49 protein-coding genes and 1 riboswitch (1 of these 50 running past the window's edge) are annotated in these 57,671 nt (G+C 45.8%); of the genes, 11 read left to right on the top strand and 38 right to left on the bottom strand.

The features are described from left to right. Positions 1 to 150: the 5' portion of an alginate lyase family protein gene (locus GC093_RS03925; RefSeq protein WP_171650543.1), read on the bottom strand. The gene continues 4,626 nt to the left of window position 1, outside the view; the window shows 150 of its 4,776 coding nt (coding positions 1–150); its start codon is at positions 148 to 150; its stop codon lies beyond the left edge, outside the window. Between the two features lie 175 nt (positions 151 to 325). Here GC093_RS03925 and GC093_RS03920 point away from each other — a divergent pair, with 175 nt between their 5' ends. Continuing rightward, positions 326 to 1,216 (top strand): helix-turn-helix transcriptional regulator, encoded by an 891-nt coding sequence (locus GC093_RS03920; protein WP_171650542.1) that lies wholly within the window; start codon positions 326 to 328, stop codon positions 1,214 to 1,216. A gap of 470 nt (positions 1,217 to 1,686) precedes the next feature. On the opposite strand, the gene GC093_RS03915 is transcribed toward GC093_RS03920, so the two are convergent. From GC093_RS03915 to GC093_RS03905, 3 genes are all read right to left on the bottom strand, one after another. Beyond that, positions 1,687 to 2,103 (bottom strand): hypothetical protein, encoded by a 417-nt coding sequence (locus GC093_RS03915; RefSeq protein ID WP_171650541.1) that lies wholly within the window; start codon positions 2,101 to 2,103, stop codon positions 1,687 to 1,689. A 118-nt stretch (positions 2,104 to 2,221) separates the two neighbouring features. After that, a complete protein-coding gene (locus GC093_RS03910; protein ID WP_171650540.1) occupies positions 2,222 to 5,386 on the bottom strand; it encodes an efflux RND transporter permease subunit in 3,165 nt (1,054 codons plus the stop codon). After that, positions 5,383 to 5,976 (bottom strand): TetR/AcrR family transcriptional regulator, encoded by a 594-nt coding sequence (locus GC093_RS03905; protein ID WP_171650539.1) that lies wholly within the window; start codon positions 5,974 to 5,976, stop codon positions 5,383 to 5,385. Before GC093_RS03905 ends, GC093_RS03910 begins: the two co-directional genes overlap by 4 nt. A gap of 211 nt (positions 5,977 to 6,187) precedes the next feature. On the opposite strand from GC093_RS03905, the gene GC093_RS03900 reads away from it, so the two are divergent. Next, positions 6,188 to 6,691, top strand: coding sequence for a GNAT family N-acetyltransferase (locus GC093_RS03900; protein WP_171650538.1), 504 nt, complete (start codon positions 6,188 to 6,190; stop codon positions 6,689 to 6,691). A gap of 117 nt (positions 6,692 to 6,808) precedes the next feature. On the opposite strand, the gene GC093_RS03895 is transcribed toward GC093_RS03900, so the two are convergent. The 18 genes from GC093_RS03895 to GC093_RS03810 all read right to left on the bottom strand — a co-directional run bounded on the left by GC093_RS03895 (position 6,809) and on the right by GC093_RS03810 (position 27,341). Next, a complete protein-coding gene (locus GC093_RS03895; protein WP_171650537.1) occupies positions 6,809 to 7,174 on the bottom strand; it encodes a (2Fe-2S) ferredoxin domain-containing protein in 366 nt (121 codons plus the stop codon). Positions 7,175 to 7,385: 211 nt separating this feature from the next. Beyond that, positions 7,386 to 7,578: riboswitch (cobalamin riboswitch) on the bottom strand. A gap of 48 nt (positions 7,579 to 7,626) precedes the next feature. After that, positions 7,627 to 7,806: a hypothetical protein gene (locus GC093_RS03890; RefSeq protein WP_171650536.1), complete on the bottom strand. Its 180-nt coding sequence runs from the start codon at positions 7,804 to 7,806 to the stop codon at positions 7,627 to 7,629. 205 nt (positions 7,807 to 8,011) lie between these two features. Continuing rightward, the gene (locus tag GC093_RS03885) at positions 8,012 to 9,139 is read right to left on the bottom strand and encodes an NADH:flavin oxidoreductase (RefSeq protein ID WP_171650535.1); all 1,128 of its coding nucleotides are present in this window, start codon (positions 9,137 to 9,139) and stop codon (positions 8,012 to 8,014) included. A 332-nt stretch (positions 9,140 to 9,471) separates the two neighbouring features. Further along, positions 9,472 to 9,939, bottom strand: coding sequence for a DinB family protein (locus GC093_RS03880; protein ID WP_171650534.1), 468 nt, complete (start codon positions 9,937 to 9,939; stop codon positions 9,472 to 9,474). Positions 9,940 to 9,981: 42 nt separating this feature from the next. Next, complete coding sequence (locus GC093_RS36275) at positions 9,982 to 12,021, bottom strand: ABC transporter ATP-binding protein (protein ID WP_171650533.1); 2,040 nt, start codon at positions 12,019 to 12,021, stop codon at positions 9,982 to 9,984. A gap of 78 nt (positions 12,022 to 12,099) precedes the next feature. Beyond that, positions 12,100 to 12,951, bottom strand: coding sequence for an ABC transporter permease (locus GC093_RS03870; protein WP_246313417.1), 852 nt, complete (start codon positions 12,949 to 12,951; stop codon positions 12,100 to 12,102). Positions 12,952 to 13,024: 73 nt separating this feature from the next. Then, a complete protein-coding gene (locus GC093_RS03865; RefSeq protein WP_171650531.1) occupies positions 13,025 to 13,951 on the bottom strand; it encodes an ABC transporter permease in 927 nt (308 codons plus the stop codon). Positions 13,952 to 13,972: 21 nt separating this feature from the next. Beyond that, a complete protein-coding gene (locus GC093_RS03860) occupies positions 13,973 to 15,628 on the bottom strand; it encodes an ABC transporter substrate-binding protein (RefSeq protein WP_171650530.1) in 1,656 nt (551 codons plus the stop codon). A 65-nt stretch (positions 15,629 to 15,693) separates the two neighbouring features. Then, a complete protein-coding gene (locus tag GC093_RS03855) occupies positions 15,694 to 17,064 on the bottom strand; it encodes an LLM class flavin-dependent oxidoreductase (RefSeq protein WP_171650661.1) in 1,371 nt (456 codons plus the stop codon). A gap of 258 nt (positions 17,065 to 17,322) precedes the next feature. Further along, positions 17,323 to 18,339 (bottom strand): LLM class flavin-dependent oxidoreductase, encoded by a 1,017-nt coding sequence (locus GC093_RS03850; RefSeq protein ID WP_171650660.1) that lies wholly within the window; start codon positions 18,337 to 18,339, stop codon positions 17,323 to 17,325. 137 nt (positions 18,340 to 18,476) lie between these two features. Further along, positions 18,477 to 19,367, bottom strand: a complete 891-nt coding sequence (locus GC093_RS03845) for a LysR family transcriptional regulator (protein WP_171650529.1) — start codon at positions 19,365 to 19,367, stop codon at positions 18,477 to 18,479. 191 nt (positions 19,368 to 19,558) lie between these two features. Beyond that, positions 19,559 to 20,635, bottom strand: coding sequence for an LLM class flavin-dependent oxidoreductase (locus GC093_RS03840; RefSeq protein ID WP_171650528.1), 1,077 nt, complete (start codon positions 20,633 to 20,635; stop codon positions 19,559 to 19,561). Positions 20,636 to 20,717: 82 nt separating this feature from the next. Next, entirely contained in the window at positions 20,718 to 22,061 is a 1,344-nt protein-coding gene (locus GC093_RS03835; protein WP_171650527.1) for an LLM class flavin-dependent oxidoreductase, read from the bottom strand. 227 nt (positions 22,062 to 22,288) lie between these two features. Next, positions 22,289 to 23,230: a malate dehydrogenase gene (gene mdh, locus GC093_RS03830; protein ID WP_171650526.1), complete on the bottom strand. Its 942-nt coding sequence runs from the start codon at positions 23,228 to 23,230 to the stop codon at positions 22,289 to 22,291. 340 nt (positions 23,231 to 23,570) lie between these two features. Continuing rightward, on the bottom strand, positions 23,571 to 24,866 hold the full coding sequence (icd, locus tag GC093_RS03825; RefSeq protein WP_171650525.1) for an NADP-dependent isocitrate dehydrogenase: 1,296 nt from the start codon (positions 24,864 to 24,866) through the stop codon (positions 23,571 to 23,573). A gap of 140 nt (positions 24,867 to 25,006) precedes the next feature. Continuing rightward, positions 25,007 to 26,119 carry a citrate synthase gene (gene citZ, locus GC093_RS03820; protein WP_171650524.1) on the bottom strand — a complete coding sequence of 371 codons (1,113 nt, stop codon included), beginning with the start codon at positions 26,117 to 26,119 and terminating at the stop codon, positions 25,007 to 25,009. 377 nt (positions 26,120 to 26,496) lie between these two features. Continuing rightward, positions 26,497 to 26,973: a ferritin-like domain-containing protein gene (locus GC093_RS03815; protein WP_171650523.1), complete on the bottom strand. Its 477-nt coding sequence runs from the start codon at positions 26,971 to 26,973 to the stop codon at positions 26,497 to 26,499. Positions 26,974 to 27,113: 140 nt separating this feature from the next. Then, positions 27,114 to 27,341, bottom strand: a complete 228-nt coding sequence (locus GC093_RS03810; RefSeq protein ID WP_171650522.1) for a spore germination protein — start codon at positions 27,339 to 27,341, stop codon at positions 27,114 to 27,116. A gap of 236 nt (positions 27,342 to 27,577) precedes the next feature. On the opposite strand from GC093_RS03810, the gene GC093_RS03805 reads away from it, so the two are divergent. Then, on the top strand, positions 27,578 to 29,098 hold the full coding sequence (locus GC093_RS03805; protein WP_171650521.1) for a Ppx/GppA phosphatase family protein: 1,521 nt from the start codon (positions 27,578 to 27,580) through the stop codon (positions 29,096 to 29,098). Here the strand turns inward: GC093_RS03805 and GC093_RS03800 are convergent. The 8 genes from GC093_RS03800 to GC093_RS03765 form a co-directional block, all read right to left on the bottom strand. Continuing rightward, positions 29,086 to 31,185: an RNA degradosome polyphosphate kinase gene (locus tag GC093_RS03800; protein ID WP_171650520.1), complete on the bottom strand. Its 2,100-nt coding sequence runs from the start codon at positions 31,183 to 31,185 to the stop codon at positions 29,086 to 29,088. The genes GC093_RS03805 and GC093_RS03800 overlap by 13 nt on opposite strands. 193 nt (positions 31,186 to 31,378) lie before the next feature. Further along, positions 31,379 to 31,801, bottom strand: coding sequence for an acyl-CoA thioesterase (locus tag GC093_RS03795; RefSeq protein WP_171650519.1), 423 nt, complete (start codon positions 31,799 to 31,801; stop codon positions 31,379 to 31,381). Positions 31,802 to 31,931: 130 nt separating this feature from the next. Next, positions 31,932 to 33,689 (bottom strand): pyruvate kinase, encoded by a 1,758-nt coding sequence (gene pyk / locus GC093_RS03790; RefSeq protein ID WP_171650518.1) that lies wholly within the window; start codon positions 33,687 to 33,689, stop codon positions 31,932 to 31,934. After that, on the bottom strand, positions 33,682 to 34,662 hold the full coding sequence (gene accA / locus GC093_RS03785; RefSeq protein ID WP_171650517.1) for an acetyl-CoA carboxylase carboxyl transferase subunit alpha: 981 nt from the start codon (positions 34,660 to 34,662) through the stop codon (positions 33,682 to 33,684). The genes pyk and accA overlap by 8 nt, the downstream gene beginning before the upstream one ends. Next, complete coding sequence (gene accD / locus GC093_RS03780; protein ID WP_171650516.1) at positions 34,652 to 35,575, bottom strand: acetyl-CoA carboxylase, carboxyltransferase subunit beta; 924 nt, start codon at positions 35,573 to 35,575, stop codon at positions 34,652 to 34,654. The genes accA and accD overlap by 11 nt, the downstream gene beginning before the upstream one ends. 42 nt (positions 35,576 to 35,617) lie before the next feature. Beyond that, on the bottom strand, positions 35,618 to 35,809 hold the full coding sequence (locus GC093_RS03775) for a glutamate decarboxylase (RefSeq protein ID WP_133225429.1): 192 nt from the start codon (positions 35,807 to 35,809) through the stop codon (positions 35,618 to 35,620). A gap of 148 nt (positions 35,810 to 35,957) precedes the next feature. Further along, the gene (locus GC093_RS03770; RefSeq protein WP_171650515.1) at positions 35,958 to 36,470 is read right to left on the bottom strand and encodes a phosphatidylglycerophosphatase A family protein; all 513 of its coding nucleotides are present in this window, start codon (positions 36,468 to 36,470) and stop codon (positions 35,958 to 35,960) included. Positions 36,471 to 36,554: 84 nt separating this feature from the next. Then, complete coding sequence (locus GC093_RS03765; protein ID WP_171650514.1) at positions 36,555 to 40,367, bottom strand: DNA polymerase III subunit alpha; 3,813 nt, start codon at positions 40,365 to 40,367, stop codon at positions 36,555 to 36,557. 135 nt (positions 40,368 to 40,502) lie between these two features. On the opposite strand from GC093_RS03765, the gene GC093_RS03760 reads away from it, so the two are divergent. The 3 genes from GC093_RS03760 (at position 40,503) to GC093_RS03750 (ending at position 41,810) form a co-directional block, all read left to right on the top strand. Further along, entirely contained in the window at positions 40,503 to 40,835 is a 333-nt protein-coding gene (locus GC093_RS03760) for a YtrH family sporulation protein (RefSeq protein WP_171650513.1), read from the top strand. Next, the gene (locus GC093_RS03755) at positions 40,832 to 41,332 is read left to right on the top strand and encodes a sporulation membrane protein YtrI (RefSeq protein WP_246313328.1); all 501 of its coding nucleotides are present in this window, start codon (positions 40,832 to 40,834) and stop codon (positions 41,330 to 41,332) included. The genes GC093_RS03760 and GC093_RS03755 overlap by 4 nt, the downstream gene beginning before the upstream one ends. A gap of 187 nt (positions 41,333 to 41,519) precedes the next feature. Then, entirely contained in the window at positions 41,520 to 41,810 is a 291-nt protein-coding gene (locus GC093_RS03750; RefSeq protein ID WP_171650511.1) for a YtpI family protein, read from the top strand. 89 nt (positions 41,811 to 41,899) lie between these two features. On the opposite strand, the gene GC093_RS03745 is transcribed toward GC093_RS03750, so the two are convergent. Beyond that, on the bottom strand, positions 41,900 to 43,237 hold the full coding sequence (locus GC093_RS03745; RefSeq protein WP_171650510.1) for a DRTGG domain-containing protein: 1,338 nt from the start codon (positions 43,235 to 43,237) through the stop codon (positions 41,900 to 41,902). A gap of 274 nt (positions 43,238 to 43,511) precedes the next feature. Next, the gene (locus tag GC093_RS03740) at positions 43,512 to 43,745 is read right to left on the bottom strand and encodes a hypothetical protein (protein ID WP_171650509.1); all 234 of its coding nucleotides are present in this window, start codon (positions 43,743 to 43,745) and stop codon (positions 43,512 to 43,514) included. A 230-nt stretch (positions 43,746 to 43,975) separates the two neighbouring features. Between GC093_RS03740 and GC093_RS03735 the strand changes: the two genes are divergently transcribed. Then, complete coding sequence (locus tag GC093_RS03735; RefSeq protein ID WP_171650508.1) at positions 43,976 to 44,284, top strand: hypothetical protein; 309 nt, start codon at positions 43,976 to 43,978, stop codon at positions 44,282 to 44,284. 147 nt (positions 44,285 to 44,431) lie between these two features. Here GC093_RS03735 and GC093_RS03730 read toward each other — a convergent pair whose 3' ends face one another. Then, on the bottom strand, positions 44,432 to 44,707 hold the full coding sequence (locus GC093_RS03730) for a hypothetical protein (RefSeq protein ID WP_246313415.1): 276 nt from the start codon (positions 44,705 to 44,707) through the stop codon (positions 44,432 to 44,434). A 173-nt stretch (positions 44,708 to 44,880) separates the two neighbouring features. Here GC093_RS03730 and GC093_RS03725 point away from each other — a divergent pair, with 173 nt between their 5' ends. After that, positions 44,881 to 46,131: a S8 family peptidase gene (locus tag GC093_RS03725; RefSeq protein ID WP_171650507.1), complete on the top strand. Its 1,251-nt coding sequence runs from the start codon at positions 44,881 to 44,883 to the stop codon at positions 46,129 to 46,131. A gap of 29 nt (positions 46,132 to 46,160) precedes the next feature. Here the strand turns inward: GC093_RS03725 and GC093_RS03720 are convergent, their stop codons facing one another. Further along, complete coding sequence (locus tag GC093_RS03720; RefSeq protein WP_171650506.1) at positions 46,161 to 47,048, bottom strand: helix-turn-helix domain-containing protein; 888 nt, start codon at positions 47,046 to 47,048, stop codon at positions 46,161 to 46,163. Between the two features lie 144 nt (positions 47,049 to 47,192). Here GC093_RS03720 and GC093_RS03715 point away from each other — a divergent pair, with 144 nt between their 5' ends. Beyond that, positions 47,193 to 49,874 (top strand): family 78 glycoside hydrolase catalytic domain, encoded by a 2,682-nt coding sequence (locus GC093_RS03715; RefSeq protein ID WP_171650505.1) that lies wholly within the window; start codon positions 47,193 to 47,195, stop codon positions 49,872 to 49,874. Positions 49,875 to 50,018: 144 nt separating this feature from the next. Here GC093_RS03715 and GC093_RS03710 read toward each other — a convergent pair whose 3' ends face one another. Next, positions 50,019 to 51,113: an acyltransferase gene (locus GC093_RS03710; protein ID WP_312886454.1), complete on the bottom strand. Its 1,095-nt coding sequence runs from the start codon at positions 51,111 to 51,113 to the stop codon at positions 50,019 to 50,021. A gap of 274 nt (positions 51,114 to 51,387) precedes the next feature. Here GC093_RS03710 and GC093_RS03705 point away from each other — a divergent pair, with 274 nt between their 5' ends. Next, a complete protein-coding gene (locus GC093_RS03705) occupies positions 51,388 to 52,167 on the top strand; it encodes a DeoR/GlpR family DNA-binding transcription regulator (protein ID WP_171650504.1) in 780 nt (259 codons plus the stop codon). Then, on the top strand, positions 52,164 to 52,955 hold the full coding sequence (locus GC093_RS03700; protein ID WP_171650503.1) for an HAD family hydrolase: 792 nt from the start codon (positions 52,164 to 52,166) through the stop codon (positions 52,953 to 52,955). Before GC093_RS03705 ends, GC093_RS03700 begins: the two co-directional genes overlap by 4 nt. A 62-nt stretch (positions 52,956 to 53,017) precedes the next feature. Here GC093_RS03700 and GC093_RS03695 read toward each other — a convergent pair whose 3' ends face one another. The 3 genes from GC093_RS03695 to GC093_RS03685 are packed head-to-tail and all read right to left on the bottom strand — an operon-like array spanning position 53,018 to position 57,632. Continuing rightward, the gene (locus tag GC093_RS03695; protein ID WP_171650502.1) at positions 53,018 to 54,040 is read right to left on the bottom strand and encodes a dienelactone hydrolase family protein; all 1,023 of its coding nucleotides are present in this window, start codon (positions 54,038 to 54,040) and stop codon (positions 53,018 to 53,020) included. Positions 54,041 to 54,061: 21 nt separating this feature from the next. Continuing rightward, positions 54,062 to 55,282, bottom strand: coding sequence for a mandelate racemase/muconate lactonizing enzyme family protein (locus GC093_RS03690; RefSeq protein ID WP_171650501.1), 1,221 nt, complete (start codon positions 55,280 to 55,282; stop codon positions 54,062 to 54,064). A 55-nt stretch (positions 55,283 to 55,337) separates the two neighbouring features. Then, positions 55,338 to 57,632 carry a helix-turn-helix domain-containing protein gene (locus GC093_RS03685; protein WP_171650500.1) on the bottom strand — a complete coding sequence of 765 codons (2,295 nt, stop codon included), beginning with the start codon at positions 57,630 to 57,632 and terminating at the stop codon, positions 55,338 to 55,340. Between the last annotated feature and the right edge of the window lie 39 nt (positions 57,633 to 57,671).

Raw genomic sequence — 57,671 nt, 5'->3', positions numbered from 1 at the left:
ACCCACCAAAGTTGATCCTAGCACTAAATTATCCGAAGCCCCATTAGCAATCGGCACCAACAATCCTCCAGCTTGTCCCAGAACGGACAATACCAATAAAATGGAAAGAAGGCCACTTATTTTACTCTTTAATCGTCGTAAATGATTCACTGATATCAACCCCTTTATATTATAAAACGCTTTCAAATACAATCTTAACAAATTCTTATTTTAATTATTTGCGGTATCATTTCGTAATTTTGCGGTATTCAGAAGGAAAATGGTTTTTTATATGGAACTGTAACTAAATGAATTTGAAACCTGGAATCAGGAAGGGACACACATCATGAATCGTTTATCGATCAATCGTTTCTTGCATTTCAAACCTTATTTTTATCATTATTCAAAAGAATCCGTTGGTCCTACTCCTATTTTTCATGCACATCAAAGTATGGAAATTATGTTTGTTCATGCAGGTAAAGGCCGCGTTTTTCTAGAGAGTGACATTTACGACGTTGAACCAGCAACGCTGATGATCTTCCATCCGTTTCAGCTTCATCGAGTAATAATGGACCCCCAAATTCCTTTTACCCGTACCCTGATCTTATTTGATTATTCCGTACTGGAAACTTATCTTCATTCCTTTCCACAGTTACGTTCATTTGTCAGACTCTTTCTCGATTCCCAATCGGCATCTCACGTTATTGGACCGATGAAGGATTTTAACATTTTAGAGGAATTATGCCGTTCGTTCGGACAAATACAGCAAGAAATGGACCAACAAGAGATTCCTCCTTTATCGGAAAAACGTATGGAATCCTTTGTGCTGTTTATTTTATCGTTTTTGAATCAATTGCAAATTGCTTATCGTGATATGGATATATCCAGTGTCGGGCAGCAGGAAACTATTGCTCTTCCTCATCATGTTGAAAAAGTTATGCAGGCCATTGAAGAACGATTTATGGAGGATTTGACCGTAGGTGAGCTGGCCCAACAGCTATTTCTGTCCATGTATCATCTATCTTCGTTGTTTCGTAAAACAACCGGCATCAGCTTCTCCACCTCATTAACTAACCGGCGCATCCGTGAAGCTTGCCTTTTGCTTAGAACAACTTCATACCCTCTGAAAGAAATTGGGAATCGTGTAGGGATGCCTAATACTTCTCACTTTTGTACGGTTTTCAAAAAAATCATGAACATTACCCCGATTCAGTATCGTAACTCACAACGTGAATAAGAAAGCCGCTTTGTGGCGGCTTCGTTAGTATACAATTTATTTTTTTTGCGCGTATTTGGATGTAAGGATGTGGGGGCCATACCGCTCTTACGGAACGTCGTTCCCTTATTTGTCTCATATTCCATCCAATTCGTGTTTCGCGGAACTACGATGCGTTATCGCGTCTCTAAATGGGGAAAATCCCTCTTTTCAGCCAAATAAAGCATCGTAGTTCCGTTTCGCTTGAATGATGACGTGTGAAGAGCCAATTAGCGCATCACAGTTCCGCCAGCAGCAAGCAGCCTATGTCCATTTAGAGGAACGAAAAGAAGGAGACGTTTCTCGGAGGAAGTACATACAGAACAATCTTCGCTCACCCAAACCTCAAAACATCCATTCAATATAGGTTGAAATGAAATCAAGACAAAAAGCCCGCTTGAGCTTCTTGTCGCTCAAGCGGACTTTTGTATCCACACCTTGCTAATCCCAGCTTAAAAAGGGAACTTCATCATCGTTACAAGCAGGAAGAAAATCACACCAGAGATGACGCTTATTTTCTTGATTTTGCCTATGTGAGCCTTAACACTGGAGCCATTATCATCAGCCAATGCTTTGCGCATTGCGCTTCCGAGCACTCCTGTCAATCCGCCAAGCGCCAAGAACAGAACAACGGCTACAATCATCCATGCCACCGAGAAACCGCTCTTGCTCACCAGATAGCCGCCCGAAAGCAGCGCGATGACGAGAGCCATCTGCCCTGAACGATTTGTTGCGTACAGGACGTTCAAGAACCCTACCTGCGCAGCTCCTGACAGAGCCTCAATACGCATAGATAAGAAAGGAAACATCAAATATACACCCATTAAAACAGCTGATAGTACATGTAAATAAACGAATAAGTTATGCATGGGGACCTCCGTCTCTTAAACACATTTTACGTTCAGTATACCCGATAAAGCGCCATCTAAGCAAATTATGGAAGGGTATATGCTCATACATTTCAAGAGAATCCCCTCCAATTGTGGACTAACCGTGAACTGTAGTCTCTCCTCTTTTTACCGCTCGCTTTTCCCGCCACGTTTCCAGGATTACGAATAGCGATGGAACAACAATTAAGGTCAGTAAGGTCGAATAAATCAAACCTGATATGATCGTGATTCCCATTGGCCTCCATAAATTACCGCCCATAATTGTCATCGGTAATAATCCACCTATTGCGGTTGCCATTGTAAGCAGTATCGGCCGTAATCTGGCCTTCCCCGCCTCAGCCACGGCATCATGCAGCGGTAATCCACGCTCTCTAGCCTGCTCGATAAATTCGATCAAAATAATCCCATTCCGCACCACAATCCCTGCTAAGCTGACTAACCCCATCAAAGCCATGAAGCCTATTGGAGAATTCGTGAGGAACAACCCAATAACCGCTCCTCCTGCAGCTAAATATACGGTGGACAAGATCAAGATAGGTATGGATAAAGAGTAAAATTGCATAACCATCAAAATATAAATTAATAGCACTACAATAATAGAAAGCTTGCCGATAGAAGCAAATGCGTCGTTTCTTTCTTCATTTTCCCCGCCGTACTCCAAGGTGTAGCCATTGGGTAAGGGATGTTGGTTCATTTCCGCTTTGACTTCTTTGACGATATCATCTGGAAGACGATTCTCTGTATAGCTTTTAACAATAATCGTCCTCGTCTGATTGCGGTGATGGATAGCTTTGATCATCTGGCCACTGCGGACATCACCCAGCTCACGTACGGACACAGTCCCTCCCTTTTGCATAGGGACGTACATTTTTTTCATTGTTTCCAGCATGTCTGCGCTGTGCTCCTTGGCATACAAGGTCACATCGAGCAAATCCTCGCCCTTCTGCATTTTTGTAACTGTAAGTCCTTCGGTTGCAATGCGTATCGTCTGTGACAAATCCTTTTCACTGACCCCATATAGCTGCAGCTTGGCTGGGTCCGGCAGCATTTCAAATGTGTTCATATCTGTCCCAACATCATCGGAAACGCTGACAGTCCCCGGAATCCGTTTAAGAACAGATTGCACGTCATCCGATAGCTGACGCAATTGCTGCAGCTCACTGCCGCTTATACGAATGGCGATCGGAGCGCCAACGGGCGGACCCTGCTCCAGCTCGCGGGGCGTAACCTCCACATCCTCCGGCAGAATCGTCTTCAACTGCTGCCTCCATGCACTGACAGCTTCCTGAGTATGGATAACCTTAGGATCAATTTTGACAAACAACTGTCCAATCTCTGTTCCAGACCGATCGGATTCCGAATAATAGAAACGCGGTGTAGTACGACCTGAATAGCTGGTTACGAACAATACACCCTTCTGCTTCTGCATCCAATCAGCGGCTTTCTCCAGTGTATATTCCGTTTCGGCTAGCGTGCGCCCCGTCGGCAGCTTGAAATCAATCAGCATCTCAGCTTTCTCCGCAGGTGGGAAATACTGTACGCCTAACAAGGGAAGCAAGCCGAAGCTGCTCGTTCCAATCAACAAAGCCGCTACTCCAATTAACAGCGGGCGCTTCAGAATACGGTGAATCTGCTTACCGTAAAATACACTTAATCGATGGATCGGCTTGCCCAGCAAACCGGGCGACAATTGCTCTGCAAGATGGTCTGAGCTTCCCCCATGTGATGCTGTCTCTCTCCCCTGTTCCTGCTTTGCAGCAGCCGCTGCTGATGCCGCAGGCTTCATTCTACGAAGCGCACGTTCACCCACCCATTGGCGAAAAATCGGGATGATCGTCAAAGACATCGCCATCGAAGCAGCCAGTGTTAGCGAGATGACAACAGGCAGCGGACGAATGAAGCTGCCGATATTGCCTTTCAAGAAAAACAACGGCAGGAATGCAGCAGCCGTTGCAATAGTAGCCGTAAGAATGGAAATGGCTACATCCTTGCTCCCTTCAAATGACGCGACGGCTGGAGAGTCCCCCAGCTGTAAGCGCCGTTGGATGTTATCATTCACTACTATCGCATCATCGACCAAGATGCCCAGCACAATAACAATCGCAACAACGGTAATCTGGTTAAGATCAATACCCATCAACTCAACGGGAATCAAGCCTACCGTGATAGAGATAGGAATTGCCAACGCTACAATCCAAGAGGTACCGAAGGTAAGTCCCATGGAGCAGACCAGAATAACCGCTGCAATCCCGATCAACAGCTCCTGTCCTAGCTCCTTGAACAAGTGATCGAGGCTTTCCTTCTGCGAGAACAACGATACGACCTGCAAGTTAGCTGGGAGCTGCTCACGCAGTACAGATACCTTCCCATCAATTAACTTCTGCAGCGTAGGAATGTCTGCCCCTTTTTCTGCATTAATCACCAGGTCAAGCGCTGGCTTCCCGTTATGTAAAATGCTTACTTCCGTTTCCTTGGGCCGCAGCTTCACATCCGCTACATCGCGTACCTTCAATGCTCTGCCGGCTGGAAGCCCCAAAAGCTCTGTATCTGCTATATGTTCAGCCGTTTTCCATTCCCCTGACATATCGACAAAGTAAGATTTAGCCCCTTTTTCTATCGTGCCCAATGGCACCCTGTCATGCTTGGTCATAAGGGATTGAGCTACGATGCCCCAAGGCAGCTTGAACGTGTCCAGCTTCTCCGTATCCAGAACTATAGCCACTTCCTGCTCCGGCAGTCCCACAATATCAACATTGCTAACCCCAGGAACCGTACTGAGCTGAGTTTTCCAAATTTCCATAGTAGGCCTAAGTGATTCCAGCTGCTCTTGTTTATCCACAACAAAATGGAAGATTTGCTCCGCAATCTTGCTCAAATCATCATTGATAACTGGCTTCTCAGCCTCATCGGGCAGCTCGCTTTCGGCAGCTTGAACCTTTTGTCTTAACGTATCCCAGGCGCGTTTAATGTCCGTATCTGGCTTCATTTCCACATTAATGACTGATACATTAGCCATCGAGGTTGAACTCATAATGGAAATATTGCTCATTTCCTTAATTTTCTTTTCCAGCGGTCGCGTTACGAACTGCTCTACCTTTTCCGGTGAAGCACCTGGATAAATCGTCTTTACCAAAGCCATCGACACATCGATCTCCGGATTTTCACGCTGTTTCAATGTAAATACATTGACTATACCGAGCAGCATGGCCATGCAAAAAAACAGCAGCGTCACTTTACGGTACTTCAGCAATTTTGCGATCATTCGCCACCTACATCCGTCGGCTCCAGCTTGCACGGCGCATTTACGCCCGCAAGCACTTGAGCTATAGAATCGATATGGGTGACATCATAATTTTTAATGATAAAGCATTGGTACGCAACCATCTCAACCATTCCTATTTTGGAATAGGCCGCAATTTCAAGCTGTTCCTCCGAGTAATTAGGAAAGGCTCCCCAGTCCATAAAAGATTGCTTGATAACCAGCATAATAGTCCGATAAAAAGCATCCGAAATATCCGCGATCTCCGTGGAAGCAGTCCCATGCCCGTTTAAAATTTTCAAAATACTTTTGTTATTATAATACACGCGCAGCGACTCAAGGATCATCCGGTAAAGTGCCTCTTCCTTAGCGCTTCCTGTGCAATTCAGCTTAATAGCATCAGAAACTTCAGCTAAGCAGGATTCGGCAATGCTGCGGAACAAATCCTCCTTGCTTTTGAAATATAAGTAAAAGGTTCCCTGAGCTACTCCTGCTTGGCGTACAATATCCGAGACCTTCGTAGTATGATATCCCTGCTCCTCAAAGAGCTTTAACGCAGCTTCTATGATGCTTTCTTTCTTATCCTCACCCATTTATGCGTTACCCCCATTACCAAATATTTGCTTATGACTGACTGATCAGTCATTTTTTTATTTTAACAGCATTATCCATTGTATGCAACTCATCTGTTTCAACATCCATTTCTTGAAAACTTTGAATTTAGAAGCCTTGTTTCATTGGAACAGCCCCTGTATAATGGTTACCATTCACATGATTGTATACGGTTAGGAAGGAGCTGCGCCAATGAACATTCGCTGTTTGAATCCGACAGATGCTGAAATTTATCGCCAGATTCGATTCACATCTCTTAAGGAAAATCCCGAAGCCTTTTTAACCACTTATGAAATACAATTAGAAAAACCGATTGAGGAATTCCAACAAAATCTTCAACAAACTGCAATGAAATTTACTCTGGGCTGCTTTACAAAAGCTGATGAGTTAGCGGGAATCGTTACCTTCGTGCGTGAGAGTAATCCCAAAATTACACATAAAGGTTCTATTTATGCCATGTATGTAAACCCTGAATTCCGTGGAATGCGAGTAGGCTATGCCCTGCTTACCGAATTACTTCAACGAGCCAAACAATTACCGGGCTTGGAGCAAATTAATTTAACGGTAGTTTCCAACAACCTTGCTGCCAAAAGACTTTATGAATCCGTTGGTTTTACGACATATGGAACAGAACGAAATGCTATGAAAAGCAACGGTCAATACTGGGATGACGACTTGATGTCCATTATCTTGTAAACCTAATTAATATCCGCTCAGTAATATCACAATTCAGAAAAATACCGACGCCTTTTAACCCTTGATCTGTGATCTCAGATCCCAGATCCCAGATCCCAGATCTCAAGCTTAATACTCTTAAGCCTTTGCTTTATTCTTACCCATGCTCCCTACTCCCGTCGCTCTAAAACACTCGCTGTAAGAATACACCATGTTCTCTTGTAGCGGATTACCCTCAAGTAAATGCTCACGGACTATGCGCTTTCCAACATCCGGTGTTACGTCTTTATACCAGATTCCTTCTGGATATACCATTACTACGCATGCATCCTCGCAGCGCCCATTGCATCTCGTTCTTGTTGTATGTATTCGTCCGTCCGCATGCAATGCAGCAATTTCTGCACGAATTGCCGATGTAACTTCCTCCCCCTGCTGTCGCAGGCAGCTTCCTCCATTACAGATAAACACATGATGCTTTACATTGGATAAATTCCAAGTCGTCATATATGTATCAAGCCTCACTTTCCTAAATCACTAGTTCCAATAAATAAATAAATAAATAAATAAATAAATAAATAAATAAATAAATAAATAAAAATTAAAAAAGACATCTCTACCCCTCAGCAAGAAAAATGCATGAAAAGGTAAAGATGCCTATAGCTGCTGCGAGCATACGACGGCCGTCTTTAACACTTCCCTATCTCCCGTAGGTTAAGCAGTGTTGTCAGAACAGGCAGGTCTCCTGGCTCCGGAATAAACCTCACAGCAGCCTTCCCAATCCTTGAAGAAGGATCAGTGGCATGCTTGCTGCGATTATTCCGATACAGTGGCGGGACCGCGTCGGCATTGAACCGAACTTCCCTTTTACGCTCCTTTGAATTGGAGCACCTTGTTCCCACAATTTACAGTTATGATTGAACAACATTGATCATACATGAATATTTAGTTTTTAACAATTAAAATTGCCCCAAACCAAGCCAGTGCTTGGCGAATATAAACAGCCGAACTTCCGCCACCACATCACTAGCGGGAAAACCTCCAGTTAATGGCAGGCCAATTGGGTTCACCGCAACAAATAACAGGGAGAACCCCATATAATTCCATGCCTCACGGTATGTTCCGATGAGTGACCACATATTGATGGAGTTTTGCAGCTAAACTCCTTACCGAGAATGAGAAGGTCGAATTAGCTCCAGATACTCCAGTTATAGCATTCACTACTAATCTGTTATGCGAGGGTTTGGATTTGGAATTCTCATAATGTGACAAAATAAAAACGACCGGGATTCCCCTTGAATCCGAGGGTATCCCGGTCATGCCAACAAAGCTATACTTACATCATCAAGACAATGATCCTAAGGCCTGGGGAGTAAATATTTCCAGCTCATCCGTCCGGCCATCGCGAATTTTAGCAGCCCAAGCAGGATCTACGAGCAAAGCACGACCGACAGCAACCAGGTCAAATTCATTTTTGCTTAGCTTTTCAATCAATGCATCCACATTGGCCGTACCTGCGCTTTCACCTTTGAAAGAAGCTATAAATTCATTGTCCAGTCCTACAGAGCCTACTGTGATGGTAGGCTTTCCGGTTAATTGTTTGACCCAGCCAGCAAAGTTAAGGTCTGAGCCTTCAAACTCCGGTTCCCAGAAGCGGCGGGTAGAGCAATGAAACACGTCAACGCCTGCTTCCACTAGAGGTGAAAGAAACTGGGAAAGCTGCTCAGGATTTTCTGCTAATTTGGCTTGGTAATCACTTGATTTCCATTGCGAAATTCGTATGATAATTGGGAAATCCGGACCTACAGCACGACGGCATGCCTCGATAATGTCTGCGGCAAACCGGGTTCTTTTCACAAGATTACCACCGTAGTTGTCATCGCGTTGATTGGTTTTCTCCCAGAAAAACTGATCAATCAGATAACCGTGTGCTCCATGAAGCTCGATGCCGTCAAAACCAATTCGCTTGGCATCTGCCGCTGCCTGTGCGTATGCTGCGATTACGGAAGCAATTCTTGCTTCGCTCATCGGCTCATTTACTTTCTCACCTGTAGCAATGTCCAATCCTGAAGGCCCGATTGGCAGTTCTTCTGGATTAGGAATGGCGCCAATCTTACGATCCGTTCCAATGTGCCACAGCTGCGGCATAATAAGCCCACCCGCTTCGTGAACTTGCGAGACGACATTAGCCCAGCCATTCAATGCATCCGTACCATGAAAATTGGGTATATTAGGGTTATTCGTTGCTGCCGGATCATTAATTAAAGTACCCTCCGTAATAATGAGGCCTACACCATTCTCTGCACGGCGGCGATAATAAGCAGCCACATCTGGACCAGGCACCCCTTCAGGAGAGAAGGCTCTAGTCATTGGAGCCATTACGATGCGGTTCTTCACCTTCAAATTTCCTATTGTAAAAGGTTCAAACAACGGCTCCACCTTTGGTGTTGATTGTGTCTCTTGATTACTCATTCCTTATTACCTCCAATGTTTATATTTAATATCCCTATAGACTCTGTCTCACGACAAACTGTCATGTTATTTATTACAGTTAACAGAAATAACTATATCACACTTTTTTTCAAACCGCTACTACTGACTTATTGCAAAAAAAGAACGTTAACCGAAGTATTAACGTTCTTTTCTCTCTTAACAATGATCTCCTGATAAACGCCTCTATATACCTCAGAATCTTTCAAGTTGTCTCCTACACCTACAGCGACTGTTCAGGAAAGCTATTGCTTCCGCCACCGTAGAATTAGCTGCGATTGCTTCTATTACTATCGAATTGGGTGCCCTTCAGACTATTGATAAGCGTTCTTAATCCTCTCAATTTGCAGTAAATGAGTGTCCACATGCTTGATAAACGATTGGAAGGACTGAAGAAGCGTTACAGCTTCTCCCTTAAAGTTGATGCCTGTTTTACTCCAAGCCTCAGCAGGCAGCCTGTCAAACAGCAGACTGTTATAGGTAAGAAGAATTCCGAATACATCAAGAATGTCTCTTGCCGCTCCCTCGTTCGCCTTGCTCTCGCTAACCCACGGGTCCTGCTGAAACGGTGGCAATTGTGCAGCTTCCTCGGAAATAAGCTTGCGGATACGAAAGGAAAATACGATGCTGTGATCCGTCAAATGAGACAGAACCTCGGTTACACTCCATTTATCAGGAGCCGCTTTCCATTTCAGCTGATCTTCCGTTAGTCCCTCTATAGCTGACTTCAGCTTAAGATACGTGTCCTTATAGCTCTGAATATCAATGGTTATCTGGCTCATTATACATTCCTCCATTTTTCATATAAAAGGTTTTCGTTCAGGCTACACCGGATAATGACATGCAGCCCAATGACCTTGCTGAAGCTCCTGAAGCTCAGGCTGAATTTCCCTGCATAGGGCCGTGGCCGCAGGGCAGCGGGTATGAAACCGGCAGCCTGACGGAGGGTTTGCCGGTGAAGGAATTTCCCCCTTCAGTTCGACAAGCTCGCTTTTACGGGCCGGGTCAGGCAGAGGAATCGAAGCAATTAGCGCCTTTGTATAATGATGCGCCGGGTGCAAGAACAGCTCCTCGCTCGGGGCGATCTCAACCAGCTTGCCTAGATACATAACTCCAACGCGGTTGGAAATATGGCGGACAATCTGCAATCCGTGAGCGATGAACAAGTAGGTAAGCCCCATTCTGCTCTGCAAATCCTGAAGTAGATTCACGATTTGCGATTGTACGGATACGTCGAGTGCAGATACAGCTTCATCAGCCAAAATAAACTTCGGATTAAGCGCAATGGCTCTCGCTATACCAATTCTTTGCCGCTGTCCTCCTGAAAATTCATGAGGATATCGGTTATACCAGGAGGGGCTTAACCCTACCCACTCAAGCAGCTCCTCGACACGCGCTCTTCTCTCATTACCTTTCAAAAGGTTATGCACTTCCAGCGGCTCGCCTATAATATCTCCAACCCTCCAACGCGGGCTAAGCGATCCGTAAGGGTCCTGAAATATCATTTGCATATCGCGCCGGGCTTGACGAAGCTCACCTCCATTTTGGAGAGTTAAATCTCTGCCTTGGAACAACACTTGGCCCGCCGTAGCTTTCTCCAGCTGCAAAAGCACCCGGCCTAACGTTGATTTCCCACTGCCGGATTCCCCTACAAGGCCGAACACCTCGCCTTGGCGAATCGAGAAGGAAACATCATCCACGGCGCGGACGAACTTATTGCTTTTATTGAAGATCCCTTTGTTAGCCTTGTAAAACTTTTGCAAACCTTTAACCTCAAATAAATCCTGTGGGGCAGCTTTACTGAGGGAATTATCCGCTGTAACCTCTTCAGTTAAAGCCGCTTGTACAGAGGAAACAGATAATAGATGATGCCGTTGAGCTCCCCATTCTGTCTTTACCAGCTCTTCGGCATGCCAGCAGGCTACTTCCCGCCCATTGATCTCATGCAGCGGAGGATTGAATCTTACGCACTGTTCCGTGGCATAGGAGCAGCGGGGATGAAACCGGCAGCCTTCCGGAAGCTCCGCCAGGCTTGGGATCGCGCCTTCGATCGAATATAGCCTTTTATCTCGGCTGCCCTCCAACGTAAGGATCGATTGAAGCAGAGCTTTCGTATACGGATGGTACGGCTGTTCAAAGAGCTGAACGGCTGATGCTTGCTCCATGACTCTGCCTGCGTACATAACAACAATCCGATCCGCTAACTGTGCGGCAATCCCCATGTCATGCGTAATTAATAAAATCGACATCTTATATTCGGCTTTCAGCTCTTGCAGCAGCTGCAAGATTTGGGCTTGAATGGTCACATCCATTGCAGTTGTTGGCTCATCAGCAATGAGCAGCTCGGGCTCACAGGACAATGCCATTGCGATCATCGCACGCTGCAGCATACCGCCGGATAGCTCGTTCGGATACTGGCGCATCCGCAGCTCCGCTTCCGGTATACCTACCCTTTCAAGTAGTTGAATGGACTGCTGGGTCGCAGCCTGTTTGCTCACTCGTTTATGCTGAACAATATTACCCACAATTTGACTGCCGATTGTAAAAACAGGGTCAAAGGCCGCCATGGGCTCCTGGAACACCATAGCCATTTTTTTGCCACGCAGCAGTCGTATTTGCTCTTGGGATAAAGCGGTCAAGTCAACACCATCCAGCAAGATGTTCCCCTTCGAGATTACGCCGTTCTCATAATCAATCAATCTCATGATCGACTTGGAAGCCACCGTCTTGCCGCTCCCCGATTCTCCAACCAGGCATACGGTTTCGCCAGCTTTAATGGAAAGGGAAACATCAGTAATCGCAGTGAGCAGCCCATGTTTTGTGGCAAAATCGACGGTCAAATGTTGAATATCGAGAAGTGTCAAGTCAAACCCTCCTTAAAAGATACCGTTATAGAGGCTGTTCCAAAAACTCCCCTTTTGAACACGCAATTTTAGTGTAAATCAAATTCTTTTTTTCTTAGGATCCAAGTGATCCCTGAACTTATCTCCTATTAAATTAACAGAAAGAACAAACAAAGTTATGGCCAATCCTGGAAAGCTCGCCATCCACCAAGCAACGGTTAAATACCCTCTTCCTTGGGAAAGCAGTGTACCCCAATCCGGAATTTCTCTGAATACACCTAAACCCAGAAAGCTGAGCCCTGACCCTATCAGAATGGAAGATCCTACTCCAATCGTTCCCATAACAAGCAGAGGCGATAATGAATTCGGCAATATATGGCGCGTAAATATATGCAAGTGATTCGATCCTATCGAATAGGACGCGGTAATAAAAGGACGCCCTTTCATCGAGATCGCTTGACTCCTCATTACTCTGGCATAGCCCGGAATAGCAGAAATACTAACAGCTAGCACCACATTGAAGAAGCTCGGGCCTAAAGCGGCAGCAATAGCAAGTGCAAGCAGAAGACCGGGAATGGTCATAAGCACATCGACAATCCGCATCAGGACCCCGTCGATCCAACCTCCAATATAACCGGACAACGCTCCCATGGTTCCCCCGGTTATCCCGCCAATCAGCACCGAGACCACTCCAATTAACAAGGAATCACGGCTGCCGAATACGACTAAGGAAAATACGTCCCTGCCATAATAATCCGTACCGAACAAATGCGCCGCACTCGGAGGCTTCAGAATGGCATCCGCCATCATTTGCGTGGGGGCATAAGGCGCAATCCACTGTGGAAAGATAGCGCAGATAACAATGAACAGGATAATAAGTCCCGCTATATAAACTAACGAATCCGTAATGGACAGCTTTTTATTGCCAACTTTAAATAGGGATAACTGCAGCCTTTTTCCAGGCAGCACGACTTCTGCAGACGCGGCATGCTTCACAAACCATTCTCCTTTCCTCTACAAGCTGCTATGCTGAACGCCTTACTCTGGGATCAATCGCTGAGTAGGATACATCCACCAGTAAATTTACAAGCACATACATAACAGCCGTGAACAAAATAATTCCCTGAACGACAGGCAAATCCTTGGCAGTAATGGCATCCGCCAGAAGCCTGCCCACACCCTGCCGGGAAAACACAGTTTCGATGACAACCGCTCCAGCTAATAGCTCCCCAACCTGCACGCCTAACATCGTAATAGCCGGAATCAGCGCATTACGCAGTGCGTGACGATACATAATGATACGCTCGGGCAGTCCTTTGGAACGCAGCGTTACAATGAATTGCTCGTGTATAACATCAAGCATACTATTTCTCACCATCCGAACGATAAACCCAGAGGTAACAAAGCCAAGCGCCAAGGCAGGAAGTATAAGCGTACTGAATCCATCCGATCCCATAGCTGGGAACCAATGAAGCTGAACGGAAAAAATGAGAATTAACAGAATTCCAGACCAGAACGTTGGTGTCGATATGCCGAACAAGCTGACGATCCTTGCGATAATGTCTATAAACCGATTATGATGAACCGCTGAGAGCACTCCCAACAGAACACCAATCGCAATGGACACCAAGGAGCTGGCCGCAGTTAATGCAACGGTCGCCGGAAGCTGCTCCCATATTTTCGGCAATACCGGATCGCCGTTTACGAGTGACTTGCCGAAGTCACCCCGGATCATATCCCAAAAGTAATGAGCGAACTGTATGCCCAAAGGTTTATCTAAACCCAACTGCTGACGCAGATTTTGCACAGCCTCCGGACTGGCGCTTACTCCATCCAACATTGCCAGGACCGGGTCACCGGGAAGCAGGTACAGAATAAAGAAGACAAGCACCAGCGACCCGATAATGACCAGAAGGGAAGTTAAAGCCCTACGAATGATGGCTGAAGCCATAGCAGTCCTTCCTTTCAAAGCTTATTTTTTAACAACGTAAGCATCGTAGAACAGCGGATAGCCTAGTGCATCGAATTTCAAGCCCTTGGCTGTTTTCGAAGAGGCAACTGTGTAAGGGAATATATAAATGGGAAATCCGATAGCATTTTCAACTACATAGCTTTGAATTTTCTTATAAACTTCACTCCGCTTTTGGGTATCCTGCTCCTTCAAACCTTCTTCCAACCATTTATCGAGCTGCGGATCGGAGAGATGGGTATGGTTATGACCCCAACGGCCTTCCTTCGGTATTGCATTGGTATGGAAAAAGCTGCGCAGAATATCCGGGTCCCCCGTTACATTGCTGACTCCGTACAAATCATTAGTCCCTTTGTCCATGACGATTGTTTGAGCATTCGTACTGGTGGTGATCTCGACATTGACCTGGATGCCCACTGGCTTAAGCTGCTGCTGGATCATCGCTGCGATATCATTACGTTTCTCTCGGTTCGGCGTGCTTGTCACGAAATAAAGGCTAAGTGGCTTTCCGTTCTTCGCCCGTATACCGTCAGCTCCCCGCACCCATCCCAGCTCGTCAAGCAACTGATTCGCTTTGGGGATATCCGGCTTAATTGAATTTTCAAGTGAAGCATTATAACCAAGAACAGACGGTGTAATAGGCGACCATGCCCGTTTATAAGTACCCAGATAGAGTGTTTTTACGATAGTGTCAACGTCAATTGCCAGCTGAACTGCTTTTCTGGCTTTTAGCTCATTCCAAGGCGCGTGGTCTTGATTGAGCATTAAGGTGAACGGGATACCGGCCGATTCTGCTTCTATTAAAGTAATGTTCGGATCATTTTTGAGTGAAATCAGATTCTGAGGAGGCACAGTTTCTACTGCGGAAATTTGTCCGCTCTGTACGGAACCGATCCTGGTTGCTTCCTCCGGAATAATTTTGAATATCAGCTTATCGATGTAAGCAGCACCCTTGTTTTGAGCAGTCGGCGGGCCCCAGTTGTAATCCGGGTTTTTATCCAGCGTAATCGCTGCATTTTCAACCCAGCTAACGAATTTAAACGGGCCTGTTCCGACAGGGTTCTTAGCCAGATTTTCCCCATATTTCTGAGCTGCCGCCGGTGAAACAATACCAAGAAACGCTTGGCTCAAGCTGCTCAAAAAGGCGCTGTACGGCGATTTCAAATTCACTTTGACCGTAAATTCATCTATCACTTCTGAAGATTCATAGGGTCCGATTAACGTTACAGCAAATCTCGACTTGGTCTCAGGATTCACAATCCGGTCGAAATTGTATTTAACAGCTGCCGCATTAAACGGAGTTCCATCATGGAATTTCACATCCTTGCGCAGCTTAAAGGTGTAGCTTTTCGCATCCGGTGATATGGTCCATTCTGTAGCCAGCCATGGCTTGAACGTTTGATCCGGCATTTGAACGATTAGGCTGTCAAAGATCGACCGCATGATTCGATAGTCCCCTGCTCCCGGATACACATTCGGGTCCAACCCGCCCGGCGATGCAGCCACGCCAAATGTCAGCTCACCGCCCTTGGTGACAGCCTCCGGTTGATTGGCCCCCGTTGCAGCTGGAGCGACATTGCCCTTATCGCCCGCGCAGCCTGACGCAACAAGCATTAACGTTGTAAATATCGTCAATCTTTTCAATAAATTCCCTGTCATTTGAAGCCCCCCATTCCTATCTATGTTTAATATGAGTTCAACTCACTCGTAGACTCTTAAGCTGCTTATTTACCTACAGCATCAGCAACTGCTTCAACGGTCGCCTCTTGGTTCCTTCTTGCTGAGGTATACCGATTTTCCGGGAACGGAAGCCCCAGATTTCCGCGCAAAGTATCATGTTCATATTCAGTGCGGAACAATCCTCTTTCTTGCAAGATAGGAACGACATGATCGATGAAATCATTTAACCCTGTAGGCAGTACGGCGCTTCCTATCATAAATCCGTCAGCTGCTTCCTCTTCGAACCAACGTTGTATCGTATCCGCAATTTGTACGGGTGTCCCTGTAAAGCCGCTTCTCGGTGAAGTGACTTTTAGTGCCAGCTGCCGTAAAGTTAAGTTTTCTTCTTTTGCCATTTTTTTTATGCGATCGCTTGTGCTCTTAAAGCCCTCACTACCCAAATCTCCAAGATCCGGCAACGGTTCATCCAGAGGGAACTGCTTGAAATCAAAGTGGTCAAAAAAACGGCCTAAATAATTTAATGCAACATCAATATCAACAAGATTGGCGATTTGCTCGTACTTCGCTTGGGCTTCTTCCTCAGTAAACCCTACAATTGGAGTAATTCCCGGAAATATCAATACATCGCCAGCCGAACGTCCGAATTTCACGGCTCTTCTTTTCACATCCTGATAAAAGCGTTTGGCTTCTTCTATCGTTTCATGTCCGGTAAACACGGCATCGGCCTCTTTGGCTGCTAAGTCTTTGCCTGGCTCCGACGACCCCGCTTGAAAGACTAAAGGCTGCCCCTGCTTCGATCGGGCAATATTGAGCGGCCCCTGTACCGAATAAAACTCTCCTTTATGGTTTAAACGGTGCATTTTAGAAGGATCTATAAATTGACCTGATTCCTTATCGCGGACAAAGGCATCATCCTCCCATGAATCCCACAGCCCCTTCGTGATCTGCAAATACTCCTCGGCAATTCGATAGCGCAGCTCGTGTGACGGGTGCTCTGTTTTGCTGTAGTTTAAAGCCGAGCCCTCTAATGGAGAAGTTACGGCATTCCATCCTGCACGCCCGCCACTGATCATATCGATCGTTGCGAACTGTCTGGCGACCGTATAAGGCTCGCTGTAAGAGGTGGAGAGTGTTCCGACAAGCCCAATGTGTGAGCTCACTCCAGCCAATGCCGATAAAACCGCAACCGGCTCAAACCGGTTCAAAAACGTCGGATGCGAAATTTCGTTAATATACAATCCGTCTGCCACAAAAACCAAATCGAGCTTACCCGCCTCAGCTTTTTGAACAAGTTGTTTGTAAAATCCAAAATTCACACTTGCATCCGCCACCGCTTCGGGATGTCTCCAAGCCGCCATATGCCCGCCAGCTCCGTGCAGCATCGCACCTATTTTCAACTTTCTTTGCTGTGTAATTGTAAACCCCTCCTAATTTTATATATGGATTATTAGGAGTCTTTCCGACGATTTTGATCTTCGTGAATATTCATTCATGAGGTTATGGAGGGATAAGGGAATGGTACGGAAAGTTTACGGCCACCTTTGAAATTAAGTTGTTACCGCAAGGTAAGTTAAAGACAGCTTAAATTTCAAGAGCGGTGGAGTACCATCCCTTTCCCGCAATAACCACAGTAGTAAATAAATATTCACGGATTGCTTTCGTCGGACAGACTCCTATACCGTTAACTCTGAGAAAGCTTCCTGCAACAGCTCATAAGCATAAAGCCGTTTTGCAAACTCAGGCAAGGCTACACTAATAATAATTTCCTCAATTTGATATTTGTTTTGAATGGCGATCAGCTTCTGGCGTACCGTTTCTTTGGAACCGTAAATGATATTGGCCTGCGTTTCCTCAATGGTATAAGGCTCCGTTGTTTGCCGCCCGTACTCCTCTATCTGCTCAATGCTTTTCACTGTCAACGTCCGTCCGCTTTCCAACCGGATTTTGAAAATTTTCGAATTAACTGCGGCCAGCTGCTCCGCTTCCTCGTCTGTATCAGTCAAAATGACAGATAATGCGAGAATGGCTTGCGGCTGCTTCAAGACCCCTTGCTGGAACTGCGTACGGTACAACTGAAATGCTTCGTTAATCGTTTTCTCCTCTCCATTGATGGACTGGGAAAATACATAAGGGATTCCCAAGCTTGCCGCCAATCCAGCGCTTTCTATACTGGCACCAAGCAGATATAAGTCGGCTGGCTTCTGTGGGAATGGTGTTGCTTTGACACCTTTCAATGGATCCTCAGCGTCCAGCTCGTTAGCCAAAAATTGCTTTAGTTCCACAAGCTTCTGCCCCAACGTCTTGCTGTTCCCATAAGCATCCTGTTGAAGCGCTCTGCTCGAACGAGGCAATCCTCCAGGCGCTCTGCCTACCCCGAGATCCACACGTCCAGGTTCAAGTGAGGCAAGGACATTAAAGTTCTCAGCAACCTTGTAAGGACTATAATGCTGCAGCATCACGCCGCCTGATCCTACGCGAATCTGCTTCGTTTTGGCCAATAAATAAGCTATCAACACTTCCGGTGAAGATCCGGCCAGTCTTTCTGTATCGTGATGCTCTGATACCCAGAAACGGTAATAGCCCAGCTCCTCTGCTTTTTGCGCAAGCTTTATCGTATTCTGAAATGCTTGGCTTGCCGTCTCCCCTTCTCCAATCGGGCTTTGGTCCAAGATACTTAGCCTTAATCCCATCATCAACACCCTCTCAATTAAACAATTTCCTATAGATTTTATCGGATTTAACTCTTAATAAAACTGTATCATTGCCAATTAACACCGTCAATCGGTCGGATAATAGGTTCTTTCTATCCATTAATTTAATATTTCTATTAAAAACATGCTTTGAAATCTATTCCTTTAACCGTATCCTGAAACAATTTATGCCAATGCAAGCCTTCTCCATCTAATGAGATCAGGTTGGTGCGGAGTGAGAGGCTATTTAAATTGGGAAGCTCAATAGGGATCAGCAGGTTTTCCCGAACTTCCTTTTGGACACATAGCTCTGGGAGGAAGCTGATACCGACGCCTTTTAACACTAGCTTTTTGGCTGTTTCCAGATTATCGATCTGGTACACAATGTTAGGAGGCAGGTGCAGAGAATCGAACAGCCTGTGGATCTTCATCCAGTCAAGAGAGCCGCATTCAAAAAATACCAACGGTTCATTAACTATATTCTCTACAGTCACAATGTCCATCTTCGCAAAAGCATGCTCTCGGCGTACAAAAAGACGAATAGGGTCCTCATAAAATTTTACGGAATGGATGTGGGGATGAGCGATATTACGAATAAGTCCTAGATCGATCTCTTTGCTTAACAGCTTTTCCAATAGGGTTTCAGATGAAGCAGTGGTTAACTTAATTTGAACATCGGGCATCCGTTCTTTCAGCACAGGGAGTATCTCTGGGATCAAGTAATTCGAAACGGATACGGTGCATCCGATTCTTAACTCATCAAGCGATGTACTCTTATGCTGCAGCTGCTGCTTCCCCTTTTTATAAGATTGCAGTATTTGCTGAGCGTAGGGCAGAAACTGTTTTCCCTTATCTGTTAAGGTGAATTGTTTACCTTCTCTTTCAAAAAGCAAAGCATTTAATTCTCTTTCCAATGATTGAATTCGGGCAGAAATCGATGGTTGGGATAGAAACAAAGCATCGGCGGCTTTATTAAAGCTGTTGAAATGGATGACATACACAAACGCTTCCAGATTTTCTATATTCATTCCTTAGTCCCCCCTTTTCCCAAAAAAAATAAACAGAGATACACCCGCCTCTATTAAAGGACTGATGTATCTCCAGGTAATCCGGTAGATAATTAATTATTCCGATATGTTTAATATGATTTAAATATAGACCACCTTATCGGGAAAGTCAATACCAATATCAAAGTATACTACACGGATCCGAATCATCATCACAAACTTGCGATCAAACCTTGCGTCACGGCGGGCACTTTGTTATTCCATACTGTACTTGGGATGAAGCGCCGCAGCACGGGTGCAATCTCGGAAGCAAACCGTTCGACCTGCTCCAACTGCTCCGATTCACTCAACCCATCCACACTGATACTGAGAACCTGATGCCCATAAGCAGAATGATAATTCAGTATTTTCTCAATCACGCTCTCAGGACTGCCTACAAGAATGGGACCGTTCTCTATATTATCTTCAATGTCTTTAAAAGGTGTCCGGTTATGCTTGGCTGATGTTGTTGATTGAAAAGCATTGTAGTAAGGTCGAAAGCGATTGATTGCCTCTTCCTTGGTGTTCGCTAAATACAAGCTACCCGAGCCTGAGCCGACAATCGCCTTCGAAGGGTCATGTCCGTAATACTCCAAACGCTCTCGATAATGATCGATCAGCGCTTTGTATTTGGCCTGTGGGTGAAACGTATTCGACGAGAAAATAGGCTCTCCATATTTAGCTGCCAGCTCCGTAGAGAGAGTGCTTGATGCACTGCCATGCCATACCGGGATCGGCAGCTGAAACGGCCTTGGCTGTGTGGTTACATGGTCCAGCGGTGCGCGATAGCGTCCCTGCCAAGTCACGTTCTCCTCATTCCACAAGCGCTTAAGCAAGACGTACCGCTCAGCGAGTGACTCCCACTGCTCCTCCTCGGGAATACCAAACAGCCGGTAGTGCCGAGGATCGTTTCCTTTACCAATGATCAACTCGATGCGTCCTCCTGAAAGATGGTCAAGTGTCGCGTAGTCCTCAGCCACACGCACAGGATCCAGTACGCTCAGAACTGTAACTGTTGTTAAGAGCCGAATCCTGGAAGTTCTCGCGGCGATTGCGCTCAGGACGACCGGTGGAGATGATGACAAGAAGGGATCTCCATGTCGCTCTCCCACACCATAAGCATCAAAACCAAGCTTCTCGGCAAGTATGGCCTGCTTCAGAACGTTCTCAAATTTCTGCTGTGTAGTCAAAACTTCACCAGTAACTGCATTAGGAAGATTCATCATTAGGCTAAACAATGCGAATTTCATCTGACTCGAACCCCCTCTTTAGTTTTGTTTGCATTAAATACCAGAGTCTGGGCTATGCCACCTTTCACAAGGCTATTGCTCATTATCTTGTGTGCTCAAGCGGTTGTTTCGACTCTCTTGTATGGCGGTTAAGAGGAATCGAAAGTCCCAAATTCTCTCGCAGCGTATCGTGTTCATATTCCGTTCTATAAAGACCTCGTTCTTGTAAAATAGGTACGACAAGCTCCACAAAATCAGCTAATCCCCCCGGCACTACTGTGCGAATAATGAAGCCATCGGCGGCTTCCTCTTCAAACCATTGCTGAATCAGGTCAGCGATCTTTTCCGGTGTGCCCATAAATGCACCTCTTGGTGTTGATACACGAATTGCAACTTGGCGGAGTGTTAGGTTCTGCTCCTTCGCTTCTTTTTTTATCCGGTCAGTTGTACTTCGAAAGCTATTGCTTCCGAAATCTCCCAACTCTGGAAACGGCTCATCGAGCGGAAATTGAGAGAAATCGAAATGCTCGAAATATCGACCCAAATAATCAAGCGCGCTTTCAATAGTGACTAGCTCTGAAACCTCCTTGTATTTGCGCTCGGCTTCTTCATCCGTACGTCCAACAATCGGCCCGATCCCCGGAAAAATAAGGATGTCCTCTCCGGATCGCCCGTATAATTTAGCTCTAGATTTGACATCTCGGTAAAAAAGCTTCGCTTCTTCAATGGAATCATGCCCTGTATAAATGGCATCCGCAGATTTCGCGGCTAAATCCTTGCCCGATTCCGATGAACCCGCTTGGAAAACCACTGGATAACCCTGCTTGGAACGGGCGATATTAAGTGGACCTTGCACAGAAAAGAACTGCCCTTGATGATTCAATCGATGCATTTTCTCCGGATTGAAAAATACACCACTCTCTTTATCCTTTACAAAAGCGTCGTCCTCCCATGAGTCCCACAGCCCTTTTACAACCTCTAGAAATTCCTCTGCAATTTGATAACGTAAAGAATGAGATGGATGCTCATCCTTACTGAAATTTTTCGCTGAACCTTCAAGAGGTGAAGTCACTACGTTCCAACCCGCTCGTCCGCCGCTTAATTTATCTAGTGAACCAAACTGGCGGGCAACTGTGAAGGGCTCGCTATAGGACGAGGACAGCGTTGCAACAAGACCAATCTTGGAAGTGACTGCACTTAAAGCAGATAAAATGGTGAGCGGTTCGAACCTGTTTAGAAAATGAGGGTTGGATTTTTCATTTATATATAAGCCATCTGCAATAAAAAGAAGATCGAATTTACCTGCCTCCGCTATTAATGCCTGCTGTTTATAAAACTCAAAATCAACACTTGCTTCAGTTGATACTTTTGGATGCCTCCAATAAGACATACTATTGCCGACACCGTTAATATTTGCTCCCAGCTTCAACATTCGTTGTTTAGACATAATCCACACTCCTTTAATTTAATTTTTCTCTCTCCATCACTCTAACTCTAATACCAATTATTCATATAGGAATTAAAACAATCTTACTTTATCCATTCGGGATAGTCTAATAGACAATTTCTATTTCAATATTTAAAATTCTGATCCAAGCAACGCAAAAAAACCAGCTCAGCCCCAAAAGGCCTCACTGGTTTTTAGCTAACTCTATTTATTGGATACTGCTGAAATTAAGCTGACACCACTTTGATTACGTTACGAACGGAATCTGCGGATTTATCAAGAGCTGTCTTCTCTTCAGGCAGAAGCTCCAATTCAAAAATTTTCTCGATGCCTTCGCCGCCCAACAATGTAGGTACGCCCATGAACAAGTTGTCATAGCCATATTCACCTTGAAGCAATGCGATAGCAGGGATGATACGTTTTTTGTCCTTGATGATAGCCTCAGCCATTTGAACCAAGGAAGCCGCAGGTGCGTAATACGCGCTGCCGTTACCCAACAGGTTAACGATCTCGCCGCCGCCTGTACGAGTACGTTGAACAATAGCCTCGATACGGTCAGCAGGGATCAATTTCTCGATTGGAATACCGCCAACATTGGAGTAACGTACCAAAGGAACCATGTCATCACCATGACCGCCCAATACGAAGCCGCGTACATCTTCAACAGATACGTTCAACTCTTGAGCGATAAATGTGCAATAACGTGCTGTGTCCAATACACCGGATTGACCGATTACGCGCTCTTTTGGGAAGCCCAAAGCTTCGTAAGCCACATAAGTCATAGCATCAACTGGGTTACTCAAAATGATTACGATGGAGTTAGGGCTCGTTCTTTTCACGTTATCACAAACGGATCTTACGATACCTGCATTTGTGTTAACTAGGTCATCACGGCTCATACCCGGTTTACGAGCGATACCTGCTGTGATGATAACGATATCGGAGTTAGCTGTGTCGTCATAGTTGGAAGTACCTACGATATTGCTGTCAAAGCCTTGAACTGGAGAAGCTTCGAGCATGTCCAAAGCTTTACCTTTAGTAGGGTTTTCCAGCTGAGGGATGTCCAGCAATACAACGTCTCCCAATTCTTTTTGTGCTGCCAAAAATGCAGTAGTCGCTCCAGTAAAACCCGCTCCGACAACAGTAATTTTTTTGCGTTGGATTGCCATGAATAATTACCTCCTGAAATGGTTTATTTAAGTCGGTAAAGATATGTGGCCAAAAGTAGGCTATCAGAATTAGGGATGTGCCTTCGGCCGCTGTTGAAAGTGTGTTCTTTATAATTAGAACGCAGATGGCAATGTCTAAAGCCAAAAAGCAAAGAAACAAAACGTAAAGCGTGTCAGCGAGACGCTCGGGCGCAGCCTCAAGCTCTCGTTGACGAACGCGCTCCGCGCTCCCACTTCCCATCGAAGCTACTCACTCCCACCTCAGACAACCTTTCATGGTCCAGGGGGCGAAACCTCTGGGGGTCCCCCCTTACAAAGGGGATTTAGGGGGATGGAAAAATTACATATGTTTAATAATTTGGTCAGCGAACTCAGAGCATTTAACTTCAGTTGCGCCTTCCATCAAACGTGCGAAGTCATAAGTAACGGTTTTGTTATTGATCGATGTTTCCATACCTTTGTAGATCAGTTCAACAGCTTCCAACCAGCCCAAGTGCTCAAGCATCATAACGCCGGACAAGATAACGGAACCTGGGTTAACTACATCCAAACCAGCATACTTAGGAGCAGTACCATGAGTAGCTTCGAAGATTGCGTGTCCAGTTACATAGTTGATGTTTGCTCCTGGAGCAATACCGATACCGCCAACTTGTGCAGCCAATGCATCAGACAAGTAGTCGCCATTCAGGTTCAATGTTGCGATAACATCGAAATCAGTAGGACGAGTCAATACTTGTTGCAATGCGATATCTGCAATAGCGTCTTTCACGATGACTTTACCTGCAGCTTCAGCATCTTTTTGTGCTTGGTTTGCAGCATCTGTGCCTTGCTCAGCTTTGATTCTATCGTATTGTGCCCAAGTGAAGGTTTTATCGCCAAATTCTCTTTCAGCCAGCTCATAACCCCAGTTTTTGAATGCACCTTCAGTAAATTTCATGATGTTGCCTTTGTGTACCAGTGTCAACGTTTTGCGGCCATGCTCGATTGCGTACTCGATTGCTGCACGAACCAAACGCTCTGTTCCTTCGGAGGAAACAGGCTTAACACCGATACCGGAAGTTTCAGGGAAACGGATTTTGTTAACGCCCATTTCTTTTTGCAAGAACTCAATTACTTTCTTAACTTCAGCGGAACCGGATTCCCACTCGATACCTGCATAGATATCTTCTGTATTTTCACGGAAAATAACCATGTCAACAAGCTCAGGACGTTTAACCGGGGATGGTACGCCGTTGAAATAACGAACTGGACGAGAGCATACATACAGATCAAGCTCTTGACGAAGAGCAACGTTCAAAGAACGGATACCGCCGCCGATCGGAGTTGTCAAAGGTCCTTTGATTGCTACTATGTATTCACGAATAGCAGTCAAAGTATCATTTGGCAACCAGCTGTTGTATTTATTAAAAGCTTTTTCGCCGGCATATACTTCGTACCAAGCGATTTTCTTTTCGCCTTTGTATGCTTTTTCTACCGCTGCATCCAATACACGCTTGGAAGCTGCCCAGATGTCAGGACCTGTTCCGTCACCCTCGATAAAAGGAATAATTGGGTTGTTAGGTACGTTAAGTTTACCGTCTGTGATAGTAATTTTTTCGCCTTCAGTAGGTGCACTATAGTTTTCGAATTGAGCCATGATTTAATTTGCCTCCTTAAAATTGGGAAAGTATAAACACAAAATTGAACGGGAGCCACAGCGCTTGTCCTGTTCAATTGAACCAGACTTAGAGCACGCTGCAACAACCCGTTGGTTGCAATAGACTTTATTGAAATCGATTAACGATTATCAATCGGTGTATACTTCTGGTTTGAAAGACCTGTGTACTCAGCACGAGGACGGATCAAACGGTTGTTCTCAAACTGCTCAAGAATGTGAGCTGTCCATCCGGATGCACGGCTAACCGCAAAAATCGGTGTAAACAAATCACGCGGAATCTCCAGAGAAGTATAAACGGAAGCAGAGTAAAAGTCCACATTAGGCTTCAAACCTTTTTGTCCAGTTACGATTTCTTCAATTTTAATTGACATATTATACCAGTTCATATTGCCGGTAATTTTGCCCAGTTGCTCAGACATTTTTTGAAGATGCTTAGCGCGTGGATCGCCGTTTTTGTATACACGGTGTCCAAAGCCCATAATTTTTTCTTTGTTAGCCAGCTTCGCGTTGACATAAGACTCTGCATTTTCAAAAGTACCGATATCCTCAAGCATAGCCATAACCGCTTCATTAGCTCCGCCATGCAATGGACCTTTAAGTGCTCCGATAGCAGAAGTTACGCCGGAATAGATGTCAGACAATGTAGCTACAGTAACACGCGCCGCGAATGTTGAAGCGTTCAATTCGTGATCTGCATGCAGCACCAAAGCTTTATCCAGTGCTTCAATTGCAACTTTATCTGGATCTTTACCGATCAGCATGTATAGGAAGTTCTCAGCAACAGATTCGCTTTGCTTAGGAGCGATTGGCTCTTTACCTTCACGAATACGAGCAAATGCAGCAATGATGGTTGGAATTTGTGCTTGCAATTTTATCGCTTTGCGCAGGTTGGATTCCGGTGACATATCGTTAGCTTCTTCATCATACAGTGCCAAGCTGGAAACAGCAGTACGAAGTGCAGCCATCGAGTTCGTATCTTTAGGATACGTTCTGATTTGATCAATCACTTGGCTTGGTACAGCTGCATATTGATTCAAATCCTTAACCAATTGAGCCAATTCGGAACGGTTAGGCAGCTTGCCATACCATAGCAAATAAGCTACCTCTTCGAAAGTTGCATTTTCAGCCAAATCATCGATGTCAAATCCGCGGTAAGTTAGTACACCGTCAATAATGGAGCTGATCGACGACGTTGTAGCAACAATGCCTTCTAAACCTTTAGTAGCAGTCAAAACAATCTCTCCTTTACTTTACATGTTCGTATAATAACTACTATATCATAAATCGCTGCTCATAAGAAAAACTCCAGATCGAAGTCCTTTTCGAAGAAAATATCTTCACTACGGCAAAATTCATTTTACCCAAGGTCGAATGTTTACTTATCTACTATAAATGATTTGGCAAACAATGTGAACAAAGCAGCACATAAAAGTTCATTATCAGCACAATAAACATATGCTATCTCTTAAATATCAACACGCTGACTCCAAATGCTTGAAGGTATGGGCTTTATTCTTTCCACTATACTCTAAAGGAATTCCAATAAATAAGACAAAAAAGCCCTCGTTCCATATCAAAGGAAAGAAGGCTTTTTCGTTACCGTCAACGTTTATTTATTATTCGTTCGACTCAGTGTGAATAGGTAGTTATATAAACTTGCATGCTTTTGCTCGTCTAGGATAATACCCATTACGGTATCACGATAAATACTATCAGGCAAACCAAACCAGATTTTTCGGTACTTTTCAACGGCTGATAGCTCACCTAATAATGCTCGTTGTAATCCTTCTTCATAAGAGGTTACCTTCCCATATTGTTCATCACTTGTTCCAGAAACCTCGTGCCCAGTCAATGCATTATAGATACCCCGAAACATCCTGTTGTGCCCACGTTCATCATCACGAATCGATTTAATAATAGTTGCTTGTTCTTTCATTGGAGCTAACCTTATCAATTCATCATAAAATAATTCATCGTTACGCTCACCCTGTACGGATTGTCTAATTAATTCCAATGCCTGTGTCTGATCCGTCGTCCACACAGGATGAAAACTTGAACGGTACCAATAAGGATAGACTCCATACATACGTTAACCTACCTTCTACTCAATATTCTAGATCATATTATGCAAACCTGTTTGGTCTGGTGCCTATGATCATGTCTACTGGTAGGCCTGTTACCTTGTATAGACGGGTTTTCAATGAGTGTAGCTCTACCTCCTTTTTTTCACACAACACTCGAATTGGAGCCATCTATAAGATCTGGATCATTCGTGTTTGTGCTGCTGTTTTCGTTATTCGCGACGCTTCCAATAGAATCACCAGGAGAAAATGATGCAGCACCCCCATAGTTTTTGGATGAGCTTGATAACACAATATAGGCAACATCCCCGATTTGAACATTAGAGCTCTGGCTAACATTGTTAATTTTAATATTACCGACAATTGAAGGCATTGGTTGAAACCTCTTCCATCAAATTTAATATATATATGATATTATGTTATGGGATTATTGCCCAAACGTCACAACTGTGCTCTACATTTGTCTATAACGGCCAATATGGGCGCTGTTAAATTATTCTTAGAAATTTTGCTCTCATCGAAATCGGTGTTAAAATAGTCTTTGTATGTGAAAAAATTAATGTTCAGTAAAAGCGATACGCTAAAATGTGTACACTATGGAGGAGTCTTATGCCAAACAGCCGCAGAATCGGCATCATTGATATCGGTTCCAATTCCATACGTCTGGTTATTTATGAAATGAATCAATTAAATGCCTATAGAGTTATTGGAGAATTCAAGCAATCGGCCCGGTTAAGTCAAAGAATTGGTCCTGACAATAGTCTTCCTCCTGACGATGTTCAAGCTATTGTCGGGATTCTGTCGCATTTTAAGCAGGTGTGTAATGCTAATCAAGTATCTGAAATTCGCGCCGCAGCCACTGCTGCTATACGCAACGCTGCTAATTCACAACATATCATTCAAACCTTACATTATCAGACTGGCATAGAGGTTGAGCTCCTATCCGGTGAGGACGAAGCAAGACTCGGTTTTCTCGGTATGATAAACTCATTGGATATCCCTGATGGAATTGTTGTCGATATTGGGGGCGGAAGCACAGAAGTCACGATATTCCGCAATCGCACAAGACTGAAAAGTGTCTCTTTTCCATTTGGAGCGGTTAATACAGGCCGCAGATTCTCAACCAATGGTGATTGCAGCGAAGAACAATTAAAGCAAATTCGCCACATGGTTCAAGAAGCTGTAGCTAACGAGCCATGGATCAAAATGCACCCAGGTTTACCCTTCATAGGCTTAGGAGGAACGATTCGCAGCCTTAGCAAGATCAATCAAAAGAAGCAAAAGTATTCACTTCCAGTTACACATAATTACCCTATTTCTGCCTTGGATATGGATGAGCTGATGCAATGGCTGTCCTCCCTCCCTAACGATAAAAGAAAAAAGGTGGATGGCCTATCCAAAGAGCGTTTCGATATCATCGTTCCGGGAATGACTCTTTTACAAGCCTTGTTTGAAGCGACAGGCTCAAGCCATTACGTGATTAGCGGCGCAGGATTACGCGATGGACTCTTTCATGAAGCCTTTTTACCTGATCATTTGGCATCAATGAGTCTTCTCGATCATAGCGCTCGCAACCTTCTGGCGCTTCATTCCACGGCACCTGTCGCCCATCTGGAACAAGTTACAGCGAATGCTGCCATTCTGTTTAACGCTCTACAAAGCCTACATGGATTAGACGACCGAAGCCTGCAAGTTCTGCGTGCTGCTGCCTTACTTCACCGTATCGGAGTGGCTGTAAATTATTATCATTTTGTTAAGCATTCCTTTTATTTAATTGCACACTCGCGAATCGACGGACTATCTCATAGAGAAACCCTTATATGCGCGGCTGCCGCTACTTATAAAACCAAAAACAAAACCCAGCAGATTTACTTGCAACATAAGGATATATTGTCCGATACAGACTTGGACTTGATTGCAAAGCTCGGAACGATCCTCCAGCTGGCAATTGCATTGGATATTTCCGAAGCTCAGTCTATTGCGTCTTTCAGCGCCATTATTGATCCCAAGGACTTACTTATTCATGCTCAAATAAAAAACGACCCCTCCTTCGAATTAAGGGGGGTCGAATCTGTACAAAAGGAATTCAGCAAAATTTGGGGCTTGAAGCCGGTTATTCAAACTTCATGATGCTGCGGCTTCTTTTTCCATGATTTAATTTTCATTGCTTCGAACTGGCTGCGCAGCGGTTTTTTCTCATTGACTATTCGTGAATATAAGCCGCTTGACTGCAGCTGACGCGCCTTAACGTTGTCCCCTAAGCTTAGCTCTAGTATCCGGATCAGCGTTTCCTGAAGATGCTTGTCAAACACTGGACATATAAGCTCAATTCTCCGAGTTAAATTCCGCGTCATCCAATCCGCACTAGAAAGATACACTTCTGGCTCTTGATCGTTTTGGAAGTACAAAATACGCGAATGCTCTAGAAACCGGTCTACGATGCTTATCACCTGAATATTTTCACTTAATCCCAATACACCCGGACGCAAGCAGCAAACTCCGCGTATGATTAGATCTATTTTGACTCCGGCTTTAGAAGCCTCGTACAGCTCCTCCACCATCTGTTGATTCGATAAGGAATTGAGCTTGGCGATAATATGAGCGGGTTTCCCCTCAAGGGCATGTTGGGCTTCACGGCGTATTTTCTCAAAAAGTTTGTCCTTCAGGTCTGTTGGAGCGACTCCAAATGCCTTCCAATTATGCGGTGCCGAATAACCGGTAACTTCATTAAAAAGCGCTGAAGCATCCTCTCCAATGATCATATGGGAAGTAAATAGACCCAGATCTGTATACAGCTTGGCTGTGCTATCGTTGTAATTACCAGTCCCTACATGCACATAGCGGCGCAATCCGTCCTGTTCCTGACGCACCACCAATGTGATTTTCGCATGTGTTTTTAAACCGACCAGCCCATATACAACATGACACCCTGCCTGCTCAAGCTGTCTTGCCCAAGCAATATTACGCTCTTCATCAAACCTCGCCTTCAGCTCAACTACAACTGTTACCTGCTTGCCCGATTCCGCAGCACTCGCTAGCGCTTGAATCAACGGCGAATTTCCGCTTACCCGATATAGCGTCATTTTGATAGCCAAAACTTGACTGTCGAATGCAGCTTGACAAATAAAGTCAGTTACAGCGTCGAACGATTCATAGGGATGATAGAGAAGAACGTCCTGCTGCTTCAGCTTCATAAAAATATCTTCCGTATCAGCCAATTCCAGGGGATAAGCGGCTTCAACAGGTTTATACCTCAACTGCTCATAGCCTTTTAACGAACCAGCCAGCTTCATAAAATAAGTCAAGTCCAAAGGACCATCGATTTCAAAAATATTCTCCGTAATTTCAAACTCTTCCTGCAGCACATTGAGTGCATACGGATGAATTCCTTTTTGCACCTCAAGACGGACTGGAGAGCCCCAACGCCGGCGGCGCAGCTCCTTCTCGATTTCCTCCAGCAGATCCTCCGCACCTTCCTCATTCAAGGTTAGATCCGCATTGCGCGTAAGTCTGAAGCCATGTACGGAAATAGGTGTATAACCGGAAAATAACGTGTGGATATGCTGCTCAATCAAATCCTCCAGCAGGACAAATTCATGCTTCTTACTGTTGGAGCGCGCTGGCACCTCGATACAACGAGACAAATTCGAAGGAACCTGAACTATGGCAAAATAAGGCTCATCCTCCGGGTCATCGCCTTCCTTCATCAGAACGACGGCTAAATAGACAGCTTGGGTATGTACCAAGGGAAAAGGACGGCTCTGATCGACTGCCATAGGGGTCAGCACGGGAAACACGATTTCATGATAGTAAGAATCCATCGCTTTGCGCTGATTCATATTGAGATCTTCATAATCCGTAAAAAGAATGCCTTCTTTGGCTAGTTGTCTCGTAACGTCACGATAAGATTTATATTGTTCAGCTACCATTTTGGTTGATCGCTTCATGATACGTTTAAACAAGCCTGCTGGCGTATAACCAGTAAAGTCCTTTTTTATATAGCCGGCCTTAATCTGATCTTTGATACCCGCAACACGTACACTCATAAATTCATCTAAATTGGATGAAACGATAGAAAGAAATTTTACCCGTTCCAATAAGGGTGTATCGACATCCTGGGCTTCTTCAAGCACCCGCCAATTAAACTCGATCCAGCTCAAGTCGCGATTGATATAGTTTGATGAAGCTTCTCTTTCTCTCTGCGCCATCTCTTTCATATTGTCCTCGTAACCTCCATAGGATTCGACCGTTTTTGCGAATGAAATATACAAATGTGTGCTATTCTATTTTCATTCAACTATCTTCATGGTAGTTCGACAATGTAATCAGAAGATGTGAAGTTTGTAAATTGTATGTAAAGGTAAAGAGCTTTTTTTATTCGAGGTCCTTTCGAAAAGACCCTAATATTTACTATTCTTTTTGCGACTGCAGTAATTTATACAGTTCAGGAGCCGCTTTGTCAATACGAGTAGGCTTCCAATCCCGGTTCACCCACACATGCCGTGTACTTCCACTAACCAGCAGCTCGGCGCCGCGTCTAATTTCCGAAGCAAAATGAACTCGCAAATGAGTATACTCTTCTATTCTCGTACATATTGTAATCAAGTCATCGTATTTTGCTGGGAGCTTGAACTGCATATGCGCGTCTACTAGCGGCAATAGCAAGCCCTGCTCCTCAATTTTATGATATGGCATGCCCAGTGTACGGATTAACTCTGTCCTGCCTATTTCAAACCAATTCAAGTAATTCGCATGATAGACGACGCCCATTTGATCCGTCTCCTGATAACGAACCCTTATCGTATGCTCAAACCAAGGTGATGAAGAAGACATAAGAACCTCCTAGAGATTTCGCAAAAAAATCAATGAATGACTTTATTAGAAAAAAAAAGAGTGAAACCGATGTATAGACTCGACTTCACTCTTGCTTTCTTGGTGGGACGTCTAACACGCCTAGCTTTAATTATAGGACGCGTGCACGGCCCGAATAGATTACACCTACTTCAGGGTAGATCGATACCTCTACGCCGTCTTTGATGAGCTCCAATGCGCCATCAACGCCAACAATTACAGGCTTGCTCAAGCTGATACCGACAACTGCCGCGTGGGAAGTAATGCCGCCTGTTTCTGTAATGATTGCGGATGCTTTCTCAATAGCAGGGATATAATCCTTGTCCGTTGTTAAAGTAACCAGAATACAACCTTCCACCGCTTTGGCATTAGCTTCTTCCGCAGTGCGGGCTATTACAACCTTGCCAGTAGCGATTTGTGTTCCAATGCCTTGACCTTTAGCAATCATTTCACCAATTTGGTGAACCTTGATTATGTTAGTTGTTCCGGAGCGTCCTACAGGTACGCCTGCCGTAATGACAACTGTATCTCCCAAGCTAACATGACCCGCTTTTACACTACTGTCTACTGCGTGCTCGAACAGCTCGTCCGTTGTTTTGCAATCCTCACCTTTGATAGGTACAACACCCCATACCAACGATAGACGGCGCAATACATGATCAATAGGAGTAACAGCGATGATAGGAGCCTTCGGACGGTATTTGGATACCATACGTGCCGTATATCCACTCTCCGTAGCAGTTAAAATCGCTCTCGCTTCCAAATCCAAAGCCGAACTCGCTACCGCTTGGCTGATTGCTTCGGTAACTGTTTTTTGCTGCGCATTGCTTTGACGGATAAAAATTTCGCGGTGCTCAAGCGCTGCTTCTGCACGCTCTGAAATTTTGGCCATAGTCAATACGGACTCAATTGGGTATTTACCAGCAGCCGTTTCGCCAGACAGCATAACAGCATCCGTTCCATCAAAAATCGCATTCGCTACGTCACTAGCTTCCGCACGAGTCGGACGCGGGTTGCGCTGCATGGAATCCAGCATCATCGTAGCTGTAATAACCGGTTTACCCGCTTGGTTACATTTCTTGATCATTGCTTTTTGTACGATTGGTACATCTTCAGCAGGAATCTCAACACCAAGATCGCCACGAGCTACCATCAAACCATCTGAAACCTCAAGGATTTCGTCCAAATTATCGACACCCTCTTGGTTTTCGATTTTGGAAATAATCTGAATATGATTAGCGTTGTGACGCTCCAAAATTTCACGAATCTCAATAACATCGCTCGCTTTACGCACAAATGAAGCAGCGATGAAATCGACCCCCTGCTCAATACCAAAAACTATATCATTAGCATCCTTTTCGGTAATACCAGGCAGATTGATCTTCACTCCAGGGACGTTAACACCCTTCTTGCCGCCCAACAGACCTCCATTAACGATACGGCATTTGATATCGGTGTTGCTTACATCTGCAACTTCCAATCCAATCAAACCATCGTCAATTAAAATGGTCGCGCCAATTTTTACGTCCTTCGGCAAATCCTTATACGTAATATGAACACGATCAGCGTCTCCAACAATTTCTTCTGTTGTAAGAGTGATAAAGTTATCCTGAACCAGCTCAACCTTTTGATCATCCTTCAGCTTACCTGTACGAATCTCAGGCCCCTTGGTATCCAATAGGATGGCTACTATTTTGTTCAATTCCTTGGAAGCTTGACGAACATTTTTGATCCGGTTGCCATGCTCCTCAAAGTCGCCGTGTGAGAAGTTCAATCTAGCTACATTCATACCTGCATCAATAAGCTTTTTGAACATGTCCAATGATTCGCTCACTGGACCGATAGTACATACAATTTTCGTTTTACGCATGATTATGATTACCCTCCTGAATGTAAGTAAACCTTCCGATTTTTCTAAATTTTCTATATCGGTCTTCGATTAGTTCTTTCTCTGTAAGAGCCGTTAGTTCCTGCAAATGCTTTATTAAGGTTTGCTTAATTTCCAAAGCCAATGATTGGACATCACGGTGAGCTCCTCCGCGCGGCTCTTGGATGATCCCATCGATAACGCCAAGATTCAATATATGATCCGCAGTGATTTTCATCGCCTCAGCCGCTTCCCCTGATCTTGAAGCATCTTTATATAGAATCGACGAAGCCGCCTCAGGCGTACTAACCGAATAAATCGCGTTCTCCAGCATAAAGACCCGGTTGCCAACTCCTAATGCAAGCGCGCCTCCGCTTCCGCCTTCCCCGATAACAACACAGATGATAGGAACCCCAAAAGAAGCCATTTCCATTAAATTTCTGGCAATTGCTTCACTTTGTCCACGCTCTTCGGCTGCACTGCCTGGATATGCTCCCGGCGTATCAATAAACGTAATGATAGGACGTTTAAACTTATTCGCTTGCTTCATTAATCGCAAGCCTTTACGCAGTCCGTCGGGATGAGGCATACCGAAGTGTCGTGCTATATTGTCCTTCGTATCCTTACCCTTCTGGTGGCCAACCACCGTAACGGGTATTCCGTTCAATCGTGCTAATCCACCTACAATAGCCAAGTCATCTCCATATAACCGATCGCCATGAAGCTCCATAAAATCGGTAAAAATGAGCTGAATGTAATCCAGCGTTGTAGGACGCTGAGGATGACGAGCCAGCTGCATTTTTTCAGAAGTGGACATGCTGCTGTAAAGCTGAGCAGCCAGCTGCTCATAACGCTGCTCCAATCGGGCTATTTCATCCGAGAAATCCATTTGCTTATCAGAGCCAAATTTTCTAAGCTCCTCGATTTTGGCCTTTAGCTCAAGAAGCGGCTGCTCAAAGGGCAATTCACCCGCCATTTGCCACATCCCCCTTCACCACATGCATATCCAATAATCTAACCAACGTGCCTTTAATTTCTTTACGTGCAACTACCATATCCACATGACCATGCTGTAAGTTGAACTCAGCCGTTTGAAAGTTATCTGGAAGCTTCTGACGGATCGTCTGTTCAATAACTCTACGGCCAGTAAATCCGAATGCCGCACCAGGCTCAGCAATAATATAATCACCGAGCATTGCATAGCTTGCCGATACGCCCCCGAAGGTCGGGTCCGTAATAACGGAAATAAACAAACCGCCCTGCTCGTTCAATTGTGCGATGGCAGCGCTTGTTTTGGCCATTTGCATCAAGCTGAGTATACTCTCCTGCATACGGGCTCCGCCTGACGTGGAAAATACAATCAACGGATATTTCTTTTGAATGGCATGCTCAATGGCTATAGTTACTTTCTCACCAACAACAGAGCCAAGTGATCCCCCCATAAAGTCAAAGCTCATTACGGCAACGATGACTGGGAAGCCACCAATAGTTCCTTCGCCGGTAATAATCGCATCGTTCATACCTGTAGTTTCCGTTGCTTTATGGTATTTGTTCACATAATCAGGAAATCCAAGCGGATCCTCGGAAATCATTTCACTGTCATATTCAAAAAAGCGGCCTTCATCCATAATCAACTGAATGCGCTCTACCGCATTTAATTTGAAATGATACCCACAGGCCGTACAAACCTTAAGGTTTTTATCCAATTCTTTGGTAAATTGAATGGTGGCGCACCTAGGACATTTGTTCATTAAGCCTTCAGGAATTTCTCTCCTCGGCTTGTCCTCAGGAACTATCTCCACACCATCTGCTGCACGCTGAACAGGTCTATCAGAGCCTGGTATCGTCGCGTACTTTCTCTTCTTCTGAAATAAGTCTTTAAATTGCACGATCTGCACCTCGCTTGCGGTTGATGTTCAAATGCGGTCCATCTACGATCTATGCAAAATGGAATTCAGCACATCTTGAACCTCTTCCAGTTCACCTTCAGGGACTACAATTTCAAACTGGTTTTTCGTCATATTAATGGCCCGCACCTGGACAAGAAAGCCCTCTTCTGTCAGTTTCGTCTTGATTCTATCCGCAATTTTCGCTGTCGGAGCTATATAAATAACGGTCCACATGAAAAAAGACCTCCTGAACATAATGCACTAATGATATCATATCTTCTCTTTTTCCCGCAACAAAGGCTTATCGCTAAATAAAATATGAATAGAATTACTGGGAGAACAGCGGCTTGAGAGGAGATCAGGGGTATAATGGCCCCCCCGTTTAGGTTACTTCGTCGTCCTTAATATCCGTCAGTTGCATATCCAATTCATCTTGATGCCGATGAGCGATGCGAGCGGATGCGGCGGCGGCAAGGCCAGCTACTAAATCATCAAGAAATACATGAATTCCGCTTGGATGGTCATTGAGCTCGCGTATAATTCCCATCTTTTTTTTATCCAAATAGCCAAAGCTGGTTAAGCCTATCATGCCGTAGACATGTACAATACCGAGAGCCAGAGTCTCATCAACTCCATACAACGATTCGTCGCGTTCCATTATGGATTGCAGTGGCTCAGGGAGCAGCTTTTGCTCAGCCAGCTCATCCAGAGCAATGCCGGTGTATAAGGTATATTGCACTTCTCGCTTCTTCAAAACGGTCAGGACGCTGTCGATGCAGTCTTCCTTTTGAAGCTGCGGATTGTAGGGAAACTGCAGTTTGTAAACGATATCGGCCACTTGTTCAACAGTGACTCCCCGTCTTTCCAAACTTTCCACAATGTGCTCATGGGACATATGACATCGCCTCCTCCATAACTCGGAATGACCCTCCGGGTTACTAAATGTATGCGGAGGAGCAGCGATTTATAATATCAGAATTTATTTCACTTTCACCGACTCTTTACCCAGCAGCTCCTCAATGGCATGAAACAGCTTCGGAGAAGGCTTTACTTTATATTGATCGCTGAGGCCCAGCGTTTTTTGGCTTTTCTCGTAATACAGGATGACGGACAAGGGTCCTCCTTGCTCGACCAGCAGCTGCTTTAGAGCCGTTAATACGTGAGGCTGCTCGTGGTCGGCTGAGATTTTGACGTACACCCGCTGTGAACGCGGTGCCGTAGATGACGGCGATGCGGCTGGGACACTAGCCGCAGAGCGGGCTGTGCGCGGCGGCGAATCCGGCCGCGCAATTGAGCCAGACTGAGGCGGACGCGCAGTCTGACCGGACGTAGCGGCGCGCGGCGCCGCGGCGCTTTGGCGGGCCTGCGGCTGCGGCGAAGCTTGCGCTTGGCGGCTTGAAGCCGGCGAGCGGCCTCCGTCGCTCGCGGGAGCTGGCCGCTCGCCGCCAGTGCGGGCGTTATGCGCCGCAGGGCGGCGCACAGCCTTCAGCTGCAGCTGAGGATCGCTCAGCGCCACCAGTTGATCGGCAAGCAGCTTAACATCCTCGTCCCCCTGCTGAAGCTTGGCCCTGACCAGAACGGGATTCCCCTTCTGGACTAGAGGTGCGAACTGTTTCCATGCCTCAGGAAACAGAACAACCTCCACCTTGGCTACGCGATCCTCCAGCTCCATGAAAGCCATGGGCTGCCCTTTCTTAGTAACTATCGTTTTGTTGGATAGCACCAATCCTGCTACAATCACTTCGCTGTTGTCAGGCAGCTCCTGCAATTGATGCAGCATATCAATCTCAAGCACTCGCAGCTCCGCTTCGTAGTCATCCAGCGGACTGCCTGAGATATACAGTCCGAGAAGCTCCCGCTCCAACTCTAGCTGCTGCGTCATTGTAAAAGGGCGAATCTCCGGATATTCAACCTCCCAGTGAACGTCCTCGACGAATCCAAACAAATGCAGCTGTAAATCATCGCGTTCCTTGCGCCATTTAACAGCAGCCTCAATCGTCTCTTCGAGCATTGCCAGCTGCTGAGCGCGGTGTCCGGTCAGTGAATCGGCGGCCCCGCCTTGAATGAGCGACTCCAGCACTCGCTTGTTGCACACGCGCAGATCCACTCGGCGGCACAGGTCGAGCAGGCTCGTGTAGGGGCCGCCGCTGCGCTCCTGCATGATCGACTCGATGGCATGCGTGCCGACGTTCTTGATCGCTGCGAGGCCGAAGCGAATCGCGCCTGCACTTGATTTCACCGCGTCGGCATCCGCCTCGGCGGGCTCATCGCCGCCAGCTGGCGCAGCCTGCGGCGCTGCAGCGCTGCCGCCAGCAAGGCCCTGCTGCGCCGCTGGCGTAAACACGACGCCGCTCTCGTTAACGTCGGGCGGCAGCACAACGATGCCCATGCGGCGGCATTCGTCCACATATTCAGCCACCTTATTGTGGCTGCCCATCACGGCTGTCAGCATAGAAGCCATGAACTGCACGGGATAATGCGCCTTCAGATAAGCGGTCTGGAACGCCAGAACACCATATGCCGTTGCATGTGCGCGGGGAAATCCATAGTCTGCGAAGCGCACGATCATGTCGTACACCTTGTTGGCCTCCGCTTCACTGAAGCCTTCTGTCACACTGCCTTTTACAAAATGCGCCCGCTCCTCGTCCAGCACCTCTCGTTTCTTCTTGCTGACCGCGCGCCGCAATAAATCAGCTTCACCTAGGCTGAAGCCTGCCATTTTGGAAGCAATCTGCATGATCTGTTCCTGATACACAATAATCCCATACGTATCTCGGAGAATTGGCTCTAGCAACGGATGCGGGTATTCGACTTCCAGCTCGCCGTGCTTGCCCCCAATATAGCGTGGAATAAACTCCATTGGACCTGGACGATATAACGCAAGGACCGAAATAATATCCTCGAATTCCGAAGGTCTCAAATCCTTCAGCACTCGTCGTACACCTGCCGACTCCAGCTGAAATACACCTGTCGTGTCGCCGCGGCACAGCAGCTCGTAGGTCGCAGGATCATCCATCGGAAGCTTATGGAAATCGACAGTCACTCCTAGCTGTTCCTTGATCCATTGGAGCGTACGCTCGATAATGGACAAAGTCCGCAATCCAAGAAAATCCATTTTGAGCAGTCCGATGGCTTCCAAATGCTCCATGGAATACTGTGTCAATGCCGTCTGCTCATTGCCTTCCTGCAGCGGTACATATTGTGTCAGCGGCTCCCGGGAAATAATTACTCCAGCCGCATGAGTAGAAGCATGCCGAGGCATGCCCTCGACTTTCATTGCGATCTCGAGAAGCTGCGCCGTCTTCGGTTGTCTCTCTGCAAGAGCTTTCAATTCCGGATTGGCTTCTATAGCTTCCGCCAATGTCATCCCAAGCTGAGACGGTATCATTTTGGCCGCACGATCCACTTCCCCATAAGGAAGATTCAACACCCTGCCCACATCGCGAACAGCCGCCTTCGCAGCCATGGTTCCGAATGTAATAATTTGAGCAACGCGATCGCGACCATATTTGTCCACTACATAATCTATAACCTCATCACGACGCAAGTCGCTAAAATCGATATCAATATCAGGCATCGAGATCCGTTCCGGATTGAGGAACCGTTCAAACAGCAGCTGGTAACGAATCGGGTCTACATCCGTGATACGCAATACATACGCTACCAAGCTGCCTGCGGAGGAGCCCCGACCCGGCCCTGTTGCGATACCTTGCTGATGGGCAAAGCGGATAAAATCCCAAACAATTAAAAAGTAATCGGAAAAGCCCATACGTTCGATTACCGACAACTCATAATCAAGCCTGTCATGCAGCTGCTTGCGGTAGCTATTATCCTCCGGTTCCAGCCATGCTTCGACATTCCCATACCGCTCCTCAAGCCCCGTCCGACACAATTCAGCAAGATAACTGCCTGCTGTCGCATTAGCTGGAATCGGCTCGAACTGCGGCAAGATCGACCGGCCAAATTCGAGCTCCAGCTCACACCGTTCAGCCACAATTCGACTATTTTCTATCGCCTGAGGCACGTGAGGGAACAGCCGCTTCATCTCTTCTTCGCTTTTCAAATACAGCTGGCTTGAATGAAACCGCAATCTCTCCGTATCGTCCACCGTCTTGCCTGTCCCGATACAAATCAGAATATCCTGTACGGCATGATCCGGCTCGCGAACGTAATGAACATCATTGGTCGCGATCAATGGAATGCCTGTATCCTCGCTCAATTGGATCATGCTTTGCATGACTTTCTTCTGCTCCATCAAACCGTGATCCTGAATCTCCAAGAAAAAATCGTCTCCAAAAATGTCCTGGTAACGAAGCGCAGCAAGCTTAGCCTCCTCATAACGTTCATGAAGCAGGTGCTGGGAAACTTCACTTCCGAGACAAGAGCTGGTGCAAATAAGCCCTTCCGAATATTCAGCCAAATTCTTCGGGTCAATCCGGGGTTTGTAATGATGCCCCTCCAAATGACCTATTGAGCACAGCTTCATCAGGTTTTGATAGCCAGTATGATTCTTAGCCAGCAAAATTAAATGATAAATCGGCTGATCCTTTCGAGTCCCTTTATCCCGAATGGAGCCTGCTGTATAGTAAACCTCGCATCCGATAATCGGCTTAATGCCGCGCTGCTTGCATGCTTTATAGAAAGGTATGGCTCCGTACATGACTCCGTGGTCAGTCAATGCCAATGCCTTCATTCCAAGGTCGGCCGCCCGACCTACCAGATCATCAATACGTGCCGCACCATCCAGCAAACTATATTCACTATGTACATGCAGATGGACAAAATCACTCACCCGCTCCACCCCCTTGTTGTAAAAAATGATGCCGCCAAAAATATTTCTTTTATTTTATCATAATACGAACACTTGTACCATAGATTAGACAAGCAGGACATCATGCGCGGTAATGAAGGAAGGATGGGAACGAGCATGTCAAGCTTTTTAACAAAGTGCGTGGTCGATTTTTTTGTAGCGTTCGGAGTTGTTCTAGGAGGCACTATGCTTGGCGGCATAGCAGCTGTGTTTATTATGGAACCGCCTACAACAAGAATGCTGCTAATCTCAGAACAAATCAAAATTTGGGCGCTGGTAGCTGCAGTAGGCGGGACGATCGATCCCATTCGCGTAATAGAGAGCAACTTGGTTGAAGGCTATATGTCGCCCGCAATCAAACAAATTTTATATATTGTATTTGCATTTGCAGGAGCGCATACCGGCACAACGCTTATTCAATGGATTTGCAGAGGAGGCAGCAGCAATTGAAGGTACCGCCCTTTGAACAGTTTACCGGGCTGATGAAAGCAACGGGCCTGCTTATTGCCGGGGGCATCATTGGCTGCGCTGTATTTACCGCTATCTATCACCACCATCTCAATTCGGTGCTTATACTAAATAAGGAGCTCCAGGCTGAGAATGAAAAGCTAATCCAAGATAACAATTCATATAAAAAAACCAAAAATCAGCAAAGTACGATCAATCAAATTGATGTCACCGTGGAATCCGGAGATCTCAATCCTCTTGATAAGGTAACTGAACAGGAAATCGAGCGCCGTCTGCGCAACGATCTTAGTGTCGTAAAAGGACAGAAGATTTCTTATTTCGCGGAATCGCCCCATGTTTACCAACGGCTGCTAGCACAGAAGACCTATCATGCCATTATGGATAAAGATTACACCGTCAATGTTAAAATCATGCTGTTAATCCATACGGAGCTCAAGGTTTGGGTCATAGCGAAAGAATGGAAGCGCACCGTTCCCTAGAATCTTTCAGACTTAAAAAAGATACTGCATCAATTGAAGGGTTGATTGCTGCCGCAGCTGCTTCATTCACCTTCACTCGTTGCATTTCCCAGGGAAAATCGTTACATTAATAAGGATCCCGTTTGGACGTCATTTCTGCGCCATTCAACGGATACAACTAAGAAATGAATAAAAGGATGTGCCTGAGATGCAAATTCTCCAAGCTTTGTTACCTCTATTTATTTTTGTCCCCTTAATATTATCGGTCTATTACAGCTTTCGATCACGGAGAATTCAAGATCCTAAGCTGCGTGGGATCTATGCGGCCCGTATGAACATTGCCATGGGAGCAATGCTTGTAGTTATCGCTGTTTCCCAGCTGTTTTTCTTCACAGATTCCAACCTTCGCCGTGTTTTTGGCACCATTTGCTTCCTGCTCGGCATTTTTAACTTGTTCGCGGGGCTGCGTAATCACAGCGCTTATAGCAAGCTGAAGTAATATAGGCATAAAGAACATCAATTAATTACAAGCGAGCGCAGCAGCCCTCTTAACAGTTCTAACCAGAAGCTAGGCTCTGGCTTAAGGTGTTACACCTGGTCGATGAATTGGGCGGTCAACATCGCCTTGGCTACCAATGTCGGTCCATGGTAAATACCTACATCGATTTTTCCAAATTTGCGGCTGACCTCAATTATTTTGGGATGGATTTCGATTTGACTGTCGATTTGCACAGGCTTCACAAAATAAGAGGACATGTTGTCCATCACGAGGTCGCCCTTCTTCACATTCTGAATTACATGATAAGCCGCTTGTGTCATTAGAATCGTCAATACACCCTCTGAGACGGTCCCTAGCTGGTTGGTCATCTGAGGCGTAATCAAGCCCCGATAAACCGTCTGCCCCTCCTTGCTCCGCTCCTCCTCAAACCCAGACCAAATCAAATCCTCGAACGTTTCACCATTTTGCGGCTGACGTTGGATTTGCTGCATCGCTTTGAGCACATCCTTGCGACTGATAACTGCCATTACTTTGCGATTCGTATCAATCACCGGCAGAAGATCTATACCTTCCCAAACCATCATATGAGCAGCAGAAGCTACAGAAGTGTTAAGAGTAACCGTCAATGGATTACGGGTCATCAGCTTATCTATCGTCTGCTCAGGCTGAGCACCAATCAAATCCTTGGAGGTAATCATCCCCGTCAATCGGTTCCATTCATCGACCACAGGAAATCGGCTATGACCTGTTTGCTCATGGAGCTGCTGCCAATCCTTAAGCATATGATGGCCTTTAAGCACCATAACCAGCATTTGCGGAGGGACGATATCCTCGATGAGCAATATTTTTTTCTTGATGAGACGGTCATAAATAGCTCTATTTATCATAGATGCCACAGTATAAGTATCATAGCTGCTTGATATAATCGGCAGATCCAGCTCGTCCGCGAGCTTCTTTACCTCATCGCTTGTACCGAATCCTCCTGTAATCAACACACCCGCCCCTTGTTCCAATGCACAAGTATGGGCTTTACTGCGGTTTCCCACAATGAGCAAGCTGCCTGGATCAATATAGCGCATCATAGCATCCTGCTGCATCGCTCCTATGACGAACTTGTTCAACGTCTTTTGCAATCCGTCAAGGCCGCCAAGCACTTCTCCATCCACGATATTAACAACCTCAGCAAAGGTCAGCTTGTCTATATTATCGCGCAGTTTTTTTTCTACACGGATCGTTCCGACCCTCTCTTTGGTGCTGACTAGCCCCAAATTATCCGCTTCCTTAATCGCACGGTAGGCTGTTCCTTCGCTAACCTCAAGCTTTTCAGCTATTTTCCGTACCGATATTTTGGAACCAATCTTAAGACCCTCAATATATTTCAAAATTTGCTCATGCTTAGTAGCCGCTTCCTGAGTTGATGGCTCCAAAACTGTTACACCTCATTCTCACAATACTGTATTATTCTGTACCACTTATTATAAGCTCTATTTTTACGAAACGAAAGCACCTAGGATAAAAAAGCTGCTACGTGTTCTGGGAAGGGGAACGAGTGCATTTAACTTAACGGTTGAGCGAAGCCATGTATCCCAACTTAGCTCATCCTCAAAATCAGTGCTTGCCCCTCCTCTCATTATTAGCCATCTCAATATCCTGCAATTATGCAGTTATTTTCTACGGAATTTGCTGATTGAGGGGAAAAAACTACGAAAATACAGCAATTTTCACCCATAGCGGTCCGGTTTCAGCTAATAACGGAAAAGAGATGCACATTTGCAGGAATTCACGAAGACTGCGATAAAACGGTCCAAAACCTGTATAGATGCAGGTTTTCGTGGTGGGAAATGGCTTCGAATAATGTCTTGTTCGCTTCCATTGCCGCTCGTAGGTCTTGCCAAACGCTGAGCTGGGTGCGGCACCGAGATCGAATGACTTCATCAAACGCTGAAGCTAGGTACGAAGCCGAGATCGATGAAATCATCAAACACTGAGCTGCCTACGAAGCCGAGATCGAATGACCTCATCAAACGCTGATTTCGGTTTTGAACCAAAACAATGCACTATTCAGCATAATCATCGATCATTTTTTCGAATTATGGGCTTCGTATGAACCAAAAATAGGCATTCGCATAGGATGGAGTAGAAAACCTTGGAGGTGCAAGATTCGAATGTATAATCAACCAACTGCTGTACAGAGTCAACCATTGTATCAAATGGACCCTGCAATGTGGGAATCCATGAACAAATTGAAGGATCACGTCCATGGCCTTTGCTCCAAACACATGAATCATCCGGTTCAAGTACAAACCGTTCAAGGGCAAATATATCATGGCTATATCGTTCATTTCGACGACTCCCACTTATACTTAAAGCCAATGGAAGGCCACGTTCGCGCATTCGCAGGTGCTTATGCTTATAACAATGTAATTCTTCCGTTAGTTTTGTACAATTTGCTCGCCATTACTTTGTTGCTCTGAGGATAGGCTCATTCCTGACTAAGACAATTACAGAAATAAAGCCGTTTCCCCACAATCTGGGGAAACGGCTTTATTTCGATGTTCAAGAATTTATGCAGCTTTGATTTTTAATATTGGATATTCACGAATAAAGCTGATCTTGCTTACTTAGCGCATTTTTTTAAATTGCAGCATTTTACGTTTGCCTTGAAGCATCTGCTCTAATTGCCATTTTTTCATATGCTTGACCTTGGCCAGCTCTCGCTTCGTTTCATCATCGACTCCTAGAATTTCATGCAAATGTGCAGCAATAATTACGAGGGCAAACATCACCCAGACAATTCCGAAAATGGTCGGTAGTGTAAATCCTGAGCGAATATCCATTCTAGGGACGGCATAAAACAGCATGCCTAGCGCCAGCCCCATATACATAATGTTTTTCATTCCTTTCAATCGATCATCCCTCCGTTTCATTACAACTTGTACGATACATTGTATGAGAAGGCGAAACGAAATAGCACTGCCACAACAAATGGGCATGTTGGTTCGGTAATCAGGATAGAACATTTCATGTATGCTGCATATTTTATAGGCATAGAAGGAGGGATGAATTCGTAGTGAAAAAACACCCGGCTATGACGCATTCCTTGCATCGTGCAGCAGCTCAATGCAAACGATCCAAAACCCGCTCCACCATCCCGATAATCGTTCAATTCACGGGAAGTGACCGGAGCGCTCACAGGCAGCATCAGTCAAAACTTAGAAATAAGCTGTGCCAACGAAAGCATCATTTTCTGGACAAAGGAGGCTTATGGCTGGTAGACGGTTGGTCTGCTCATGTTTCTCCTTCCTGTCTAGATACCATCTGCAACCATAAAGGTGTTGCTAAGGTTATGTTGGACCGAAGAAACAGCACCAAGCTCAACATCGCTACTCCTGCAGTCGGCGCTACCAGCCTGCAGCGAAAGCGGCTGACCGGTCGAGGGATAACTATTGCCGTGCTTGATACAGGTGTCGCTCGCCATCCCGATTTGACGAAGCCGTACAACCGGATTAAAGCCTTTAAAGATTTTATTAGCCATAAAAAAAAACCATATGACGACAATGGCCATGGAACACATGTGGCAGGAGATGCAGCCGGAAATGGCTATTCAAGCAAAGGGAAGTACAGAGGGGTTGCACCGCAAGCCAAAATTGTTGGTGTAAAGGTACTTGACAATCAAGGCGGAGGCTTCGATTCAACTATTATCAGAGGCATTCAATGGTGCATAACTCATCGTAAAAGGCTTGGCATTCGCGTCTTGAATCTGTCTCTGGGCAAACCAGCTTTGGAGCCTTGCAAGAACGATCCTCTGTGCCAAGCGATCGAGAAGGCAGTCAAAGCCGGTATCGTCGTAACCGTAGCCGCTGGAAACAACGGCCCAGCCAAAGGCTCCGTCACATCACCGGGAACAAGCCCCTCAGCGATCACAGTAGGCGCAGTGGACGATCGGCGTACCGTGCGGCAATCAGATGACCGTGTTGCCGCATTTTCAGGCCGCGGACCGGCTAAAGGAGGCTTGATAAAGCCGGATACCTTGGCGCCTGGCGTCAACATCGTTTCGCTGCGGGCTCCTGGCTCTATCTTGGATCGCTTATCTCCACGAGGCGGCCTTCCGAAAGGCTATATGCGGTTGTCCGGCACCAGCTTTTCGGCACCCATCACAGCGGGAACCGCAGCCCAGCTGCTGCAGAAGTATCCTCGGCTTCGTCCGCAGCAGATCAAATTGCTGATTAAACGAAATGCCTTCTCTTTAAGGATGCCATCCAACACACAGGGCACCGGCGAGTTAAATAGTCGGTTTGCTGCAGGCTCCAGGAAAAGATAGCTTATCTCAAAAAAGTAAGAGTAAATCCTTCATTGTTTTACCGACTGCTTGCGGAATTGCTGTGGCGACATGCCTGTTATCCGCTTGAATAATGAATGAAAATATTTCATATCCTGATATCCTGCGAGCTCTGCAATTTCACTTATTTTACTGTTCGTTCTATTCAGCAGCTCGCAGCATTTTTGAATTCTAACATTATGCAGGTACTCCGTATACGTTTGCCCTGTCGCCTGTTTGATCAAACGGTGGAACTGCCTTGGACCCACGTTTATTTTGGCGGCGATTTCAGGCAGCGATGGCGGATTTTGAAGCTGCTGCTGAATAAACCCGAGTACCTCATCCATACGATTGTTCTCCAACAACAATTCGGCCCCCTGTCCAACCGGCTGTCTGGAGCGGTACAGCAGCACCAACAGCTGTATCACATAGGAAAGCAGCATAAACCTCCGAGCCGCTTTTGCCTGCGAGAATTCGATGTGCAAGCGGCTCATCAACACGCCTATTTCTCCGAATTGCTCTTTTTGCTGAAACCACGTTGTTTCCTTTTGCAGCGTAAGAAGGACATCTCTGTCTGCTGAAGTTAGAAGCTCCGAATAATTCCCCGCCATTTGTTCAAAAAGCTGCTCATGAAAAAGACAATTGTATACGATGAGCTTATCCTTAGCTGCTGCATGCGCCGGCCTGAATACGTGAGAGGTGCCAACAGGTATGAAAAATAAATCTCCTTTTTGGACAGCAATGATCTCATCCCTTATATAATGAAACCCTTTCCCTTCGCTTACATAGGTAATTTCAACAAAATCATGCGAGTGCTCCAGCAATTCAAACGATTCGCTAGCCCTATTCACATATAATGGAAATCCAGGCTCGAAAAACATTTGTCCATGCATCGATCCAATCGTTCTACGAATGGTCATCGGCTCATAGTCTCCTTAAACGTCCTAAACTTGGAAAGGCTTACAAGGTCAGTATACCCCTATAACTATGTCTAAAACAACCCATTAACTTATAGCTTAGTCATAATAGAATGAAAGACAAATCCTACAAAAAGAGGTGCCCTTATGCAGGATCTAAAAGCCAAGAAGCTCCGTTGTGAATACCGTAATAATCCAGTAGGAATCGATGTATTAAAACCTAGACTTAGCTGGCAGATGGCAGCAAGCGGTAGGAATGTGAAGCAAGCTGCCTATCAAATCCAGGTTTCGGCTGACAATGCCGGATCCTTCACAGGCCCACTGGCATGGGACTCAGGAAAGATAATCTCCGACCATTCTGTTCATGTGGAGTACGAGGGAGACCCGCTGCAGCCCAGCACCAAATATTCGTACCGGGTAAGAATATGGAGCACATCGGATGAGGAAAGCGGCTGGAGTGAGACTGCTTACTGGATCACTGGATTATTAAGCTCAGCCGGTTGGAAAGCACAATGGGTCACCGGCATGTATGGTCAATCAACGGGTAAGTCCGAGCCTGCCGACCTGCTGCGCAAAGCATTCGATATTAAAGAAGAAGTAAAAGTTAAATCCGCTGTTGTCTTTGTAACTGCCTTGGGCTTGTACGAATTGCAGCTTAACGGTCAACGAGTTGGCGATTGGCTGCTCACACCGGGATGGACCAGCTATAGCAAAAGACTGCAATATCAAACGTATGACGTTACAAGTTTGCTGCAAGCAGGCGACAACGCCATCGGGCTGATGCTGGCTGACGGCTGGTACAGAGGCAACCTGGCATGGAAGGAACAACGCAACTGCTTCGGAGAATACCGTGCAGGGATGATGCAGCTTCATATTGTGTACGCGGACGGCAGTGAGCAGACACTTGCAACGGATGACAGCTGGAAAGCATCGGAAGGGCCGATCCGTATGGCTGAGCTGTATCATGGCGAGACATATGACGCACGGATGGAAGCAAATGGATGGAGTGCCTCCGGTTATGACGACACGGATTGGAGAGCCGTCACTATTGTGGATTCAACACTGGACTTGCTTATCGCACAGGAGAATGAACCGATGAGGATTGTTGAGGAGATTCGTCCGGTTCAGGTGCTGTATACGCCTGCGGGCGAAACCGTCCTCGATATGGGACAAAACATGGTTGGCTGGATGCGTTTTACGGTTAAGGGTGAGGCTGGCCGAACCATCACGCTTCAGCATGCGGAAGTACTCGACAAGGACGGAAACTTTTATATAGGGAATTTACGGTCCGCGAAGCAAACTATAACCTATACCTGCAAAGGGGAAGGTACGGAAAGCTACGAGCCCCGCTTCACCTTCCAAGGCTTCCAATATGTCAAGGTCGAGGGCTATCCGGGCGAGGTGCTTCCTGAACATTTTACAGGCTGCGTAATTCATTCGGATTTGGAGCAAACAGGCAGCTTTGAATGCTCCCATCCCTTGATTAATCAGCTTCAGCACAACATACTGTGGGGGCAAAAAGGGAATTTTGTTGATGTCCCAACGGATTGTCCGCAAAGAGATGAGCGGTTAGGCTGGACTGGCGATGCCCAGGTATTTGTCCGGACATCGGCGTTCAATATGAATGTAGCCTCCTTTTTCACCAAATGGCTTAAGGATTTGAGAGCTGACCAATTCCCTGATGGCGGAGTTCCCTTTGTCGTGCCCGATGTTCTATCAAAGGACACCCACTCCTCTTCCGCATGGGGAGATGCAGCCGTCATTTGTCCTTGGACTATGTACTTGTGCTATGGGGATACACGCATTCTTGAGGAGCAGTATGGCAGTATGAAGGGCTGGGTTGAATATATACGCAGTCAGGGCGTCAATTCCTTATTGTGGAATACAGGCTTCCATTTTGGGGATTGGCTCGGGCTAGATGCGCGAGAAGACAGCTATACAGGGTCTACGCCTAAAGATTTGATTGCATCTGCATTTTATTACCACTCTACCCGCCTTCTGAGCCTAGCTGCGGATGTGCTCGGCAATCGCGAGGATGCCGAAGCCTACCAAAGCTTGAGTGATAATATCAAAAAGCAGTTCTGCCATGAATTCATTACGCCTGCCGGCAGACTTATTGCACCAACGCAAACCGCCCATGTTCTAGTGCTGATGTTCGGGCTCGTTGAAGGAGAAACGCACAGCCGCGTAATTAAGACACTGGTAGATTTGATTGAGGAGCAGCAGTTCCATCTGACAACCGGTTTTGTCGGCACCCCCTACTTATGCCATGTACTTACAGAGAATGGATACCATGATGTAGCGCTCAAGCTTGTTTTGCAGGAAAGCTACCCTTCCTGGCTGTTCCCTGTAACGAAAGGGGCGACTACCATGTGGGAGCATTGGGATGGGATTAAGGCAGACGGAAGCTTCTGGAGCGATAATATGAATTCATTCAATCATTACGCATATGGGGCAATCGGTGACTGGCTCTACCAGGTTGTAGCAGGCATTGATACCGATCATAAGCAAGCAGGCTATAAGCATATCCATATTCGCCCGAAGGCAGGTTATGGGTTTGACTACGTGAAGGCCGGATACGAATCGATTTATGGAGAGATTCGGTCAGAGTGGATACTAGCTGCTGACGGCAAAATGACCGTTAATATTACGATCCCGCCTAATACATCGGCTACCGTGCAGCTGACCGATGCTCGGCTGGAATCCTTGAAGGAAGGCGAGGCTTCCGTTCTCGCCGCAGAAGGTATTCATGTGCGTGAGCAAACGGCAGAAGGTGTTACTATGTTGGTGGGCTCCGGCAGCTATCAATTTCACTATTTGCAGCAATAACAGCAATAACAGCAATAACTATAGCAAATAAACACAAAGAAACCTCTACCTCCATTTTATAAAAGTGGAAGTTAGAGGTTTCTTTGCTGCTTCATCAACTATAGAAGCATGAATTTTTTGGGAAATTGATATTGCAGGCTTCTCTTAAGCAGCGCCCCGTTGAGGCGGACGACTGCGGGTAGAACGGATTGATTTTCTGATTCGCCCATAGATGGAAATGACAACCCAAGGGACAAGCAGGCTGAGTAAAAAGGCGCTGATCGTATAAGCATAGTAATCCAGCATACTCCCGCTGCCGATCACAGCATGTGTACGCCAGTAGGTCAATACGGCCGGATGCATCAAGTAGATGCCGAACGATACTGCACCGAGTGAGAGCAGAGCCCGACTCACTTTAGGCCAATGCTGGAGAAGCTTGCGTCCAATCCATATAAAGCTCATAGCTGCAAACATCGGATAAATGTTGAACAGCAATGTATACCAAGTATTATCCAGAACCGCTTTCGTCAATACCTCCAGCAAGAACAAGCCCATAAAACCTAAGCCAAGCAGAATGGTTAACGGCAGCACCCAACGGATATGCCTGGAAATCCAAGCTGTAAACACATCATAATTCATTCCAATATATCCGCCCAAAGTAAAGAGGCTGAAATACGTTACACTCAATGACGCCGTATGATTCAACGGTTCTATCCAATGGTTATAGCTGTAAAATGCTGCCTGAATCGCAATGCCGATAAAAAACAAGCTCTTACGAAAGCCGCTCCAAGCTCTGCAAAGCCAGACCAACAGCGGAAACAGCAAGTAAAACTGAACAATAATAACCATAAAATACAGATGGTACGAAGCGTCTGCCCATGGCAGCAAATCAAGAAACTGGGCCCAATCCCAGTGCAGCTGTTGAGGATAGAAAATCCATTGATTATACAAATAATAAAACGCCGACCAAATCAAGTAAGGAAATAAAATCTGCTTTACGCGTTTCAAATAAAAGGTAACCGCCTGCTTACCGCTCCAATCGTCGATATACCGGTAAAAAAGCACCAATCCACTAAGCAGAATAAATAAGGGAACTGCAAAATTGCTCAGCTTATTAACAGCTAGAAATAACGCTTGAGAGCCTGATCCGACAGGCAGCTCTACGGTTGCCTCGGATGTTCCGTGAATAATAAGCACAGCTAGTATGGCGAATGCTCTTACGATGTCCAGCTCTACCAGTTTTGATTTCTTTTTGACCACCGCTATTCCAATCCTTCCGTCCTTAATTCAGGTTACAAGAGGTTATTCAAAAAACACCCTTTTGAACTCTCATTGTAAGGTTATCTTCAAGCATTGTACCATATTTAGGTGTACCTGTATCAACGGTTAAGCAGTCGCTCACATTTATGCATAAACACTTATATTTACTTATTATTTACTTAAATTCACTTAAAATATGTTGCGAATCAACTGATTACCCCTTATAATTCCTCATATAAGCTGATCTTGAACCCTTAACAAAGGAGGCCTCCCTGTGTATCAAGAAGAACGGCTGATCGAAATTGTCCATTATTTAGAAAAGCACAAACGGATCAGCACCGAGAACATATGCGGTTTGTTTGACGTTTCACGTGACACTGCACGCCGGGACATTATCAAGCTGGAGGAGCAGGGCCATATATTACGAACCCGAGGTGGGGCAATACTGCCTACTTTGTCCAAAACCATTGCCAATTACGACGACAGACTTTTGGACGAATCAACAACAGAATCAAAAAAAGCGATCGGCAAGCTTGCCGCCTCTCTGCTCCATGACGGCGAATACTTGCTATTGGATGCCTCAACCACTGTACAAAGCGCCGCCGAGCAAATCTATACCAAAGGCCATGTGGCCGTTACAAACTCGATAGACATTGCCGGTATTTTGAATCAAAAAGAAGGTATCTCCATCCATCTGCTAGGTGGATTACTTCATCAAGAGCATCGATTTATTTATGGTTCCCGTGCTATAGAAATGCTCAGTGATTATTATGTTCATAAGCTTTTTATGGGAGTATGCGCAATTACAGCTGACGGAATAACTACCCCAAATGAGGAGGATGGCTACATTCTAAAAGAAATGATGCGCCGTGCCGATCAGGTCATTCTGTTGGTAGACCACACCAAATTCGGCAAACGCCAATTTCACCGAATTGCGGGTTTGGAGATGATCGATATTCTCATTACCGATCAGGAGCCTGACGAACGATTGAAGGAAGCCCTGCTTCTGCATGAAATAGACATCATGATAGCCAAAGGAGAGAATCAACCATGATCAAGCTGATAGTCAGCGACTTAGACGGCACTTTAATGCAGAAGGACCATACCGTTCGGTTAGAGGATCAAGAAGCATTAAGAAAAGCCTTCGAAAGCGGCATTATTATTACCTTCGCTTCAGGGCGCATGTACCCAGAGATCCGGCATATTATGAAGCTGATTGGCTTGGACGTACATGCAGTCTCGCAAAATGGCGCTTATGTGCACACTTCAGACAAAAATTTGATCCGGCACGACAGCTTTGAAACGGAGCTGATTCGGCAGCTGGCTGTAGCAGCGAAGGAAACGCCTTTTTTTACCGTAATGTGCAGTCCCGATACTTATGTGGTCACCAGCCATAGCGCTGAAAATGAAAAAGTCCAACAAAACTTGTTGGCTCCGCTCATTGTGATGCCAAACGCTCTGGAAGCGCTCGGCGGTGAATTGATGTGCTGTAAAATTTCTTATTTGGGTGATATTGAGCAGCTGCTGACGTTCAAACAGCACCTGCTTTCGGTTCATGGGGATAAAATCGATGCCTACATATCCGATGTCAACTGTCTGGATGTCATGCCCCGTCATATTTCCAAAGGCGCAGGTCTGAAGGCGCTGCAAGCACAACTCGGTATTCTGCCTGAGGAAACAATCTGCATCGGCGATTCATTCAATGATGTTTCGATGTTCCAGAGCACACCGCATAGCTTTGCTATGAGCTCCAGCCATTCAGATATTAAGGCACAGGCAGCTTACGTAGTGGATCGTGTGGCCGATGCCGTTGATTGGGCATTGAAGCAGGCCGTAAATTAGTAGATGAATACGGGGTGGCTGCTGCTAGTATGTACGTTGGCAGCAGCCTTTATTGCGTTCCTTCACACTGATAGACGAGCTTTAAGCCAATCATAGGCTATTAGCCCGGAAACCTCATGCTTCCCTGAATGGATGTCCTTATCAAGCTTATCATCCGCATTTGCTGCTTGATAAATAGTATGCAGTTGTTCGATCGCCTTAAGCGTACCGTGAATCGGAAACCCCTTGTCCTCTTGGCCGGACTCTATAAGTAATGGCCGAGGCGCGATCAACCCGAAAATATCCGGCATCTCGGCAGCATTCAGAAGTCCGGGGATGTAATTATCCGAGCAATGAGGCTTGGCCAGAATACTATCCCTGTAAGTATTCGTGTAACCGCTGATGACAGCTGCACGTATTCTTTCATCGATGGCGGCCGTTAAAGCCATGACTAGCCCACCCCCAGAGAATCCCATACAACCTATTCTGTCCGATGCCACATCCGTTCGAGACAGTAAATAGTCTACACAGCACATCATCTCATGCACCCGGTATCCGGCAAGCGTTTTCCCGGCCATCAGCAGATTCGTCGATAATCGGAAGCATGAATTATCCTTGGGCTCCTTAGCCCTGTCCTGCTCCAGCCTTCTATCACCTAAGCCGAGCAATTCGGGCACTATCACCATAAATCCCCGCTTAGCCAGCTCTATCGGAAAATCCTTGTATATCCCTGGTCCCTCCGGCCGGACACTTCCATCAGGAAGCAAGCCCGTTAACTCTTTATACCCATAGCCATGCCCGGGACAAGCCACAATAGCAGGGTAGGGCAATGGCCCACTCTTAGGGATTAGCAGATAAAGCGGCATTAGCAGATGAGGAGCCGTAGTAAGCTGTATATGCTCCCGAATGTACTCTCCGCAATCAACCCGTTCAATAAGCACAGGATTCAAGTCTGTGCCTGATTTAGGCGGTAAAACAAGTGCTTGTATTAGTACTTCCTTTAAATTGGCTCTCCATTCAGCCCATTGGTCGTAGGTTTCGGCTTTGAAGGCATACTCAGGAGTCTGGTTATACAATTGTTCAAGAAAATCATCCGGATTCCACATGTCAGCTGCTCCTCCTTTTCCTTATACTAAATAAGCTTTGCGGAGTACGCTTTTAACAACTGAGTCGTCCATCCCAAGACCCGGGCCTGTAGGAGCCTTGATAATTCCATCCTTGACTTCCATTTGCGGTGTAAATAAGAAGCGGGTATCTTTAACTCCGGTTTTATTTTCCTGGAACTTGCCTATGTTGGGAATATAAGAAGCAAAATGAAGCACATATACGTATCCATATCCGCTGGAGATATGCGGTGTGACCGGTATCCCTTTTAGGGCAGCCATCCTAGCAATCCTCGTGTTCCTAATAAAACCGCCATTATACTGGAGGTCCGGCTGTACAACCTGTGCCGCATCATTAGCAATGATCCATCTGAAACGCCTCATGCTGGTTTCCTGTTCACCGAAAGCCATAGGAATTCTCAAAGCGTCCGCAACTTCCTTGGTATCTTCCAGATGCTCAAAGGGGCATGGCTCTTCATAGAAGAAGGCATTGATTTCCTCCAGCATTTTGCCGTATTCGATAGCCATAGGCGGATCATAGGAGCCGTTGCCGTCTGCATGAATGCTCATCTCATCACCAAAGATTTTTCGTGTCATATAAATAAGGCTCTCCGAACGTCCATGGATAGAATCGGTGTTTTTACTCATCCGGCCCCCTACCTTGAATTTAATAGCCTTAGCGCCGGTATCCGCTACCTTTTCTTGCAGTACCGCAATTTCTTCTTCAGGCGTAGTCCCTCTGTTACCACTGGCCACATAAATAGGAACCTCATTCCGGATAACTCCTCCTAGAAGATCCCCTATCGACTTACCGCTTATTTGGCCCAGCAGATCGAGCAGGCTTGCTTCTACCCACGAAATACAACACCATAATGCAAGCCCCGACAGCTTATAGTTATTCTCGTAAACATAGACGCCGTCTAGAAGCGCTTCCAAATCCCTTGCATCTTTGCCTATAAAAAACGGGATAATCAGCTGCTTAAGAAGGGGATGCAGATATTCTGCACGCTCGCTTGCCACTGCCACTCCTACAGAGCCGTCCTTTGACCTGGAACGCAGGAAATATAAACCGTTGTTAAAAAGAAGCTCCATCGATTCTATAATTACAGGAGATTTAATTTCATCAGCTTGCAGCACTTTGGAAGTAGCCGCGGCCTCTAAGTCTTCCAGACTAACATCCTTTTGTGCTTGGGTAAGAGCGCCGTTTAAATGCAAATAAGACAGGTCCGAATATTGGTTTCCCATAGTTACAGCTCCTTATTAATTATTTAATAGTTCATTACACACCGTACATGGCACGCTATTCTCCGCCTTTGTTGTTAAACCACATCTCCCGATACTGCCCCGGCGTAATGCCTGTCGATTTTTTGAAATAACGGATAAAATTTTGCGGGTTATTATATTGAAGCTTCTGAGCCATATCCGATATTTTCATTTCCGTTTCCACTAGCCATTTCTTTGCAATTTCCATCCGGTACGTAAGCAAATAGTCAGTAAAATTAATGTCCAAGCTCTTCTTGAGCGCACGACGGATGTAGCTGGAATGATAGTTAAGCCTGGAAGCACACTCCTCCAGCGTAAGCTCACGATCATATTCACTCTGAATAATCCGGATAACCTCATTGGATATTTTGTTGTACGGCGCTTCATTGCTTTGTTCTCCCGAACGAATGATAGGCTCTATGATTTGCTGAGTAAACCATTGCTCAATTTCTTGAACGGTATTAAGCCTTTTCAGCTGCACATACAGAGGTATGGCATTCGTATCAAGAGAAGAGAAGGCAGTATCCGGCAGCTCTGGAATGTATAACAAATCCAACAAAAGCTTCATCAGCCAGTTCTGCATTTGGTTGTGGGTCAGCTCCCGATTGGACAAGATCTGCAAAAATTCCTTCAGCAAGGCAGCAGCCCGCCTCTCATCCGAAAACTTTACAGCCTCGACTAGCTGCTTCTCCAAATGCTCAGGAAAATACACCATTTGCGTCTCAGGCTCTTCATTCTCAATAAAAAGAATCGTCTCGGTATCCTTCGTAATACGGTATTTCAAAGCATCGAGACCTTCAGCATACGCTTTAGGCGTACAATCATAGGTTGAATAAGGGCGGCTGATCCCTGCGCTGACAGGGAGACCAAGAAAGGCCAGCACATTTTCCTGAACCTGCTTGATTGTATCGTACATGAATGCCTTGAAGTCTTCAACCGATTCATGATTGCCGCTGAAAACAGTCACCTGCGATTGCTCAATGACAACAGGACTCAGGCGATGCTCCGGCAGAACTGTATCCTCAACAATGTTACTAATCGCAAACAACAGTAAATCGCGGTCACTTTCCAAATAACGAGTTTGCTCCAGCGTGTCGATCTGAATAGCTACCACGGCTAGCCAACGAAATTTCCGGGAAAATCCGAATAACTGAAGCTGCTCCTCAATTTCCTTGTGCGTCAATTCACCTTGAACCAGCTTGAATATCATAAACGGCTTTAGCTGCTGCCTCAGTCTTTGTACGTGGCTGGTCATATGGATGTAGTTCTGCGACATTTTCTCCATTCGCCGTTCGATCGCCTGAAACTCATCCTGCGGCTCCTGAGGATCAGGGGCATCATCTGATCCTGCTGTCCTCTGATACAAGGTGCGTAAGGGCGAATAAAGCTTGTTTGCTCCCTGCATAGACAGCAGAATAATCAGAACAATGATAATGACACTTGCCCAAATGGTTGCCCATCCAATCGATTTCGACTCGCGCGTAATACTGTCAATTGAAACAATAGACAGGTAGGTCCAACCGTTATAGGAAGACTTGCGGAAAGTAAAACCATATTCCTCCGGACCGATTCGTCCGATTCGGTAGCCGCTGGCTTCCGGTGTCTGTTTTACATCACCGAACAATGGCGAATTTCGCAAGGCCAAATCAAATCCGGACTTTAGGTCATCCGTGATGATCTCCCCATTCTCATCGAGAATGACCAGAGATCCCAGCTCGCTGCTTTTTGGCAGCAGCCTGAATAGCTCCTGATTGGACATTTGAGTGACTAATAACGCAGACGGATTCACCGAATAGCTGGGAAATCGTTTGACTAAGGTGATACTCGAATGCTTGGACTCCCCGTTCTGACCATCCGATACTTGGCTAATCCATTTGAAGGGCTTGTCCAGGAGCGTATAAGAAGAGAGTCGGCTCGCATCCGAAAACTCATCCAGCTTAACATAGCCTTTATTGCTAATGACCCATTGATAATCCAGGTTAATCAACTGGATATCCCTAATCCCCAGCTCATAGATTTGAATGCGCTGCAGCGTTTCAAGCAATTTATCAACCAGCGGAAAATCCTTTGCTTGGATCGGTATTTGAAGAACATCGCTTACAGCCTGTGAGCTCGCCACCTGAAAAATCGAAAAATCGATGATCTTCAATGTATTTTCAAGCTGGGTTTGCGTTTGCAGCAGCAATTGATCATTCCCTTGCAGCACCTTGCTTTCAATAATGCTGGAGGATTTGAGATACGAAAAAATGCCCAGGACTATAACAGGAATAGCTCCAAACAACAGGCATAAGGTGAATAATTTTATCTGATAACGGGACAAGCTCAGCTTCATGGCGTTCTCTCTTTCTTAAAGTCCATTGGGAGATAATTC

Origin of the sequence: Paenibacillus foliorum (genome assembly GCF_013141765.1) — a bacterium.
Classification (GTDB): Bacteria; Bacillota; Bacilli; order Paenibacillales; family NBRC-103111; genus Paenibacillus_S; species Paenibacillus_S foliorum.
Note: the sequence above shows the minus strand (reverse complement) of the source record. Positions and strands in the feature narration are given on the sequence as shown.

Coding starts and splice junctions, on each gene's coding strand:
- GC093_RS03920 (WP_171650542.1), top strand. CDS start 326: ATGAATCGTTTATCGATCAATCGTTTCTTGCATTTCAAACCTTATTTT.
- GC093_RS03795 (WP_171650519.1), bottom strand. CDS start 31,801: ATGTCTTCTTCATCACCTTGGTTTGAGCATACGATAAGGGTTCGTTAT.
- GC093_RS03900 (WP_171650538.1), top strand. CDS start 6,188: ATGAACATTCGCTGTTTGAATCCGACAGATGCTGAAATTTATCGCCAG.
- GC093_RS03890 (WP_171650536.1), bottom strand. CDS start 7,806: ATGTGGTCACTCATCGGAACATACCGTGAGGCATGGAATTATATGGGG.
- GC093_RS03690 (WP_171650501.1), bottom strand. CDS start 55,282: ATGGGAAACCAATATTCGGACCTGTCTTATTTGCATTTAAACGGCGCT.
- GC093_RS03835 (WP_171650527.1), bottom strand. CDS start 22,061: ATGTCTAAACAACGAATGTTGAAGCTGGGAGCAAATATTAACGGTGTC.
- GC093_RS03730 (WP_246313415.1), bottom strand. CDS start 44,707: ATGAAAAACATTATGTATATGGGGCTGGCGCTAGGCATGCTGTTTTAT.
- GC093_RS03715 (WP_171650505.1), top strand. CDS start 47,193: ATGCAGGATCTAAAAGCCAAGAAGCTCCGTTGTGAATACCGTAATAAT.
- GC093_RS03695 (WP_171650502.1), bottom strand. CDS start 54,040: ATGTGGAATCCGGATGATTTTCTTGAACAATTGTATAACCAGACTCCT.
- GC093_RS03810 (WP_171650522.1), bottom strand. CDS start 27,341: ATGCCTTCAATTGTCGGTAATATTAAAATTAACAATGTTAGCCAGAGC.
- GC093_RS03845 (WP_171650529.1), bottom strand. CDS start 19,367: ATGAATATAGAAAATCTGGAAGCGTTTGTGTATGTCATCCATTTCAAC.
- icd (WP_171650525.1), bottom strand. CDS start 24,866: ATGGCTCAATTCGAAAACTATAGTGCACCTACTGAAGGCGAAAAAATT.
- GC093_RS03740 (WP_171650509.1), bottom strand. CDS start 43,745: ATGAAGTCATTCGATCTCGGTGCCGCACCCAGCTCAGCGTTTGGCAAG.
- accA (WP_171650517.1), bottom strand. CDS start 34,662: ATGGCGGGTGAATTGCCCTTTGAGCAGCCGCTTCTTGAGCTAAAGGCC.
- GC093_RS03850 (WP_171650660.1), bottom strand. CDS start 18,339: ATGGGATTAAGGCTAAGTATCTTGGACCAAAGCCCGATTGGAGAAGGG.
- GC093_RS03910 (WP_171650540.1), bottom strand. CDS start 5,386: ATGATCGCAAAATTGCTGAAGTACCGTAAAGTGACGCTGCTGTTTTTT.
- GC093_RS03815 (WP_171650523.1), bottom strand. CDS start 26,973: ATGTATGGAGTCTATCCTTATTGGTACCGTTCAAGTTTTCATCCTGTG.
- GC093_RS03685 (WP_171650500.1), bottom strand. CDS start 57,632: ATGAAGCTGAGCTTGTCCCGTTATCAGATAAAATTATTCACCTTATGC.
- GC093_RS03885 (WP_171650535.1), bottom strand. CDS start 9,139: ATGAGTAATCAAGAGACACAATCAACACCAAAGGTGGAGCCGTTGTTT.
- GC093_RS03860 (WP_171650530.1), bottom strand. CDS start 15,628: ATGACAGGGAATTTATTGAAAAGATTGACGATATTTACAACGTTAATG.
- GC093_RS03865 (WP_171650531.1), bottom strand. CDS start 13,951: ATGGCTTCAGCCATCATTCGTAGGGCTTTAACTTCCCTTCTGGTCATT.
- GC093_RS03915 (WP_171650541.1), bottom strand. CDS start 2,103: ATGCATAACTTATTCGTTTATTTACATGTACTATCAGCTGTTTTAATG.
- GC093_RS03750 (WP_171650511.1), top strand. CDS start 41,520: ATGCAAATTCTCCAAGCTTTGTTACCTCTATTTATTTTTGTCCCCTTA.
- GC093_RS03770 (WP_171650515.1), bottom strand. CDS start 36,470: ATGTCCCATGAGCACATTGTGGAAAGTTTGGAAAGACGGGGAGTCACT.
- GC093_RS03895 (WP_171650537.1), bottom strand. CDS start 7,174: ATGACGACTTGGAATTTATCCAATGTAAAGCATCATGTGTTTATCTGT.
- GC093_RS03720 (WP_171650506.1), bottom strand. CDS start 47,048: ATGACCATTCGTAGAACGATTGGATCGATGCATGGACAAATGTTTTTC.
- mdh (WP_171650526.1), bottom strand. CDS start 23,230: ATGGCAATCCAACGCAAAAAAATTACTGTTGTCGGAGCGGGTTTTACT.
- GC093_RS03735 (WP_171650508.1), top strand. CDS start 43,976: ATGTATAATCAACCAACTGCTGTACAGAGTCAACCATTGTATCAAATG.
- GC093_RS03880 (WP_171650534.1), bottom strand. CDS start 9,939: ATGAGCCAGATAACCATTGATATTCAGAGCTATAAGGACACGTATCTT.
- GC093_RS03800 (WP_171650520.1), bottom strand. CDS start 31,185: ATGAAAGAGATGGCGCAGAGAGAAAGAGAAGCTTCATCAAACTATATC.
- GC093_RS03700 (WP_171650503.1), top strand. CDS start 52,164: ATGATCAAGCTGATAGTCAGCGACTTAGACGGCACTTTAATGCAGAAG.
- GC093_RS03840 (WP_171650528.1), bottom strand. CDS start 20,635: ATGAAATTCGCATTGTTTAGCCTAATGATGAATCTTCCTAATGCAGTT.
- GC093_RS03905 (WP_171650539.1), bottom strand. CDS start 5,976: ATGGGTGAGGATAAGAAAGAAAGCATCATAGAAGCTGCGTTAAAGCTC.
- GC093_RS03760 (WP_171650513.1), top strand. CDS start 40,503: ATGTCAAGCTTTTTAACAAAGTGCGTGGTCGATTTTTTTGTAGCGTTC.
- GC093_RS03775 (WP_133225429.1), bottom strand. CDS start 35,809: ATGTGGACCGTTATTTATATAGCTCCGACAGCGAAAATTGCGGATAGA.
- GC093_RS03805 (WP_171650521.1), top strand. CDS start 27,578: ATGCCAAACAGCCGCAGAATCGGCATCATTGATATCGGTTCCAATTCC.
- pyk (WP_171650518.1), bottom strand. CDS start 33,689: ATGCGTAAAACGAAAATTGTATGTACTATCGGTCCAGTGAGCGAATCA.